Origin of the sequence: Citrobacter sp. R56 (assembly GCF_016811995.1) — a bacterium.
Classification (GTDB): Bacteria; Pseudomonadota; Gammaproteobacteria; order Enterobacterales; family Enterobacteriaceae; genus Citrobacter_D; species Citrobacter_D enshiensis.
Map to the genome: position 1 here is coordinate 1,895,045 of NZ_CP069159.1, position 57,671 is coordinate 1,952,715.

Here is a 57,671-nt window from a genome sequence, read left to right on the forward strand (position 1 = left end):
AAGCCGACGACGGCAACGCTGGCATGAACGGCCACAATGGCTTTCGGGGGTAACTTTTTGCGCAAATGGAACGAAGCCAGAAAGAACCCGCCCAACGCAGCCGCCAGCAGCAAGATGAAGGCGATCAATACCTGCTGTGGCGCATTGCCCTGAGCAAGCATCAGGATCAGCAAAATCAGCCCTGTCGCGCCTAACCCGGCATGTAAAAGCGACAGAAACCAGGGGGCGAATTTGTTGCGCAGTACATGTGCGGCCAGCACCAGCCCGCCGAGAGCGCCGATGGCAAAAACGAGGATGGCGTAATTGAGCATGTGTTTTCTCCAGAGAAGCTGAGGATAGTGCTGCTCGTCATTGCCCGGGGCGTAAGGCAATCTCTCCGGTATTGACGGATCGTTTTTTCATCTGTCAGGCAGACAGATTTGCTTCACTTCTTACCATTAGATGGTGTGAGATGCGGTGACGTTCCCGAAAACAGTATGTGGTGAGCACGTGTATGGCGGGCTGAACTGTGCTGTCAGAACGCCATAACGTCATAGTCAGGATTACTCTTCAATAATCAATGCGTTAATTGCTGATGAGAAATGTTTTTGCATTGCCTGGGCCGCGCCTTCAGCATCTCTTTGGCACACTTTTTCCAGAATGGCCTGATGTGCATCGATAATTTGCTGACGACGGTCATGGGTATCGTGAGCATGCAGACCTGCGGAGATCGATTTTTCGAGAGGGACCCGAAGTGCCTGCAAGAGCAGGGCGTAGAGAGGGTTGCCGGATGCCTCGGCTAAAATCATGTGAAAGCGTGCATCATGATAAATAAATGACTGATGATCGCCGAAGACTTCACTTATCTTATCCATCTCCACGCGTAAGCGAGAAAAATCGTCTTCAGTACCATTTTGCGCCGCCAGCACGACACAGTGAACTTCAAGGGTACTGCGCAGTGAAAGTATCTGGCGTGCTGAAATCTGTTGCGTCACGACCGAATAGTTGAAAATCGTTTCCAGCGCCGCAGAGTTCAGTGATTGCACGCGCGGATATTTGCCGCTGCTGATGTCCAGAATGCCAAGAATCGACAACGCCTGGAATGCCTCCCGCACCACACCCCGACTGACCCCAAGCGTTTCGGTCAACTGTTTTTCACTGGGCACTCGGGCACCGGGTTCAAGTTTTTGCGTCGTAATGACATTGAGGATGTAGTTACGGACCTGTTCGGAGAGCGTGCTTTTCTCAATGATGGGTTTACTCATGTTCATGCGACAACTCTCCCTCTTTTCGTAAGCGGTCGTTCCGTATCCATCTGGGACAGGATGTTCGGGCTGAAATTCTGCATATGTTATCGACTCATCTTCACTATTACCAACAACATGCCAGCGTAAATTTTTGCTGAGTCTGTCACATCATGGCTATTTGGGTGTTTTCTGATCATTTAATCCTGGCTAACCTGTCCTACAGGTAGACAGTAAGGTTGTTTTAATTTAACCACACAGGAATGAATTATGCACTCAGAAGAAAGGCAATTTTTTGAAAAGATAAAGAACAATCTCAGTACCGCTCTGCTGGGTGATGTTATGGACGCCATTGGCTTACAGAATCAATTCCTCAATCCACGACTGCAACCACTGGAAAAACAGATGCGCATCGCCGGGCGAGCGATGCCGGTGCTGGAAGCGGATTACCCGACGTTTACCGGTTCGCATTCCAACGGACCTCTCGGCGATAAAGCGTTTGGTGTGATGTTTGAGGCGCTGGACAGCCTGCAAGAAAACGAGGTGTATATTGCCAGCGGTTCGTCCCCGACGTATGCATTATGGGGGGGATTGATGTCGACTCGTGCTGCTCACCTTAACGCGGCAGGGGCGGTTCTTAACGGCTATTCACGGGATAAGCACGAGATCCTTGAGCTCAATTTCCCTGTGTTTTCCATGGGTTCTTATTCTCAGGATCAGAAGGTTCGCGGAAAAGTTCTCGATTATGGGGTTCCGGTAACGATTGATGGCGTGATGATAACGCCGGGTGACCTTATTGTGGCAGATGAAGAGGGCGTTCTGGTGATCCCGAAACGGGTCGAACAAGAGGTTATTGGTCTGGCGTTAGAAAAAGGCGTGACGGAAAACAAAGTTCGCGATGCCATTCGTGGTGGCATGGGTGCTGTTGAAGCATGGAATCGCTTTGGTGTGATGTAAATCCCCTTCAGTCTTGATGATATGAGGACATCAGTATGCTCAAAAGTAAACGCTGGAGTATTGTTTTCCTACTCTCGCTAGGTGGGGCGATCAATTACATGGATCGCTCTGCCTTTGCTATCGCAGCCCCCATGTTTGCTAACGACTTGCAATTAACGCCAGGTGAATTAGGCATTATTTTTAGTAGTTTCTCTATCGGCTATGCGCTTTTTAACTTTGTTGGCGGTTATGCTTCTGACCGTTTCGGACCCAAAATGGTCTTTGCAGTCAGTATGGCCTTTTGGTCATTCTTCTGCGGGTTGATTGGCGTCGCTGTCGGATTTACCTCAATGCTCATCATCAGGGTATTGTTTGGTGCCGGGGAAGGGCCGTTTGCATCGACCTTAAATAAAATCGTCAGTAACTGGTTCCCTCGCCGTGAAGTCGCCAGCGCCATCGGCGTCGCCACTGCCGGAAACCCGCTTGGCGGCGCGCTGGCAGGACCTATCATGGGTTCGCTGGTGCTGATTATCGGCTGGCGAATGGCGTTTGTTGCGATTGCCTGTTTAGGTATCGTTTGGCTGCTGTTTTGGATAAAAATCGCAAAGGACAAGCCGGAAGAACACAAAACCATCAGCCGTGAGGAATTAGCCTTAATTCAGGAAGGACAGCAGGAGCAAAGCGACAATAATCAAGAGATTGAAAAAGTATCCATGCCGCTCTCTTTTTATATCAAGCAGCCTACGATACTGGCAACGGCATTTGCATTTTTTGGCCTGAACTACATTCTCTTTTTCTTTCTCTCATGGTTCCCAAGTTATTTGTCGAACTCACAACATCTCAGCCTGAAGGATATGAGTATTGTGAGTGTTATTCCGTGGCTGCTGGGTTCTGTCGGGATGGCGGCTGGCGGGTTCCTGTGTGATTACGTACTGCGTAAAACCGGGCGTCCTCTGTTTTCCCGTAAAATAGTGCTCGTTACATGCCTGGGGGCTTCGGCGATTTTTGTTATGTGCGTTGGAAATGTATCCAGTGCCGCAGGGGCAGTATCCCTGATGGCATGCGGCATTTTCTTCCTCTATTTATCCGCAACAACGTATTGGGCTATTTTGCAAGATACCGTCGCACGCCAGAATATGGGGGCAGTGGGAGGTATGGTTCATGCAACGGCGAATATTGCCGGAATATTAGGACCTATTGTGACGGGTTACATTATTCAATGGACAGGGGCTTATAACGCGGCGTTCTTTATCGCGGGCGGTATTGCCGTACTTGGCGCACTTGCCGTGGCTGTCTTTGTTAAACCCATTCCGATGCAGCGCGAAAATGTTGCCGATGTAATCAGACAAGAATGATAATTTCTTTCCACCGGAGATTCAGAACATGAAATTAGGCTTTGGACTGTACCGCCACATGCTGGATGACGAGCATTTTGCCTTTGCCAGACAATGTGGTGCGACGCATATTGTCGTTCATATGGTTGATTATTTTCATCAGAATGCGCGTTTTTCCCGTAGCGATCAGCCGGTTGGTGATACCGGCGGTTGGGGTACGGCGCAGGCAGATGTCTGGACAACAGAAGAATTGTTAGATATTCGCGCCAGAATGGCGAAATACGATTTAACCTTTTTTGCAATTGAAAACTTCGACCCTTGCCACTGGGATGACATCTTATTTGACGGTCCCCGGAAAGCAGAACAAATCGAGACGGTGAAACAGATCATCCGTAATGTCGGTGCGGCGGGTATCCCTGTTTTTGGTTATAACTTTAGTCTGGCGGGCGTCGCCGGAAGAATTCAGGAAAATAAGGCGCGCGGCGGCGCAAAAACAGTTGGCTTAAACGGCGTAAACGAGCAAACCGAAAGTCCGTTACCGGCCAGCATGGCCTGGAATATGGTGGTGGATGAAGATGCTGAGGGTATAAGACCGCCAGTGACCAAAGAACAACTCTGGCAACGGCTGGAAGCGTTCCTGAAAGAGATTGTGCCGGTGGCAGAAGAAGCCGGTGTGAGACTGGCCGCGCATCCTGATGATCCGCCGCTTGAATTCGTGCGTGGACAACCGAGACTGGTTAACCAACCGCATCTCTATCAAGACTTGCTGGATCTGGTTCCCAGCTCCTCTAATGCGCTTGAGTTTTGTCTGGGCACCATTGCTGAAATGTCAGAGGGAGATGTCTACGAGGCGGTAGAACAGTATTCTCGCCAGGACGCGATTGCGTATATGCATTTCCGTAACGTAAAAGGGAAAGTTCCTCACTATCACGAAACCTTTATCGACGAAGGTGACATTGATATGGCGAAGGTATTACGGATACTGAAAGAAAATAACTTTGATGGTGTCTTAATTCCGGATCATTCGCCACAAATGACCTGTCCTGCGCCATGGCATTCAGGAATGGCCTACGCCATGGGATACATGAAAGCCTTAATGCAAGTTTTATGATGACCTTTGCGTAAAGAATAAAATGTCGATAAGAGGGGATGACTGACATTCAACATAAAACCGTGGAAATATGAGTTTTTAGGCGTCGTACAGTCAGACCCTTTTTAATAAAAAAATAGCCGCTTTTTACAGCGGCTATTTTTTACAGCGACTATGGTTATTCCGCGTCGAAATCTCTATGCACCGCCCAGATAGGCTTTTCGCACTTCGGGGTCGACCAACAGTTCCTGACCACTACCGCTAAGGCGAATTTCGCCATTGACCATCACATACGCGCGATCCGAAAGTTTAAGCGCGTGGTTTGCGTTTTGTTCGACTAAAAAAAGCGTCATCCCGGCCCGTGTTAACTCGCGCAACGTCTGGAAAATTTGTTTCACCACCAGCGGCGCTAACCCCAGACTCGGTTCATCCAACAGCAGTAATTTGGGGCGACTCATCAGTGCGCGGGCAATAGCCAGCATCTGCTGCTCTCCTCCCGAGAGGGTCATAGCGCGCTGATTGCGCCGCTCCTCAAGGATGGGAAACAGGTGATACATCTTTTCTTTATCCTCTTTATGGTATCGGTTGCCGATAGGGATGCTCCCCATCAGGATATTCTCTTCGACCGTCATGTCCGGGAAGATTCGCCGTCCTTCCGGAACCTGAGCAATCCCGTTAGTGGCGATAAAGTGGGTGGATTTGTGGCTGATATCGTCGTTACGGTAAAAAATCTGCCCGCGCGCGATGCGTGGTTGCCCAAAAATGGACATCAGCAGGGTCGATTTTCCGGCGCCGTTGGCACCAATCAACGAGACGGTTTCTCCTTCATTTACCGTTAGCGAAATCGCTTTCAGCGCCTGAATCGGGCCATAAAAAACGTCCACATGGCGAAACTCCAGCAATGGCTGACTCATCCGGCAAGCTCCTCTTCATCTGTCCCCAGATAGGCGGCAATCACGCTGACGTTGTGCTGGATCTCCGCGGGTGCCCCCCGGGCAATCACATCGCCATGATCAAGCACGATAACGTGGTCGGAAATCTCCATGACCATGCTCATATCATGCTCGATCAACAACACGGTAACGCCATGCCGTTCACGCAGGACGCGCACAATACTGCTGAGCGCCTCGGTTTCCACCGGGTTGAGTCCGGCTGCTGGTTCGTCGAGGCAAATCATCTCCGGGCCCGTACACATGGCGCGAGCGATCTCCAGTCTGCGCTGTTGCCCATAGGAGAGAGTTCCGGCCAGGCGGTTTGCACAATCCACAAGGTTCACCACCTCCAGCCAGTAAAAGGCGCGGTCGAGCGCCTGATTTTCGGCTTTTTGATACGCCGGGGTGTTAAAAATTCCGGCAATCAGGTTACGGTTCGCCTGCCTATGCTGGGCCACCATCAGATTTTCGATCACCGACATTTCGCGAAACAGGCGGATGTTCTGGAAGGTTCGCGCCAGTCCGGCACGGTTGACCAGATGCGTACCGCCGAACATTTTGTAGTAGATGCGTGAAGCCAGACGGCCAGGATTGAAAAAATCAGTGGCGTGGATTTTTTGCCCTAATACCTGAATCACATCGGTGGTTTTGGCGCGGGTATTAAACACAATCGCGCCGCCAGAGGCCTGATAAAATCCGGTCAGGCAGTTGAACACCGTGGTTTTTCCGGCACCGTTTGGACCAATCAACGCCGTGATTGAACCCCGGGCAACCTCCAGATTGACATCGTTGAGCGCTTTTATCCCGCCAAAGTGCATCATCAAATTTTCAACGCGTAAAATGCTGTCAGTCATGGCGCGACCCCTTTGCGAATAGCGAAACCGGCGCGGCTGGTGCGGACCAGTCCACGGGGACGCCAGATCATCATTAACACCATTAAGACGCCGAACAGCAGTACCCGGTATTCGGCAAAATCCCGGAGTAACTCAGGGGCAACGGTCAGAACAAAGGCTGCCAGCACGACACCAAGCGTGGAGCCCATCCCGCCGAGTACGACGATGGCAAGAATGAGCGCAGACTCAAAGAAGGTGAACGAGGTCGGATTAACAAACCCTTGATAGGTTGCGAAAAAGACACCGGCAATCCCGGCCGTCGAGGCTCCCATCATAAAGGCGGACAGTTTGACTAAGACATGGTTTAAACCCAGTGAGCGACAGGCAACCTCATCTTCGCGAAGGGCTTCCCAGGCGCGGCCAATCGGCATTTTGGTTAAGCGATGTTTGATGAACAGCACCAGCAACACCACCAGAACCAGAACCGTGTAGATAAAAATAAACTTCAGGTTAGGGTTGTACGTCAGACCGAAAAACTCATGAAACGGCACGCCGCCGTCTTTTGCCCGTCGGCCAAACTCCAGACCAAAAAGCGTGGGGGCAGGCACTGACACCCCATTTGGCCCACCGGTAAAACTCAGCCAGTTGTTCAGGATCAGACGGATAATTTCACCAAATCCCAGCGTGACAATCGCCAGATAATCCCCGTGCATTCGCAAGACCGGAAACCCCAGTAGCGCGCCAGCCAGTGCCGCCATAATAGCGCCAATGGGCAACATGACCCAAAACCCGAGTCCCAGATACTGATATCCCAGCGCCAGCCCATACGCGCCGATGGCGTAAAAGGCCACGTAACCCAAATCCAGCAATCCAGCGAGCCCGACCACAATGTTCAGACCCAGTCCCAACAGCACGTAGATCAGCCCCAGAATCGCCACCGTCAGCAGATACTTGGTCGCCACAAAGGGGAAGGCGATAGCCAGCAGCATCAACCCTGGAATTATCCAACGCATACGGGAGACGTAACCCACCGGGCGGACGTACACTCCGTCGTCAGCGCCTTCAAACCGGCCGGCGAATTTCTGCCCGATCTGGGTTTGCAGCGCCAGGCTGACGAGAAAGCGTCCAGCCATGACAACGGCAACCAACCACGCCACGCGGGTGGGGGCAAGCGTGAAACTGTAGCCTTTTAAAACAATCCCCACGATGGGGCCAAATACAATCAGCGCGCACAGTCCGGCTAATACGGTGTCGAGCAGGCATTTTTTAAGATCAAGTTCTGATTTCACGACGGCCTCTGTCATCTCTGTCATCGTTTTGCCCTCACACCTTCACGACCATTGGACGTCCCAACAGCCCCTGCGGGCGGAAAATAAGGATCACCACCAATAAGGCAAAGGAGAACACGTCCTTATAATCGGAATTCACAAGCCCGGCGAATTGCGCCTCGGCTATACCGAGTAGCAGGCCGCCAAGCATGGCGCCGGGAAGCGAACCGATCCCGCCCAGTACCGCAGCCGTAAACGCCTTGATGCCGATGATAAAGCCAGCATAAAAGTCAAAGGTACCGTAGTTCATGGTCACCAGAACGCCCGCCAGCCCCGCCATTGATGCGCCCATCACAAACACCAGCGAGATAACCCGGTCAGTGTTAATGCCCAGAATGGAGGCCATACGCCTGTCCTGCTGCGTCGCGCGACAAATCCGCCCCAGTCGTGTGTACTGGATAACCCAGGTCAGAACCGCCATACCGACAAACGCGGCCAGCAGAATAAAGATTTTGGTCCAGGTGATTTGCACCATTCCGTCGCCGACATTGAAACGCAGCACGCCGCTCATCAGCGTCGGGATGCCTTGCTGGTTGGGTCCCTGACTGATTTGCACATAGTTTTGCAGAATGAGCGACATACCGATGGCCGAGATGAGTGGTGCCAGACGGGTTGAATTTCGCAGGGGTCGATAGGCAATACGTTCGATGACCCAGCCGTAGACACCCGTTATCACGATAGTGAAGATCAGGGTGCCAAAAATCAGCAGAGGGAAAGAGTGAATGCCAAAGTAGGAGAGCAGGCCCAGGCCAATAGCACAGAGGTACGCGGAGATCATGTAAACTTCGCCATGCGCGAAATTGATCATGCCGATGATGCCGTAGACCATGGTGTAACCGATGGCAATCAGGCCATACACCGCTCCCAACGTCAGACCGTTGATCATCTGTTGTAAGAAGAAAGCATCCATTTGAAATTCCCGCCAGTGGTAAGGCAACCGGCTAGCACAATCCGGTTGCCTTCAGGGTTGCAATGCCTCACCCGAGAGGGGAGCGAGAAGTCAGAACCGACCTGACGGTATTAGAGTTGGTGATACTTACCTTTGTCATCCCACTGGTAAACCACGTAATCAGACACTTTTAGATCGCCTTTCTCATCCCAGGATTTTGGACCCATCACCGTGTCAACGGAGTGTGATTTCAGCCATTCGCCCGCTTTGGCGTTGTCTTTGCCTGCGGCGCCGTAGGCAGCGGCAATGGCCTGAATTGAGGCATAGGCGTACAGGGTGTAGCCTTCAGGTTCAAAACCGCTGGCGCGGAATTTCTCAATGACCGCTTTGCCTTCCGCAATGGTGCGAGGATCTTTACCAAAGGTCATCAACACGCCGTTGGTATACTGCGCGCCACCGGCAGCCGTCACCATCTCCTCGGTGACCACACAGTCGCCGGAGAAGAATTTAGCCTGTACTCCTTGCTCCCGCATTTGACGCACCAACGGACCCGCTTCCGGATGGCAACCGCCAAAATAGACAACGTCCGGTTTCAGCGCGCCGATTTTGGTCACCAGGGCATTGAAATCTTTTTCACCGCGCGACAGTCCCTCATACAGAACTTCTTTGGTGCCTCGTTTTTGCAGCGCGGCTTTCGTCGCGTCGGCTAAGCCCTGACCGTAGGTATCTTTGTCGTGAATGACGGCGATCTTTTTCGCTTTCAGGACGTCCAGCATGTAGTTTGCCGCCGTGACGCCTTGCTGATCGTCACGGCCACACATGCGGAGCATGCCTTTCATTCCGCGTTCGGTAATCAGTGGGTTGGTTGACCCCGGGGTTATCGTCAATACACCCGCTTCATCATAAACTTCGGAAGATGGCATGGTGGAAGACGAACAGAAATGACCGACCACGGCAGAGACTTTGGATTCATCGACCAGGCGGTTTGCCACCGCGACAGCCTGCTTTGGTTCACAGGCATCGTCGCCCTGCACCAGTACGATTTTCTCACCTTTAATACCGCCTGCCGCATTGATATCCGCCGCCGCCTGCGATGCCCCTTTCCAGTATTGCGCCCCATACGTGGCATTGGGACCGGTAAACGGCCCGGCCACGCCAATCGTGATATCTGCCTGTGCATAAAATGCGGTACTTAAACAACCCATAACGGCAATCTGCAGAGGTAACTTAATCATTTTAATAGACATTTGGATATTCCTCAGTACTGTTCAATACCAGGCGCCGGGAGGCGCGGGGAAAATCATAAACTTCGTCATTTATTGCGTTATCAAGCGGGCCGCGTACGGCTGTCTTTTTTTAAGCAAAAACTCCGCCAGGTTGATAAATATCGACATTGTTTTCTGACAGACGTAGCAATGCGATGTGAAATACGGCGTCGCAATTTCATCAGGTCAGTGTCAATCGTTATCTAAGGAGGAGGTTGCCTTCACGTGGCTGACTGGGATGCGTGGTATCCAAACCGTCCAGAATCTTAAACATAGCTGCAGAAAAGTCAGGCTGCGCACCTTGTCGGTGCAAAAATGCGGAGAGGATCACTTGAACGATGCGCGAAGCTCAGGAAGGCAGGGCTTCTGATCTCCCCGTTTTGTTTAGAAAAATCCCCGTCCACCCTGTAAGATGAGCCCAGGCAAGCGTATTTCACTGAGGATGAGCGTTATGAAAACGGGACCATTGAACGAAAGCGAACTGGAGTGGCTGGATGATGTACTGACTAAGTACAACACCGAACACGCGATTCTGGATGTGTCAGAGCTGGATGGTCTGCTGACGGCGGTACTCAGTTCTCCACGTGAGATTGAGCCGGATCAGTGGCTGGTGGCAGTATGGGGTGGGCCGCAGTATGTGCCGCGCTGGTCATCGGAAAAAGAGATGACGCGCTTTATGAATCTTGCGTTCCAGCATATGGCTGATACTGCCGACAGACTGAACGAGTTTCCGGAGCAGTTTGAACCTTTATTTGGCCTGCGCGAAATTGAAGGTCATGAACTGACGATTGTCGAAGAGTGGTGCTTTGGCTATATGCGCGGTGTAGCGCTTTCTGACTGGTCAGCGTTGCCAGACTCGCTGAAACCAGCGCTGGAGGCAATTGCGTTGCACGGTACGGAAGAGAACTTTGCCGTAGTAGAGAAGATGACGCCAGAGGCATTTGAAGAAAGCGTAGAGGCTATCCGGTTGGCGGCGCTGGATCTTCATGCCTGGTGGATGGCGCATCCGCAAGAAACTCCGTTGCAGGTACCAGTGAAAGTGGACGCCAAACCCGGCCGTAACGATCCCTGTCCTTGTGGTAGCGGCAAAAAGTATAAGCAGTGCTGTCTGCATTAATAGTACGTTAAGCTCAGATGGCGCTTAAACCGCAGTTTAAGCGCCATCTTCTGCACTCAACCTGGTTCGGGCAGCAGTCCCGCTGCGATAGAGAACTGAACTCCGATCACCACAATCCCGCAAAGAAACACCAGACCTAACGCCAGTGAACCGCCTTTAACGCGATATCCCGCCTGAGGATTATGCTTTCGGCTTTGCCATGTCAGCAAAGAAGGGATCAGCAACGCCAGTACCGCCAGCGCGACACCGGCATACCCCAGCGCCATAACAAATCCGCGCGGATAGAAGAGGGCAAACGCCAGCGGCGGCAAAAAGGTAATTGCGCCAGTTTGCAGGCGTCCGGCAGCGGTATTGCGACGCTGGAACAGATCCGCCAGGTAATCAAATAATCCCAGCGCCACGCCGAGGAACGAGGTCGCTAACGCCAGATCGGCGAACAGGTGTACCGCCAGCTCAACGTGAGGTGAGGCGACCACTTCCCGTAACGCCTGAAGCAGACCGTTTAATCCGGCGTGATTGGCCAGCAGCCCCATAAACGTTGAGGAGTCGATGCTGCCGAGGGTCGCTAGCTGCCAGAAAATATAGGCGATCAGCGGGATTGCGCTGCCGGTGATAAACACCCAGCGTAATTTACGAATATTGCCGTCCATATAGCTGACAATGCTGGGCACGCTACCGTGAAAACCAAACGAGGTAAAAATCACTGGAATGGCGGACCACGCGAGTCCTTGTTGCAGCGGCAGGGTAAGAAGATTGATTTTGTGAATGTGCGGCATCAGCAGCGCCAGCATCACCACCAGGAAGATTATTTTGGCGCTGAACAGAAAACGGTTGAACAGATCGACAAGCGACGTTCCAACGCAGACCACACCACCGGCAACAAAGGTGAACAGCAGTACGCCAGCGGCTGGCGACATTTCGCTGCCAGTCCAGTCGTTGATACTGGAGGCGAGCAACTCACCGGCGCCGCTAATGTAGGCTGCGGTCAGGGCATACATTAAAAACATCATGCTAAACCCGGTCACCCACTGACCGTAGCGCCCCAGATACCGTTTTGCCAGCGTACCCAGCCCCGTATCTGCCGGAACATGTTGATACACTTCGAGAAGTAACAGCGCGGTGTAACACATCAGCGCCCACAACCCAATCAATAACGCCAGCGTGACGCTGAAACCCACACCCGCCGCAGCCAGCGGCATGGCCAGCATACCTGCACCGATTGTGGTTCCCGCCACGATAAAAACACTTCCCAGAGTTCTATTCTTCACGCTTTCCTCTGTCCCAGAGATAATCAATAGTGGTATCTGCGGCGCAGGGTAAGGCATTACGCGATTTTCGTCAAATCGTCGTTACAATGAGTGTGAAGTTTTATTTACATTTTTTATAGGTGTGGGTGGACCCGCATCATGCCGGTGGCCGAAGGATGTAAACCTGCGTTAGCGCAAAGCAGAAAATGCGGCTTCATCTTAGGCTAGGCGCTTTATTGAGGAGGATGTATGGATTCTATTCACGGCCACGACGTGCTTAACATGATGATTGCATCAGGCGAGCAATACACCCATGCCAGTCTTGAGGCAGCGATCATTTCACGGTTTGGTGCGCAGGCACGTTTTCATACCTGTTCAGCAGCAGAGATGACGGCGGCAGAGCTGGTGGCTTTTCTGGCGGCGAAGGGGAAATTTATTGCGAAGGATGACGGTTTTACGACGCACGAAAGCAAGATCTGCCGTCATTAAAAGAGTCCGGTGAAGTGGGCAGAAAACCCGCTTCACCGAAGCGAAATTAATTCTGTGTATCCAGCGTCGACAGTTCTTTGTCGATGAAGTAAAGGCCTTCACCGCTTTTACCTGCCAGCGTTAATTTATCAATGACCGATTTAAATAACTTCTCTTCTTCATGCTGTTCAGCTACGTACCACTGCAGGAAGTTAAAGGTAGGATAATCCTGGTTGGTCATCGCCGCGTGAGCCAGTTCGTTAATTTTCTGGGTGATCAATTGCTCGTGTTCGTACGTAACACGGAACAGTTCATCCAGTGACGCATATTCAGCGAAAGGAGACGCGACGGTATTAATACGCGGTAGGCTACCGGTATCGGTCAGATAATCGAACAGACGCTGCATATGCGTCATCTCTTCCTGGGCGTGACGGCGCAGGAACGCGGCAGCACCTTCAAAGCTGTTATAGCTGCACCACGCACTCATTTGCTGATAGAGCAGAGACGAATATAACTCGAGGTTCATCTGTTCATTCAGTTTTTCGATCATTTCTGTTTTCAGCATTGTTCTGCTCCACACATGTTAATGATATGTCGATGTGGCGCCACTATAATTTGTTATTTAATTATTTGCAAAAGGTAAAATAATAAAATCAATTATTAAAAATGCGAATGGGAATAAAACGCATTAACGCTCTTAAATTAAAAATAAAGACACGCTGAAATAATAAAAGGCCAGTCATTAATAAATAAACTGACCTCAACGTTTAATAATAGCCAGGTGTCGTAGAGGGGATCGCCACGCCCTGACACTGATACGATAAGGTTATTTTCGTATTGAGACACAGAGAACCCGCATAAACACTGCAGGTGGAGACAGGCTGGCCAAATCCGACGGCGTTCGCGTAGCCCATTTGCTGACATTCACGCGTGGCGGTACCTTTGGCGACATAGTCGTCAGTACGTGCCGTTTGCAGCATCGCCTGATTCCAGGTGAGGCGAACAATCCCACTGGTTGCGTTGGCTTCGCTGACGTTTGCTTGTCGGGTGATGGTGCATCCCGCCAACATTAACAGCGAGAGGGCAAGAAAAAGGCTCTTCATGATATCGCTCTGAAAATTCGGTGATACGCTATCCTACCTGATACACCCTCGGTCCAATGGCTTGAATAGCCTGAGGATCACCCATGTTTAATGGCAACGACCGGGCGCAATGTACAAAAAATGCTCCACAGGCAGATAAAACGTGAGCCTGTTTTTGTTTTTTAAAACCATCTTTCATTAAATTTGAAAATACATTCATCACATAGTAATGTGGCGTCAATTTCACAGACTCACGTCGGGATTTATCGCGACGCATTCAGGAGATACAGTATGAAAATTGCACTGATGATGGAAAACAGCCAGGCAAGCAAAAATGCCATCATTCATAACGAACTCAAGGCCGTTGCGGATGAGAAGGGATTTCCCGTCTTTAACGTGGGCATGAGCGATGAGAATGACCATCATCTGACCTATATTCATCTTGGCATTATGGCCAGTATTCTGCTCAATGCTAAAGCGGTTGATTTTGTCGTGACCGGCTGCGGCACGGGTCAAGGGGCGCTGATGTCCCTGAATATCCATCCGGGCGTGATTTGCGGATACTGTATCGATCCGGCTGATGCGTTTCTGTTTGCCCAGATCAACAACGGTAATGCGCTTTCTCTGCCATTCGCGAAAGGTTTTGGCTGGGGTGCCGAGCTGAACGTTCGCTTCATCTTTGAAAAAGCGTTCACGGGTCGTAACGGCGAAGGCTACCCGCCGGAGCGTAAAGAGCCGCAGGTTCGCAACGCGGGCATTCTGAACCAGGTGAAAGCGGCCGTGGTAAAAGAGAACTATCTGGATACGTTGCGTGCTATCGATCCTGAGTTGGTGAAAACCGCTGTGTCGGGTCCGCGTTTCCAGCAGTGTCTTTTCGAAAATGGACAGGACAAAGCGATCGAAGCGTTTGTACGCGAAATCCTGGCGTAAGGTTCTTTATGGCATCGGGTCGGATAGCGCAACGCTTACCGGCCTGCAAGATGCCGCATGTCAGCCCGGCCAGCGTTGAGTGACCGGGCGACAGTAATGTGTTTTTGTTCGATTCCGTACTTCCTCTATTGCGGGCTAACGTCTGCGTAACAAGCATCCTGCCAGACCCCATCTTTTGCTGTCGATGATGGTTCTTATCAAAAAAATCTATAAAGATTTACCAAAACATGCAATGAGATAACATTATGATTTTTATACTAAAAACATAATAATTGAAAGAATTTGCACATTTTTATGTGTGATCTGCGTCACATAAATATTGATTTTTGTGACGGATGTCATATTATATTGCTCGTAGACAATAAACCTGAACAACAATCAAACGGAGCAATGCTATGAAACTGCACAAAATTCTGAAAAGCATGTTCGAAAATTATTGCAAAACATTCAAAGATGTACCGCCAGGCGGTATGTTCTGATAAAAAAACCTGCTTCGGCAGGTTTTTTTATACCTGTATTTTTGCTGCGTTTACGCTGCTATCGTTTCTGCTCCTGAATAGGTACTATGACGACCTTTCTATAAGGAGCTCACTATGTCCCAAACACTGAACGCCGATCAGGAACTGGTCTCTGACGTTGTTGCCTGCCAATTGGTTCTCAAACAAATTCTGGACGTTCTTGACGTGATCGCCCCCGTCGAAGTTCGCGAGAAAATGGCTACCCAACTGAAAAACATCGATTTTTCAAGCCATCCTGCCGCAGCCGATCCCGTGACGATGCGCGCTATTCAGAAAGCTATCGCCTTGATCGAGCTGAAATTCACGCCGCAGGGCGAAGCTCACTAAATAAATCAATGTATTAGATTTTTGAAGCATGCTTATTACGCCTCCTGCATCAGGGGGCGTAATCGTTTCTGAATCATTGGGGGAGTCGGCAATGCGACGGTTGCCCGGCCTGCGGTAGATGTTCTTGCAGGCCAGACTGGGGGTTATGGCGTTAATCCGACGCTATACCGCCATTAGTGGTGCTGGTGGTTAACGACGTTGAGTAAGTGCTTGTCTGTTTGCGCCATGCACAGACCTGCGCGTTTGGCGCTGCAAACTTCATCGAAGATCGCTTGTAATAGCACGCCATCCTGCTGCTGTTCTTTTTTCAGATCGTGGAGAAAATCAAGCGTGAGGTCGTCATTCAACGCTTTTGCTTCGCGGGTTAAACTCGACAGGGTGCTGGAGCGCTGTTGATAATCGTCGAGGGTTTTCTGAAATAACTCTTCAAGTGACGTTAACTCATCGCCTGGAATATCAATCGCTTTAACAATGGGGTTAGCGCCTGCGCTCTTCATAAAATTAAACATGCGCATCATTTGGGTGATGTTACTTTGCGCCTGAGTGCGAAGAAACATCGCTGTACCCGTCAAACTGTTATCCGCACACCACTCGCTCAGGCGAAGGTAAAGATTGGATGCGTAAAACTCAAGATTCATCTGGGCGTTGAGCTTGTGAGCCATTTCTACTGCAGCCATGTCAATATCCTTATTTCCAGAAAAGGGGCTGTGCGTAACCAGCATCAGCGCAGCAGGCTGCTGCCACACTTAACATCTACGCACAAGTGATACTGTTAGCAGAATAAATCCGTTCTGCCGGTCCTTTATGTGATCACATAGTCATTTCCGTTGATGATCGAAATAAGCATACCGCCTGTATGGATATAAGAAAATCCTTATAATGAAATGTTTAAAGTTTTTTACATATTTTTCTTAAATATCGGTTGTGAACCAGGAATTTTAGAAATTATGTCTCGCCAGTGCAACGTCATGATTTAACGTTGATTAAAGTATCGATAGATGTTTGAAGCATTGTTTTAAATGACGGAGTGAGATAGTTCAAACTGGTATCATTTGTTCAATGATAATTATCCATTATGGTTGTTTCGTAAGTTATTAGATAAAGCTGTATTGGCAGGTCTCCCACCAGGTCTGAAGTGTGTGCCAGATCAATTTTAGAAACGTGAAAACGTCAAGCCAATCTCTCTTTCATCACTGGCTGTTTGATTTGCCCGATCTGCTCTGCGCCAGTTGTTAAAGATGGCAATCTGATTAGCGGCAAAGGGTTAGGCCATATATTTGATTTTGCACTGACGCTCAGCGCCCGTTAACCTGGTGACGACGCTCCGGTTCGTGATCATGCGGACCATATTTACTATCGCGGGTAAATAAAACGTTCCCGAATACACCCGTATTCGGGAACAAGGATTGGCTGGCTGGCGTTATGGACTAATCTGCTATACCTCTTTTTATTTGTCTGACAAATTCCCATTTTCTTATGTCATTTCCCGCTAAATTTATGCACGCAATTACTGTAATTCTGTGATGTGATGCCGCTCTCCTATGGAGAATCAATTTCCCGCTAAAACTTATTCCAGCACTGGCATTAATCGTCGATATAAATGGTAATGCCTTGTTTTTCGTCTGAATTACAAAAAACCGTTCGTTTTTACCCTACATAAAAGAACGCTAAAGCTGGAGTTAACCATGCACAAATTCACTAAAGCGCTGGCGGCCATTGGCCTGGCTGCCGTTATGTCACAATCCGCTATTGCAGAAACCATGAAGCTCGGTTTTCTGGTGAAACAGCCAGAAGAACCCTGGTTCCAGACGGAGTGGAAATTTGCTGATAAAGCCGGAAAAGATTTGGGTTTTGAAGTGATTAAAATTGCCGTCCCGGATGGCGAGAAGACCCTGAATGCCATCGACAGCCTGGCCGCCAGCGGCGCGAAAGGGTTTGTTATTTGTACACCGGATCCGAAACTCGGCTCGGCAATCGCTGCCAAGGCGCGCGGTTACGACATGAAAGTCATCGCGGTGGACGACCAGTTTGTTAACGCCAAAGGCAAGCCGATGGACACCGTTCCTCTGGTCATGATGGCGGCGACTAAAATTGGCGAGCGTCAGGGCGAAGAGCTGTACAAAGAGATGCAGAAACGCGGTTGGGATGTGAAAGAGACTGCGGTAATGGCAATCACGGCAAACGAGCTGGATACCGCACGTCGCCGTACCGGTGGCTCAATGGAAGCACTGAAAGCCGCCGGCTTCCCGGAAAAACAGATCTACCAGGTGCCGACGAAATCCAATGACATCCCTGGTGCATTTGATGCCGCAAACTCCATGCTGGTTCAGCATCCAGAAGTGAAACACTGGCTGATTGTCGGTATGAACGACAATACCGTACTGGGCGGCGTGCGCGCGACGGAAGGCCAGGGGTTTAAAGCAGCCGATGTCATCGGTATCGGTATCAACGGCGTGGATGCGGTCAGTGAACTGTCCAAGGCACAAGCGACCGGCTTCTACGGTTCGCTGCTGCCAAGCCCGGACGTACATGGCTATAAATCCAGCGAAATGCTCTACAACTGGGTGACCAAAGGCGCTGAACCGCCAAAATTCACTGAAGTCACTGACGTGGTGTTGATCACCCGTGACAACTTCAAAGAAGAATTGGCCAAAAAAGGGTTAGGCGGTAAGTAATCGGCAGTAGAAAACACTCTCTGTCGCTGCGGCGGCAGAGGGTTTGATTAACGACTAACGACCCAGATTCACGGAGACGTTATGCAACAGTCTACCCCGTATCTCTCATTTCGCGGCATTGGAAAAACCTTTCCTGGCGTCAAAGCGCTAACGGATATCAGTTTTGACTGTTATGCCGGTCAGGTGCATGCGCTGATGGGTGAAAATGGCGCCGGGAAATCAACACTCTTAAAAATTCTCAGCGGTAATTACGCGCCTACCACGGGTTCTTTGGCGATTCTTGGGCAGGAGGTCACCTTTGCTGACACCACTGCCGCATTGAACGCCGGTGTCGCTATAATTTACCAGGAATTACATCTCGTGCCGGAAATGACCGTCGCGGAGAATATCTATCTAGGTCAATTGCCGCATAAAGGCGGAATTGTAAACCGTTCGCTGCTTAATTATGAGGCCGGGCTGCAGCTAAAACATCTGGGGATGGATATTGATCCTGATACCCCGCTGAAATATCTCTCAATCGGGCAGTGGCAGATGGTGGAGATCGCCAAAGCGCTGGCGCGTAATGCCAAAATTATCGCCTTTGATGAACCGACCAGCTCACTTTCAGCCAGAGAGATTGAGAACTTATTCCGCGTCATTCGTGAACTGCGTAAAGAAGGCCGCATCATTCTCTACGTTTCGCACCGTATGGAAGAAATTTTCGCGCTGAGCGACGCCATTACCGTGTTCAAAGATGGCCGCTATGTCAAAACATTTGCCGACATGCAGCAGGTGAACCACGACGCGTTAGTACAGGCGATGGTGGGGCGCGATCTCGGTGATATTTACGGTTGGGAATCAAGGCCCTATGGCGCAGAGCGTTTGCGTCTGCATGAGGTGAAAGCGCCTGGCGTAAGGACTCCGATCAGTTTATCGGTGCGCAGCGGCGAGATTGTCGGGCTGTTTGGCCTGGTCGGCGCCGGACGCAGTGAGTTGATGAAAGGGTTGTTCGGCGGCACGCGTATCACTGAAGGTCAGGTGTATATCGATGAAAAACCGATTGATATCCGCAAGCCAGCTAATGCCATTGCGGCAGGCATGATGCTATGCCCGGAAGACCGTAAAGCCGAGGGGATCATCCCGGTGCATTCTGTACGCGACAATATCAACATCAGCGCGCGTCGTAAGCATGTCCGGGGCGGGTGCCTTATCAACAACAGTTGGGAAGAGACCAACGCTGACCACCATATTCATTCACTGAACATTAAAACACCGGGAGCGGAGCAACTGATCATGAACCTCTCCGGCGGGAATCAGCAAAAGGCGATTCTGGGGCGCTGGCTGTCGGAAGAGATGAAAGTCATTTTGCTTGATGAACCAACACGCGGCATAGATGTGGGCGCAAAACACGAAATCTATAACGTTATCTACGCCCTGGCGGCGCGGGGCGTTGCTGTGTTGTTTGCCTCCAGTGATTTGCCGGAGGTTCTGGGCGTCGCCGACCGTATTGTGGTGATGAGGGAAGGTGAGATCGCCGGTGAATTGCTTCACAAACAGGCGGATGAACGGCAGGCTTTGAGCCTTGCTATGCCAAAAGTCAGCCAGGCAGTCGCCTGAGTAAGGAGAGTATGATGTCTTCTGTATCTACATCGGGATCTGGCGCGCCTAAGTCGCCGTTTAACCCTGGTCGCATTTGGGATCAGTACGGAATGTTGGTTGTGTTCGCGGTACTGTTCCTGGCCTGCGCTATTTTTGTGCCAAACTTTGCCTCCTTTATTAATATGAAGGGGCTGGGGCTGGCTATCTCAATGTCAGGCATGGTGGCCTGCGGGATGTTGTTCTGTCTGGCATCCGGCGATTTCGACCTCTCTGTCGCCTCCGTAATTGCCTGCGCCGGGGTAACGACTGCAGTGGTCATCAACATGACCGAAAGCCTGTGGATCGGCGTGGCGGCAGGGCTGCTGCTCGGCGTGCTGTGTGGTCTGGTGAACGGTTTCGTGATTGCCCGCTTAAAGATCAACGCCCTGATTACCACGCTTGCGACGATGCAGATTGTGCGCGGCCTGGCGTATATCATTTCTGACGGGAAAGCGGTCGGTATTGAAGACGAGCGTTTCTTTACCCTCGGCTATGCTAACTGGTTCGGGCTGCCTGCACCGATCTGGTTAACGGTCGCTTGTCTGATAATCTTTGGTCTGCTGCTGAACAAAACCACCTTTGGCCGTAATACGCTGGCGATTGGCGGTAATGAAGAAGCGGCGCGCCTGGCCGGGGTTCCGGTTGTTCGCACCAAAATCATCATCTTTGTGCTCTCGGGGTTGGTTTCTGCTGCGGCAGGCATCATTCTGGCATCGCGTATGACCAGCGGCCAGCCGATGACTTCGATTGGTTACGAGCTGATTGTGATTTCTGCCTGTGTACTTGGGGGCGTTTCCCTCAAAGGCGGCATCGGGAAAATCTCATATGTGGTGGCCGGGGTGTTGATTCTGGGGACCGTGGAAAATGCCATGAACCTTCTGAATATTTCTCCTTTCGCGCAGTACGTAGTTCGTGGCTTGATCCTGCTGGCCGCGGTGATCTTCGACCGTTACAAACAAAAAGCGAAACGTACTGTGTAACGTTTTTATCAGTCAACTTTTTAGTATAGTACCCTCTGATCGCCAGCCCCTAATAAGGCTGGCGATTGTCTTTCAAAATGGCGAGCATTGTCACACTGTCTATACTTACATGCTAATGGGGGCGCTTTTCGCCTTCCAAAAACCATGATAAGGAGGAGAACAGGGTGACAGACTTGTTAACCGTATCCCCTGAATTATCTGCAAACCATGCCTGGTTTTTTGACCTTGATGGAACCCTGGCTGAGATCAGACCGCACCCCGATCAGGTGACGATACCGGACGACATTCTCCAGATGCTACACCGCCTGGCCATGCAGAATGCGGGAGCACTGGCATTGATTTCAGGGCGTTCGATAGTTGAACTTGACGCGCTGACAACCCCTTTTCGTTTTCCGCTTGCCGGAGTACACGGAGCCGAGCGCCGTGATATCCATGGTCAAACCCACATCGTGACGCTGCCACAGGCGTTAAAACGTGACGTCTACAACCAGTTATCTGCGGCGCTGGAAAACCTGCCTGGCGCTGAACTGGAAAGCAAAAGCATGGCGTTCGCGCTGCATTACCGACAGGCGCCGCAGCATGAAGCGGCGTTACTGATGCTGGCGAAACGCATTACCGCCCGCTGGCCGCAGTTAGCGCTACAACCGGGTAAATGTGTGCTGGAGATTAAACCCCGGGGGAGTGACAAAGGTGGAGCCATTGCCGCATTTATGCAGGAGGCTCCCTTTGCAGGCCGTATTCCCCTGTTTGTAGGTGACGATCTTACCGATGAAGCGGGGTTTGCGGTGGTGAATCGGGCGGGCGGCATGTCGATCAAAGTCGGCTGCGGAGAGACACAGGCCAACTGGAGTTTAACCAGCGTGACTGACGTCTGGCGTTGGCTGGAACAGATCCATAATCCACAACAAAAACAAAAATCAGCGAGTGACAGGAGAGATGGCTATGAGTCGTTTAGTCGTAGTATCTAATCGAATTGCTCCCCCCGATAATAAAGGCAGTGCTGGCGGGCTGGCGGTTGGTGTACTGGGCGCTCTGAAAGCAACGGGGGGGCTGTGGTTCGGCTGGAGTGGGGAGACGGGGGACGAAGATAAACCGTTAAAAAAAGTGACGCGCGGGAATATGACCTGGGCGTCTTTTAATCTGAGCGAGCAGGACTACGAAGAGTATTACTGCCAGTTTTCTAACGCTGTTCTGTGGCCTGCATTTCATTACCGGCTGGACTTAGTGCAATTTCAGCGCAATGCCTGGGAGGGATATCTGCGGGTCAATGCGTTGCTGGCGGACAAACTGCTGCCGCTGTTGCACGAAGACGACATGATCTGGGTTCACGACTATCACTTGCTGCCGTTTGCCAGCGAATTGCGCCAGCGTGGCGTGAATAACCGTATTGGCTTTTTTCTGCATATTCCGTTCCCGACACCCGAAATTTTTAACGCCTTGCCGCCCCACGATTCGCTGCTGGAGCAGATGTGTGATTTCGATTTACTCGGATTCCAGACCGAAAACGACCGACTGGCTTTTCTGGACTGTCTGGCGAGTCAGACCCGAGTCACCACACGCAGTCGACGTCATACGGCGTGGGGCAAAGCATTTTGTACCGACGTGTACCCGATTGGCATTGCGCCGGAAGAGATTGCTCAGCAGGCGAAAGGCGCGCTGCCGCCAAAACTGGCGCAGTTGAAGGCGGAACTGAAGAATGTGCAGAACATTTTTTCTGTCGAGCGACTGGACTATTCCAAAGGGTTGCCCGAGCGTTTTCAGGCTTATGAGGCGCTGCTGGAGCATTACCCCCAGCATCACGGCAACATTCGCTATACGCAAATTGCGCCGACGTCGCGTGGTGATGTACAGGCATATCAGGATATTCGTCACCAACTGGAGACGGAAGCAGGGCGGATCAATAGCAAATACGGTCAACTGGGCTGGACGCCGCTCTACTATCTGAACCAACATTTTGATCGTAAGCTGCTGATGAAAGTATTTCGTTACTCTGATGTGGGGCTGGTGACGCCACTACGGGATGGCATGAACCTGGTGGCGAAGGAATATGTTGCCGCTCAGGACCCCGCCAACCCTGGCGTACTGGTGCTTTCGCAGTTTGCCGGCGCCGCAAACGAACTGACATCCGCGTTAATCGTTAATCCGTATGACAGGGACGAAGTCGCCGCCGCGTTGGATCGCGCATTAACCATGCCCCTTGCTGAGCGTATTTTGCGGCATGCGGAAATGCTAGCGGTGATAATCAAAAATGATATCCATAACTGGCAGGAACGCTTTATTCACGACCTGAAGGAAGTTGCGCCGCGCAACGCCGAGAGTCAGCAGCGGAACAAAGTCGCGACCTTTCCTAAACTGGCCTGATATTCCCTCAGCGGCGTTTATTCTCCCGCCAGCGGAACCAGCAAAACATCTACCTGACTGGTGCTGATGACACTTTTCGCAGAGCAGGAGGCTCGCGAAAAGAAACTGCGGTTATGATTTCCGTAAATGACCAAATCCACCGCATGTTTTCGGCACACATCCAGAATATGTTCGTTAAGCTCCCCATAAGTGATAAAGGTTTGCTCAATGGGATAACCCGCGTCGCGACTGAGTGTATTAAGAAAATCCTGTGTCTCCTCCTGCATCACCTCGCGTAAATCCTCCAGCATCGGCGCAGCGAACTGGTTATAGATCTCAGGATCGGAGGCAAGAGTAATCAAACTAATGCGGGCGTTTACAGGGCGCGCGATGGAAACGGCTTTGGCTAAAAGTTGGCGGCTTTCTGGCGTAACGGCAACGGCGACAAGAATATGGGTGTAGCTCATAACTCGCTCCTTAATTGCAAGAATATGAGGTGGTAGTTCAGCTTTACTCTGTTTAAACCAATACTGCAACGCTTTGAGAGGGCAATTGTGTGAGGGTTATCATAATTATTCATTAGATAATCTTATGATTGAAATCGTCACAAAAATCACCAGCAAGACATTATTGTGTAATTTAAATTAAATTTTGTGGGTATGAAAATGAAATGTTAATTGCAATGTAACAAAAATTAACATATAACCTATGGTAACTATGGGGTATTAATTAACTCATCTTAATAGTTAAGTTATTGTTTTATTAGAATTAAATATTGCCCCTCATAAAACAACATACCCAATTATTTTATATTTTCATAAAGTGACATTCACTTTATGAAACAAGTGGCGTTTGTCTATTTATTGAACGTCTGGTCGGAGCTCTGGAATACAAAGTGTGTTCAATTGGTGAATAAACACACAAAATAAAAGCTTAACTGATGGGTTTATGTTAAGTATTTGGGTAATTTTGTGACGTAGATCACATATTTTTCAAATTCGCAGCCCCGCTCCGTTGTATGTGTCGGTGGTGGCGAGTAGAGTTGCGTCGAATTAGGAAAAATCTTAGGTATTTGTAAGAATTGATTAAAACGTGTAAATGGCGAGTGTTCCCAGGAGGGAGTGCTTTCCAGTGCGCGTTTGTACCTGAACACTGCTATGTATTTGACCTTTTTGATTTTTTTACCGGGAATTCCCGGCAACATCACGGGGTGCGGTTTTACCGCATAAAAATAAAATGGGTTATTCTGGATGGGAACAATGCACACATCCGAGTTGCTGAAACATATCTATGACATCAATTTGTCATACTTTCTTCTCGCACAGCGTCTGATCGTACAGGACAAAGCATCCGCGATGTTCCGCCTGGGTATCAGTGAAGAGATGGCGAACACGCTGGGGACTTTAACGCTTCCGCAAATGGTCAAGCTGGCCGAAACAAATCAATTAGTATGTCATTTCCGCTTTGACAGCTGCCAGACGATCACCCGTCTGACGCAGGATTCGCGTGTCGACGATCTTCAGCAAATTCATACCGGCATCATGCTGTCGACGCGTCTGCTTAACGACGTGAATCAGGCTGAAGATGCGATGCGTAAGAAAAGGGCCTGATGATGAGCGAAAAAAGCATTGTTCAGGAAGCGCGCGATATCCAGTTAGCCATGGAATTGATCACGCTTGGCGCCCGTTTGCAAATGCTGGAAAGCGAAACACAGTTAAGTCGTGGTCGTCTCATCAAGCTGTACAAAGAATTACGCGGCAGTCCTCCGCCAAAAGGGATGCTTCCGTTTTCCACCGACTGGTTTATGACATGGGAGCAGAATATTCATGCTTCCATGTTTTGTAACGCCTGGCAGTTCTTGCTCAAAACAGGGTTATGCAGCGGCGTGGATGCCGTGATCAAAGCGTATCGACTTTACCTGGAGCAGTGCCCGCAACCGGAAGAGGGGCCGCTGCTCGCGCTAACCCGTGCCTGGACACTTGTGCGTTTTGTTGAAAGTGGTTTGCTTGAATTGTCGCGCTGCAATTGCTGTGACGGTAATTTTATCACCCACGCACACCAGCCTCCGGGCAGCTTTGCCTGCAGTTTATGCCAGCCTCCTTCCCGCGCCGTAAAAAGACGTAAACTTTCCCGTAATGCTGCCGATATTATTCCACAACTGCTGGATGAACAGATCGAACAGGCTGTTTAACCGATACGGTGTGGACAAACACTCCAGCAGCGGTAAGCGATTACCGCTGCTTTTTTTTGTCTCGCGTACGCGTTAATGCCCCGACTGCGCATCCTGCCATAGTCAACAGCGGAAGGATGATGTCGTGCTTATCTTATTAGGATACCTGGTGGTTATCGGTACAGTTTTCGGCGGTTATGTGATGACCGGCGGACACCTTGGGGCACTCTATCAACCAGCTGAACTGGTCATCATCGGTGGCGCGGGTATAGGGGCGTTTATTGTCGGTAATAACGGCAAAGCCATCAAAGGGACGATGAAAGCGATCCCGTTACTGTTTCGACGTTCGAAATACACGAAAGCAATGTATATGGATTTGCTGGCGCTGCTCTATCGCCTGATGGCCAAGTCGCGCCAGCAGGGGATGTTCTCGCTGGAACGTGATATTGAAAATCCAGGAGAAAGTGAAATTTTTGCCAGCTATCCGCGCATTCTCGCCGACGCGGTAATGCTTGATTTTATTGTCGATTATTTGCGTCTGATTATCAGCGGCAACATGAATACCTTCGAAATTGAAGCGTTGATGGATGAAGAAATTGAGACTCACGAAAGCGAGTCAGAAGTCCCGGCCAACAGTCTGGCGTTAGTCGGCGATTCATTACCGGCGTTTGGCATCGTGGCGGCGGTGATGGGGGTGGTGCATGCACTGGCTTCCGCTGACCGTCCGGCTGCTGAACTCGGCGCACTGATTGCGCATGCGATGGTGGGAACATTCCTCGGGATCTTATTGGCTTATGGGTTTATTTCACCGCTGGCCAGCGTCCTGCGCCAGAAGAGTGCGGAAACCAGCAAAATGATGCAGTGCGTGAAGGTCACTCTGCTCTCGAACCTGAACGGCTATGCGCCGCCGATCGCCGTCGAATTTGGCCGAAAAACGCTCTATTCCAGTGAACGTCCGTCATTTATTGAGCTGGAAGAGCATGTGCGCGCGGTAAGAAACCCGAACCCGCAGCAGACGACGACCGAGGAAGCATGAAAAATCAGGCCCATCCCATCATCGTCGTAAAACGACGAAAACATAAAGGACACGGCGGTGGGGCGCATGGCTCGTGGAAAATCGCCTATGCCGACTTTATGACCGCAATGATGGCGTTTTTTCTGGTCATGTGGCTGATTTCCATCTCCAGTCCGAAAGAGTTGATCCAGATTGCGGAGTATTTTCGCACCCCGCTGGCAACGGCAGTAACCGGCGGTAACCGAATCTCGAACAGTCAAAGTGCCATTCCTGGCGGCGGCGATGACTACACCCAGCACCAGGGGGAAGTTAACAAGCAGCCGAACATTGATGAGCTGAAAAAACGCATGGAGCAAAGCCGTCTGAGTAAGTTGCGCGGCGATCTCGATCAGTTGATTGAATCGGACCCTAAACTGCGCGCGTTACGCCCGCATTTGAAGATTGATCTGGTTCAGGAAGGGCTGCGCATTCAGATTATCGACAGCCAGAATCGCCCAATGTTTAAAACCGGTAGTGCCGACGTTGAGCCGTATATGCGCGATATTCTGCGCGCCATCGCGCCAGTGCTTAACGGCATTCCAAATCGCGTCAGCCTCTCCGGTCACACCGATGACTTCCCTTATGCCAACGGTGAAAAAGGCTACAGCAACTGGGAACTGTCTGCTGACCGCGCCAATGCGTCGCGCCGGGAGTTGGTTAGCGGCGGCCTGGATGACGGGAAAGTGTTACGGGTGGTCGGCATGGCGGCCACAATGCGCCTGAGCGATCGCGGTCCCGGTGACGCCATCAACCGCCGTATCAGCCTGTTGGTGCTCAATAGACAGGCAGAGCAGGCCATTTTGCATGAAAACGCTGAAAGCCAGAATGAGCCGGTAAGTGTCTTACAACAGCCAGCGGCCGTGCCGTCGGCAAGCGTTCCCACATCGCCACCAGCCAATCCGAGGTGATAGCGTGAGCATGGATATTAGCGATTTTTATCAGACATTTTTTGATGAAGCTGACGAGTTGTTGGCTGACATGGAACAGCACCTGCTCGATTTGGTGCCTGAGGCGCCGGATTCAGAGCAACTGAATGCGATCTTTCGTGCCGCGCATTCGATAAAAGGGGGCGCAGGCACGTTTGGTTTTACCGTTTTGCAGGAAACCACCCACTTAATGGAAAACCTGCTGGATGAAGCCCGGCGCGGTGAGATGCAGCTCAATACCGACATTATCAACCTGTTTTTGGAAACGAAAGATATTATGCAGGAACAGCTCGACGCCTATAAAAGCTCTGAACAGCCGGATACCGCAAGCTTCGAATACATCTGCAATGCGTTACGTCAGTTAGCGCTGGAAGCCAAAGGCGAAACAGCGCCTGCCGTGGTGAGCGCCGCCAAACTGAGTGTTGTCGACAGTATGGCGATTCAGGAAGAGACGGCGACGCTGCAGAATAGCGAAGAGACGCAATTGCGCATTGTGCTGTCTCGTCTGAAAGCCAATGAAGTCGATTTACTGGAAGCAGAGCTGAGCAATCTGGCCACCTTAACGGATGTCGTCAAAGAGGCCGATAGCCTCAGTGCGACGCTGGATGGCGGCATTGCGGAAGATGACATTATCGCGGTGCTCTGCTTTGTGATTGAAGCTGACCAGATTGCGTTTGAGCAGGTGCCTGTCACGCCTGCCAGCCATGAGGCGTCACCGGTGGCCGAGGTGTCGCCAGCACAGACTCCGGCGGTCGTTTCTGCGGTGAAGAGCGCGACCCGCGAGCCACAGCCCGCACGTGCGGAACGTGAAAAACCGGCCCGTGCCAGTGAATCGACCAGCATTCGCGTGGCGGTTGAGAAGGTGGATCAACTGATCAACCTGGTGGGCGAACTGGTGATTACCCAGTCGATGTTGGCGCAACGCTCCAACGAGCTTGACCCGGTCAATCACGGCGATCTCATCACTAGCATGGGTCAGTTACAACGTAACGCCCGCGACCTGCAAGAGTCGGTCATGTCGATTCGTATGATGCCGATGGAGTATGTTTTCAGCCGTTTCCCGCGCCTGGTGCGCGATCTGGCAGGCAAGCTGGGCAAGCAGGTTGAGCTGACGCTGATCGGTAGCTCGACGGAACTGGACAAGAGCCTGATTGAACGGATTATCGATCCCCTGACGCACCTGGTGCGCAACAGTCTCGACCACGGTATTGAGTTACCGGAAAAACGCGCCGAATCCGGCAAAAGTGCGGTTGGGAATCTGATCCTTTCTGCGGAACATCAGGGCGGGAATATCTGCATTGAAGTGACCGACGATGGGGCGGGGCTTAACCGTGAACGCATCCTCGCAAAAGCGATGTCGCAAGGGATGGCGATCCACGAAAACATGACCGATGACGAAGTCGGCATGTTGATTTTTGCCCCGGGTTTCTCGACGGCGGAACAGGTGACGGACGTGTCTGGCCGGGGTGTCGGCATGGACGTAGTGAAACGTAACATCCAGGAGATGGGCGGCCACGTTGAGATCCAGTCAAAACAGGGTTCCGGCACCACGATTCGCATTTTGCTCCCGCTGACGCTGGCCATCCTCGACGGCATGTCGGTTCGTGTGGCAAATGAAGTCTTCATTTTACCCCTGAATGCGGTGATGGAGTCGCTCCAGCCGCGTGAAGAAGACTTGCATCCACTGGCGGGCGGCGAACGCGTGCTGGAAGTGCGCGGGGAATATTTGCCGCTGGTGGAACTGTGGAAACTGTTCGATGTGGTTGGCGCGAAAACAGAAGCGACCCAGGGCATTGTGGTTATCCTGCAAAGCGCCGGACGACGTTATGCGCTGCTGGTCGATCAGCTTATTGGTCAGCACCAGGTGGTGGTTAAAAACCTGGAGAGCAACTACCGCAAAGTGCCGGGCATTTCGGCCGCAACCATTCTGGGCGACGGCAGCGTTGCACTGATTGTGGATGTGTCTGCGCTACAGGGTTTAAACCGCGAACAACGTATGGCGATCACCGCCGCCTGATTGAGTGAGAAAGGAAAGAGATATGACCGGTATGAGTAACGTAACCAAACTGGCCGGCGAGCCGTCAGGCCAGGAGTTCCTGGTCTTTACGCTGGGAGACGAAGAGTACGGCATCGACATTCTGAAAGTGCAGGAAATTCGCGGCTACGATCAGGTGACACGCATCGCTAACACGCCATCGTTCATCAAAGGGGTGACCAATCTGCGCGGTGTTATTGTGCCGATTGTTGATCTGCGTGTGAAATTTAGTCAGGGCGACGTCGAATATAACGACAATACGGTGGTGATTGTCCTGAATCTGGGGCAACGCGTCGTCGGTATCGTGGTTGATGGCGTGTCTGATGTGTTGTCGCTGACGGCGGATCAAATTCGCCCGGCTCCGGAGTTTGCCGTGACCTTGTCGACGGAATATCTGACGGGGCTGGGGGCGCTGGACGACCGTATGCTGATTCTGGTGAATATCGAGAAATTGCTGAATAGCGAGGAGATGGCGCTGTTGGATATCGCGGCGTCTCACGTGGCGTAATGCTGCTCAGTTCAGGAATTATCGAGAACCTGTCACTTTGGTGAAGGGTGACGTTCACCTTATGTCCACTGCCTCTCTGAAACCACCCTACCTGTGAACGTGCAAGGGAGGCTCACCGCCGCCTCCCTTGCACCCTGGTGCCCCGGCGGGAAAATCGTCGCTTTCAGATATATTCGCCTTATTCCGTCTGCTCTTCGGGTGTCGGGGTCGAGCCTGCATCCCCGCAGGCCGTCCCTCCGCCCGCGTCCCTGCGGGCGGACCCGGTCAGCCGTCAACGTCTCATCGATTTTCAGCCGGACCGTGGTGTCGCTTCCGCATTCTGACTTTCAGTGATTTCCGTTTGGCTGTTTAACCAAAAACTTAGGTGTCAGGGTGTAGGGAGAGTCCGGCCGAAAATTGCCGACGTGTTTCGTAAGGTCGGGGGAACCCGCAGGGGATGCGGGTTCAGGGCGCGTTTTACAGGGATGTTACCTTCGCGCCCGACCCGGTAGCCTGGAGGAATAAACGGAGGGTACCGCGAAGCGGCAATTTTCCTGCCGGGCCGGGATTGTTAAGGGTGCGGCGATAGCACCCTTAACCCGTTCACGGGGCATGAAATACCAGAGAAGCGAAGAACATAAGGTGAACGGAACCTTGTTCCGGAGTCAAAAATTTCCCAAAAAAAAGCATGACTCCTCAGAGCGTATGACTATCAGGCTTCTACCTGCTCTGTCCCGCTTTCGCGGACATCTTCTTCTTCCAGTAACCCTTCGTCCTGCGCCAGCATGGCCGTGGCGATCCCGTTTCCTAATACGTTAATGGCGGAACGCCCCATATCGAGGAAGTGGTCGATACCCATCAGCAGCAGGATCCCGGCGACAGGAATATTAAAGCTCGGGATCGTGGCCGCCAGGACCACCAGCGCGGAACGCGGTACGCCCGCGATCCCTTTCGACGCCAGCATCAGCGTCAGCATCAACACGGTAATTTCGGCAAAAGAGAGATGAATATTGTAGGCCTGCGCGATAAACATCGAGGCAAATGAGCAGTACACCATCGAGCCGACCAGGTTGAAGGAGTAACCGATCGGCAGAACAAACGACACAATGTTGCGCGAACAGCCGAATTTGGTCAGTTGTTCGAGGGTCTTGGGGTAGGCCGCTTCCGAACTACTGGTCGTGAACGCCACCAGCACAGGATCCTTCAGCATGCTGAGCAGGCGAAACACCTCTTTTTTCAGCACAAGGTATCCCACCGCTAACAACACCATGCAGGTCATCAGGATAGCGGCGTAATAGCCGCCAATAAAGGAGGCGTAGTGAAGTAAAATGCCCAGCCCCTCATTGGCGATAACTGATGAAATGGCGGCAAAAATCGCCAGCGGTGCGACGTACATGACGTAGCCCGTGACCTTCAGCATAATGTGTGAAATCACGTCCAGCGCGGCAACCAGCGGGGCATTGAATTTTTCACCCAGCGACGCGCCACCAATACCGAAAAACAGCGAGAACACGACGATTTGCAAAATTTCATTATCCGCCATCGCCCCTGCAATACTGGTTGGAATGGTATGAGACAAAAAGCCTTTTAAGCTCATGCCACCTACCGCGAGACCGGTATCCACCGATTCCGCAGGGATCGCCAGATTTAACCCGCCGCCCGGTTGCTCAATCATCACGATAAAAAGCCCCACCAGAATGGACAGGACGGAAGAGCTGATAAACCAGATCATCGCTTTCCCTCCCACTCGGCCAATGGTGGCGGTTTCACCCAAACGCATAATTCCTACGGTCAACGTGCTGAACACCAGCGGCGCAATCACCATCTTGATAAGTCTAAGGAAGATATCGGTGAGGAGAGTAATGTTGTCAGACCATGCGGCAATGGTGTCCTGACTGGTGTATGAATGAATTGCCGCCCCCGACAGAATGCCAGCCAGCATGAAGATCACGATAAATAACGTGAGTTTGTTTGCGTTTGCCACTAAAAAGCTCCCAGCTTGATTTAACATTTTATTTTCAGTGACGCATGTCTTTTATTTATTTAGAGGCACTGAAATATTCATTACCTAAATTGGAGTAAAGCGAGGTGGGATACAACTATTTTTTAGTCTTTATCCATTTTGTTGCGTTCTGTTGGGCGTGATTATGTGATCTTGATCGCATAAGAATGAATATATCCTTCTGATACATCATTTTTCATGATGCGACTAAATGTTAATTTTTTGATAATTATGATGTTTTTATGTCAATAGGTCATAAGCATGACCATGCGCTGCGCTGGTGGTTGATTTCTCATACATAAACTAAATTTCAGTTTATCAGTTCGTTAGATCTTTTCCGCGTCTTCTGTTCCTGCCATCCCGGTCTGCTGGGAAAAACGTCGAGGATAGCGATTTCTGGAGGTGAAGTGATGAACAATATGTATCTGATCCTGGGCACCGTTAGCGTGTTTTTGTTGCCTGTACCTTCCGTCCTCGCGCTCTCGAGCAACGGGACGATAGGCGCGACGCTAACGCTGACTAACGGCTGCTTGATCAACGGATCACCCAGCCAGAACGGGATCAATTTCGGTACGCTCGATTTTGGCGCGCATCCGGCGACGTTTTCAGAATTGACGACCCAGTTGACGGGGGCGGGAGGGGGCAACAGCTTTGGCATTCAGTGCACCACGACGGATTACACGGTACAAATCACCGGCAACACGAACTCCTCCGCACCGGGAAATGTGGTGGGGACGCCGGGTACGCCCGCTCGTTATCTCATCAACGCGGCAAACACAACGCAGGGCGTCGCTTACAGCCTGTACAGCGACAGTGGATTCAGTAATGTCATCGACAACAACACCCCTATCCCGAAAACATCGACCACTGCAGGTGTCGATAACTACACCCTGTACGGGCGTATTCAGGGCGGTGGCAACAGCGTCACCGTCGTACCTGGAACCTATACCGACACCATCAATGTCAGCGTAATTTACTGATAAATCAAAAAATGGGCTTTTCATACGCACACTCCTGTATCGGGAGCGGGGGGCTGTTACGCCTGATTCTGGGTCTGTTGGCCAGCATGTGGGGGGCGGCGCAGGCCGTTACCACTCAGTCTTTTCAGCTTAGCGCTACCGTAACGCCGGGCTGTTCCGTCATCACCGGCAGCGGAGGCGTGCTGGGCGCACTCGATTTTGGTACCTACAGCGGGGTAGAAACGCGGCAGGTGAATACTCGCTTTGTGCCGAATGCAGCGCTGTCGCTGGCATGCACGCCGGGAGTGTCGCTCAGTATGAGCATTGATGGAGGACGCAATTTTGCTTCAGTGCGAAATATGCAGCGCTCGGGAGGCACCCAGCGCGTGGCCTATCGTCTCTACAGCTCTCCTTCTCTGGGGGCGAACAGTGAAATCGGCGTTAATCAGCCGGTGTCGGTGGCTTACAGCGATAGCAATAACATTGCACTGCCGTTATTTGGCGTTGCATTTCTGACCGGATTCAGCCCGGCGGGAAACTATTCAGATCAACTTACCGTGACGCTGTCGTGGTAGTAAGGGAGTGATGTGATGAAGATGCGTTTGAATCCGGGGCGACTGTTTGCCCTGACGGCGATGCTGCTGGCACCGGGGGCACACAGCGCAGGGACTATTTTGCTTTGGCCCATCGATCCCTGGCTTGCCGCCGACAGTCAGGCCACCGAACTGTGGATCCAGAATCAGGGCGATTCACCGATGATGATGCAGGTACGTATTGTGCGTTGGCACCAGGACGGGGGATTCGAACGTTATCAGCAACAGCAGGATGTGGTCGCCAGCCCTCCCATTGTGCGTATTGAGAAAGGGAGTAAACAGCTCATCCGTCTGATTAAGCAGGCCACCGTGCCCGCCGGGGTTGAGCAGGCTTACCGCATCATTGTCGATGAAATCCCGCAGCCAGAGAGCGTCAGTGCGCCGCAGATAGGGCTCAACGTACAGATGCGTTATTCATTGCCGCTCTTTGTTTACGGGCAGGGCGTCGCTACCTCGCCTGAAGGGGAATATCACGCGCGTGTAAACGTGCAGCAGCTCAACTGGCGGGTGGTGCAGGAGCAGGGCAAACCACAACTGGAAGTGCATAATCAGAGCGATGTGCATGTCCGTCTCAGCAAAGTGTCGCTGCAGCAAGGGGGGGCGAAGTATACCGTGGCTGAAGGTCTGTTGGGTTATGTTCTGCCCGGCAGTTATCGGCGCTGGCCGCTACCCGCAGGTGTTTCTCACCCTGCAGAGTTAACCTCGGCAGCCAACACGCAGGGTGGTCAATGGCAGTCTGGTCCCGCCAACTGAGTGGTGTGGTGATGACGGCGCTATTGGCCAGTCCCTCCCTTTGCCGGGCGGAGTCGGGGGATGACTCACTGCCACCGCCGCCTGATGCCCGCGCGATGAATACCGACGCGGTCTTCCATCTGGCGCTGATCGTTAATCACTACGATACACAACAGGTGGTGCCAGTGACCCGGCGACAGGGGGACTTTTATGTTGCGAGCGCCGATTTACAGCGTGCCGGACTCCCGCCTGACAAACTTCCGCACGGGGATGTCAACACGTCAAGGTTAGCGCAGGTGCAAACCGAATACGATAGCAGCGGGCAGCGCCTGTTATTGACGGTTCCTCGCGACTGGGTGCCTGAACGGATCATGCATTTTGGCGGTGAGTCGTCGCAGAGTACGCCGCATCACGGGCGTGGTGCGTTACTTAACTATGATTTTTACGCAAGCGATTCTCAACATGGCGGTGGGCAGGCCTCGGTCTGGCATGAACTTCGCTTTTTTAATGATGCGGGATCGTTCTCTTCGACAGGCTATGTGCGCCAGAATCTGGCGGGAAGCCACGATCAGCAAGAGGGCTATGTTCGTTATGACACAGTGTTCACGGCCACTCACGAAGACGATGCCACCCAGTGGCGCATCGGGGATGTGATCAGCGATGCCCTGAGCTGGAGCAACAGTGTGCGAGTGGGCGGTCTTTACTGGGGGCGCGATTTTTCTCTGCGTCCCGATCTTGTGACCTGGCCTCTGCCGGAATTTTCCGGCGAAGCGGCTGTTCCGACATCCGTTGACCTGTTCATTGATGGTTATCGGGCAGGGTCGACGCAACTCCAGCCGGGGCCGTTTACGCTCACCAATCTGCCCTACATTAACGGCGCGGGCGATGCGGTACTGGTCACGCGTGATGCGTTGGGTCGGCAGGTGAGCACGACATTACCGTTTTATGTTGCCAGTGAACTGTTGGCACCTGGTATGAGTGATGGGGCGGCGACCTTGGGGAGCCTGCGGCGTAACTACGGTATCGACAATGCTGACTACGGTCCGGCAGTGGGGAGTGCGACATACCGATATGGCGCCACCGATTTTCTGACGCTGGAAGGACACGGGGAAGCGGCCGAAGAACTGGCACTGGCGGGAGCGGGAGCACTGGTCAAACTGGGGCGTTTTGGGGTGGTGAATGGCGCATGGACGGAAAGCCGCATGCGGGATAAAAGCGGTCATCAGATCAACTGGGGGTATCAGTACAGTACCGCGGCGTTCAGTCTCGCTACACAGCACTCCCGGCGTGAACGGGGGTTTGGCAATCTGGCGCTGTACGATCAGTCTGACGATGCGGATGATGATAATCAACCGCTGGCGTCGTTGAGTCAGCGCAGCGATCAATACTCGCTTACCTTCAATATGGGAACGTTCGGGAATGTCGGTGCGGCATGGATCGATATCCGTAGCTTTGATGCGCAAAAAACGGAATTGCTCAATCTCTCCTGGAGCCGCAATTTGTGGGGGAGCAGCAGCCTGTATCTTGCCGCCAGTCGGGACCGACAACAGGGTGACTGGACACTGGCGATGTCGGTACAAATCCCGCTAGGTGAACGAGACAGCGCCGCTTTCAGCATGGAGAAGACGCCGGATGCGGGGCAAACGCAACGCATTAATTACACCCATTCGATGCCGACCGACGGAGGATTTAGCTGGAATCTGGCATGGGCGCGACAATCGCAAGACAGTGACTACCAGCAGGCGACGCTGGGCTGGCGGAATAACAACGTAGAGTTGCAGGGCGGAACCTACGGCGAGAGTGATGAAATGACCTGGTGGGGCGAAGCAATGGGCTCCCTGGTGCTGATGGACAATCAACTGTTTGCCGCCAACAAGATCAACGATGCTTTTGTGGTGGTCAGCACTGACGGGCATGCCGATGTTCCGGTCAATTATGAAAATCAGCCCATCGGGAAAACCAATGAGAAGGGGTATTTGCTGATCAGCAGCGTTTCGGCCTATTACCCGGCGAATTACAGCATCAATACGCTGAATTTACCGGCGGATATCCAGCTGAAGGAAACTGAACGCAAGGTGGCGTTACGGCGCCAAAGCGGTTATCTGGTGGATTTCCCCATGGAGCAGGAGCGTGTGGCCAGCGTGATTCTGCACGATGAGAACGCTCAACCGTTGCCTGTGGCAAGCCAGGTCATGCGATCGCAACAGAAATCTGCCGTGGTGGGGTACGACGGCATCGTCTGGCTGGAAAATTTAGAGAACGTCACGATCTTGCAGGCGACGACGCCGGACGGCAGACATTGTCAGGCAACGCTTACGCTGGCCGCGAATCCTCAGCATAAACTGCAAACCTATGGCCCGCTTATTTGCCGGAGCGGCCCAGGGTGATCGTTCGGGGGCTGTGGCTGTTAGCGTTATTGGTGATAGCACCGGGCGTTCGGGCGGCGTGCTCGGTTGCGACGACCAGCGGCGCGTTAGGCAGCGTCTCTTCTTTTACCGTGAACAATACTGAACAAACGAGCAGCGCCGATCTGTTGGTGCAATGCGATGTGGTACTGGGATTGCTCAATAACGACACGGTCACGCTGACCTACACGGGAGCATCCGCCACGGTCAGCAATCGGGGGGCATTAAAGCGCGTGGATAACGCTACCCTGGCGGATGCCATTCCGGTTCGGCTGTGCGGCCAATCCAATTGCGCCAATAACAGTGAAATCGCCATTAACGGTAGCTACACCTGGAGCGGGAGCACGCTGCTGGCGTTATTGGGTTCAAAGCGCTTTACTCTGCCGCTCTATTTTCGCACGGTAACGGGGCAAAACGTCAGCGCGGGACCGTATCAGCTCATCTTCAATTTCAACGTTTACTACAATATTTGCCAGGTTGGCGCGCTGGGATTGTGTATTACCAATCAAACCAATACGGTGGCGACGACCTTACCATTGACCCTGACGGTCACCAACGACTGCATCACTATTACCGCGCCGAACGTCAATTTTGGCAGCGCGCCGCTGGTGAAAAACTTTCCCGCGATCGCCCAGTCCGTTTCAGTCACGTGCACTAAAGGCAGTACATACACCGTCGGTATCAATAATGGCAGCAACGCGAGCGGGAATGTCAGAAATATGGCAAGCGGCACTAATCGCCTGAGTTATGAGATTTACAAAGGCAGCACCACTGAGCGATGGGGAAGCAGCGGGACGGAACGCTGGGCCAGTAGCGCCTCGTCCTCACTGAGTTCCGACGGACTACTGCGAACTTACAACTACACGGCCAAAATTTTGAATACGCAAACGACGCCGCCCGCAGGGACGTATACCGACACCGTTGTTGTCGATATTGCGTTCTAGCCCATTTTTTCCTTTTCGCAAATGTAAAGTTCTGCCCCGGGGTGCCGATAACGGAGATAACTCGTTTTCAGGAAGGTGCCTTATGTTTAACCGTATCCGCGTTGTCACAATGCTGATGATGGTGCTGGGGGTTTTCGCACTGCTACAGCTTGTTTCCGGTGGTCTGTTGTTTTCTTCATTGCAGCAGAATCAGCAAAGTTTTGTTATTTCTAACGATTTACGCCAGCAGCAGAGTGAACTTACCTCGACATGGGACCTGATGCTGCAGACACGTATTAACCTGAGTCGCTCTGCCGCGCGCATGATGATGGATGCCAGCAACCAGCAAAGCAGCGCAAAAAGCGATCTGCTGAAGAATGCCAAAAACGTTCTGGCGCAGGCGGCGGCGCATTACAACACGTTCAAGAACATTACGCCTTTGCCTGAAATGGCGGAGGCCAGTGGCAACGTGGATGAGAAATTCCTGCAATACCATGCGGCGCTGGCTGAACTGATCCAGTTCCTGGAGCAGGGCAACATGGACGCGTACTTTGCCCAACCCACCCAGGGGATGCAAAACGCATTGGGCGAGGCGCTGGGTAAATATGCCAGCGTCAGCGAGAAACTGTACCGCCAGGCGTTCGACGAAAGCGCCCGGGATTATCACTTTGCGCAATGGCAGCTTGCCATTCTGGCGGTGGTCCTGGTGCTGATTCTTGTCGTCGTCTGGTACGGCATACGCCATACCTTACTGAATCCGCTCGCAAAAGTGATTGCCCACATTCGCGAAATTGCCAGCGGCGATTTGACGAAGACATTAACCGTCGCCGGGCGTAACGAAATTGGCGAGCTGGCAGGCAGCGTTGATCACATGCAGCGTTCGTTGATTGACACGGTGACCCAGGTTCGCGAAGGTTCTGACGCCATTTATTCCGGCACCAGCGAAATCGCCACCGGTAACACCGATCTCTCTTCGCGCACCGAGCAACAGGCGTCGGCGCTGGAAGAGACCGCCGCCAGCATGGAGCAGCTCACCGCAACGGTGAAACAGAACGCCGACAACGCGCGTCAGGCGTCGCAGCTCGCGCAAAGCGCCTCTGACACGGCGCAGCACGGCGGCAAAGTGGTCGACGGCGTGGTGAACACGATGCACGAGATTGCCGACAGCTCCAAGAAAATCGCCGACATCATCAGCGTTATTGACGGTATTGCTTTTCAGACCAACATCCTGGCGCTGAACGCCGCCGTGGAAGCGGCTCGTGCCGGAGAGCAGGGGCGTGGGTTCGCGGTGGTCGCCGGTGAAGTGCGCAATTTAGCCAGCCGCAGCGCGCAAGCGGCGAAAGAGATTAAAGCACTGATTGAAGACTCCGTGTCGCGGGTCGATACCGGCTCGGTGCTGGTGGAAAGTGCGGGCGAGACGATGAACGACATCGTCAATGCCGTCACGCGCGTCACCGACATCATGGGGGAAATCGCCTCCGCGTCCGACGAGCAGAGCCGCGGTATTGATCAGGTGGCGCTGGCGGTGTCTGAAATGGATCGCGTCACGCAGCAAAACGCTTCGCTGGTGCAGGAGTCTGCGGCTGCTGCGGCAGCGCTCGAAGAGCAGGCCAGTCGTTTAAATATGGCCGTCTCGGCATTCCGGCTGGCGTCACGCCCCCTTGCAACAAAATCGCGTGATGCGCATCGCTCAGGCAATACGCCTCACGCCGCACAATCCCGTCCGCTGACAACGGAACCGGACACCCATTGGGAAACATTCTGATGGTCGTTTAAACCTGAATTGCACATCGTACCACCCTAAGCACCGGCACCGCGAAAAGCGGTGTCGGTTGCATCCTGAATGTGATTGAGAAGGCGCTATGACATCATCTCTGCCCACTGGGCAAACGTCATTATTGTTACAGATGACACAGCGCCTCGCGCTGTCTGACGCGCATTTTCGTCGGATATGTCAATTAATCTACCAGCGCGCGGGTATCGTGCTGGCGGACCACAAGCGGGATATGGTCTATAACCGCCTGGTCCGCCGCTTACGTACGCTGGGACTGGACGACTTTGGTCGTTATCTCAGCACGCTGGAGGCCAACCAAAACAGCGCCGAGTGGCAGGCGTTTATTAACGCACTGACCACCAATCTGACCGCTTTCTTTCGTGAAGCTCATCATTTTCCCGTGTTGGCGGAGCATGCGCGTCGTCGTAACGGCGAATACCGGGTATGGAGCGCGGCGGCCTCCACCGGCGAGGAGCCTTACAGTATCGCCATCACGCTGGCGGACACGCTGGGCACCGCGCCGGGACGCTGGAAAGTGTTTGCCAGCGATATCGACACCGAAGTGCTGGAAAAGGCGAGAAGCGGGATTTATCGCCTTGATGAACTCAAAACGCTCTCGCCACAGCAGTTGCAGCGTTACTTCATGCGGGGAACTGGACCCCATGAAGGGCTGGTGCGCGTGCGTCAGGAACTGGCCAATTACGTCGAGTTTTCCAGCGTTAATTTGCTGGATAAGCAGTACAACGTACCGGAACCGTTTGACGCCATATTTTGCCGTAACGTGATGATCTATTTTGATAAAACCACGCAGCAGGACATTTTGCGCCGTTTTGTTCCACTCCTTAAGCCTGATGGACTGCTGTTTGCCGGTCACTCAGAAAACTTTAGCCACCTCGTGCGCGATTTTTGCCTACGCGGACAAACGGTGTATGCGCTAAGTAAGGATAAAGTATGAGTAAAATCAGGGTATTGTCAGTTGATGATTCCGCGCTTATGCGCCAAATCATGACCGAGATTATAAACAGCCATAGCGACATGGAGATGGTGGCGACGGCGCCCGATCCGTTGGTGGCCCGGGATTTAATCAAGAAATATAACCCCGATGTCCTGACGCTGGATGTCGAAATGCCGCGGATGGACGGTCTCGATTTCCTTGAGAAGTTGATGCGGCTGCGGCCAATGCCCGTGGTGATGGTCTCTTCTCTGACCGGAAAAGGCTCCGAAGTGACCCTGCGCGCGCTGGAGCTGGGGGCGATTGATTTTGTGACCAAACCGCAGCTCGGCATTCGTGAAGGCATGCTGGCCTACAGCGCGATGATTGCGGAAAAAGTGCGGACGGCGTCGCGCGCGCGTCTGGCTGCCCATAAACCGATGGCGGCGCCTGTCACCCTGAAAGCCGGGCCGCTACTCAGTTCGGAAAAATTGATCGCCATTGGCGCCTCAACCGGGGGAACTGAGGCGATACGTCATGTGCTTCAACCGCTGCCGCTCTCCAGCCCGGCGGTGATTATCACGCAGCATATGCCGCCCGGATTTACCCGTTCCTTTGCTGAGCGCCTGAACAAACTGTGTCAGATAGCCGTGAAAGAGGCGGAACACGGCGAGCGAGTGTTACCCGGACACGCCTATATCGCGCCGGGAGACAAGCACATGGAGCTGGCGCGTAGCGGGGCAAACTATCAAATCAAAATTCATGACGGTCCGCCGGTTAACCGGCATCGACCTTCAGTGGATGTGTTGTTTCATTCGGTGGCGATTCATGCGGGGCGCAACGCCGTGGGGGTGATCCTAACGGGGATGGGCAACGATGGCGCGGCGGGGATGTTAGCGATGCACCAGGCTGGCGCCTGGACCATTGCGCAAAATGAAGCAAGTTGTGTGGTGTTCGGCATGCCGCGCGAGGCCATCAATATGGGTGGCGTGAGCGAAGTGGTCGATCTCAGCCAGGTAAGCCAGCAGATGCTGGCGAAAATCAGTGCCGGACAGGCAATACGTATTTGAATCAGGAGCAAATTTTTATGGCGGATAAAGAGCTTAAGTTTTTGGTTGTGGATGACTTTTCCACCATGCGTCGCATTGTGCGCAACCTGCTAAAAGAGCTGGGTTTTAACAACGTCGAAGAGGCCGAGGATGGCGTGGATGCGTTGAACAAACTGCAGGCTGGTGGGTATGGGTTTGTCATTTCCGACTGGAATATGCCCAATATGGACGGTCTTGAGCTGCTGAAAACAATCCGTGCAGACGGCGGAATGTCCTCGCTGCCGGTATTGATGGTGACGGCGGAAGCCAAGAAAGAGAACATCATTGCTGCGGCTCAGGCAGGGGCGAGTGGTTACGTGGTGAAACCGTTCACCGCCGCGACGCTGGAAGAGAAACTCAACAAAATCTTTGAGAAACTGGGTATGTGAGGGTGTGACGATGATGCAACCATCAATCAAACCTGCGGATGATCACTCGGCAGGGGATATCATCGCGCGCATCGGCAGCCTGACCCGAATGTTGCGCGACAGCCTGCGGGAACTGGGGCTGGATCAGGCGATTGCAGAAGCGGCGGAAGCGATTCCGGACGCGCGCGATCGTCTGGATTATGTCGTGCAGATGACGGCGCAGGCGGCAGAACGCGCGCTGAACAGCGTTGAAGCGTCTCAGCCGCACCAGGATGAAATGGAGAAAGGGGCGAAAGCGCTATCCCAGCGTTGGGATGCGTGGTTTGAAAACCCGATCGAACTTTCTGACGCCCGTGAACTGGTCACCGACACGCGGAAATACCTTGGCGATGTGCCGGGGCATACCAGTTTTACCAATGCGCAGTTGCTCGACATCATGATGGCGCAGGATTTCCAGGATCTTACCGGTCAGGTGATCAAGCGCATGATGGATGTGATTCAGGAGATCGAGCGTCAATTGCTGATGGTCTTGCTGGAAAACATTCCGGAGCAGGGCGCGCGTCCGAAACGCGAAAATGAAAGCCTGCTGAATGGCCCACAGGTCGACACCTCGAAGGCTGGCGTTGTTGCCAGTCAGGACCAGGTGGATGATTTGCTGGACAGTCTTGGCTTCTGATAACTCGCGCCGCCCAGTGCAAACCGGGCGGCTTTTCTGCTAGCGAAGCTCCATTTTCACCGTTACGTTACCCTCAAATTTACCCGGTTCTGGTTTTTTCTCGGTGGTGCCAACCGGGGCGGCTTTCATGATGATGCTGCCGTTGCCCTGTCCATCCATCGTCACCGGTAGGTCCAGCGACCCGTCCAGCACAACGTCATCGTTGTTTTGATCAAACATCCGCACCCCAATGTCATCCCGGCCCTCCATTTTGGCAATCAGACTGTTGCTGCCTGAAACGACCCCCTGATCGGCACTGAGTGTCAGCTGAATTTTCCCGGTGTTAGCGGCCGCCGGATCGTCACAATGGTAAGAGATATTGACGTCTCTGAGCGTATAGCTTGCCGGAGGCTTACCCTGCACAACGAACTGTGAGGTGACAATATTGCCGAGTTCAACCTCGATGGTGCTGCCGGCGTTAATCGTACAGCTGAGCGGGGCGCTGAGTTTTCCCATCAGGTGAAAATCGGAAACATGTTGGGTGTCGGTGACGGCACAATAGTTTCCGGTAGAGAGGCAGGAATAGTTTTGCGCGATCACGGTCAGTGGGATGATCTCTTCGCCTAAAATGGCTTGCTTAACGTAGAGCGTGATCACGACAACATTCCACTTAAATTCCCGCTTAATGCTGCTTGCACCAGTCTGAGGGCGCGTTGCGTCACTGCAAACATCGCTGATTGACTCTGACGGTTTTATCGGTTCAGTCTTCTTCTGCATGCTGGCGAAGGGGGTGGGGTAACTATCAATGTTGATTTGCGTTATGTTAGTGCCATCGGGTGAGTTTATGGCATCGGCGTAGGCGGTGACATCGATATCTAAATGATCGGTCAGCGAGCCATATCCATTTGTTCCTGCAGGTAACGGGCTGCCGGCGGCGGTGAGTTCATAGACGTAAGCGGTTTGGGATGTGCTCATATTCTTCGGGCAATCGCAATTGGCGACGACCGAGGGCCCTACGGCGACAAAATGGTATTCCGGATTGCTGATAATTTGCCCATCCTTATTATTCTCAGCGGTGAGTTCCGTATTGATGGTGGTGGTGTAATCCACCGGCGGCGGGAAGCAGTTGGTTAGTATGACGGTAGCGGCGCGAGTCGCGAGAGGTAAGGCCAATAGGACCATAACGAGTCCGACGCTGTAGAGTCGGCGGGTGAAATGTTTATTCTGCATGAGTTGTCTCCGGCTTGCAGAGCGCACTGACCTGGCGGATACCGCCGGGGGCCGTGTCGGAAGAAGATGAAAGCGTGATGTCAGCATGGCAGCGCTGTTGTGCGGAGTTTCCCCACTTCACTGTCAGAGGGAGAGTTTCGCCGACCCCGGCGAGATACAGCACGCCGCGATCGTCGACAATGCCACTGAGAGGGAGGTCATCGACGCTGGCGACGGCGCCAAAGGGGATCGCCCGGCCATCAGGGCGGGTGAGAGACACCAGAACCCGGTAGCCGACATGTGCCGTAAAGTGCGTACTGACGGCGGCGTTACGGGATGGCACCACGGTCATCGCGGTGGCATCCGTATCCACATCAGACGGCAAACTGGTGGTATCAATACGGATCACGTTTTCCTGGTAAGGCGTCAGTGAAGGGATGACCGCGTTGCCAAAAAGATCGGTTTGCACGCCCCGCTGGTTGGCAAAATGCACGCCAGAAGCGCCTTTGGCACTGACAATGGCGAATTGATCGCCCAAGGGCTGAGCAAGCGTGATGCCTGTAGGGTGAGCCACTATCCCACCGCTGATCCCATAGCTCAGCTGCTGTGAGCTATTGGAGGCGGAGGCGTATCCGGCGTTAAGATTGGCATATTGCGAACGATAGCTGCTATAGACGCTACTGCTGTCGCCGCCGCCATGGTTAGTCCGGCTCTGCTGGAGTGAATAACTGAGCCGATCATCATCCAGCAATGTGCCACTAAGCCCCACATTCTGCGAAGTATCCCCTTGCTTACTGGTGCTGAGATTGTAGCTGGCCCAACTTTTAGGTAGCCATCGGGAGAGCGGCAGGCTAAAACCCAGTGATAGCATCTGATCGCTGGGTTCGTCGCTGGTTTTGCTATAGGTATAAGCCAGGTTGACGCTGACGTCGCCAATCATCCGATTGATGCCCGACGTGATGCTTCGCTCTTTGTGGCTGGTTTGCCAGTAATCCTGTTGATAGCCGGAAATGTACACACTGCTGTCGAGTACGGTCTGGCTAACGTTGAGCTGGAGTCGGCTGCGTTTGTTGTAGTTGTAAGACCAGTCGCTATCGTTCGCATCGTGCTTTTCGTTAGCATCGGCAAACGTGTAATAACCGTCGGTCGAGTATCGGTAACTCGCCAGGCTGAAGTTAGTGCCTGTTGCCTCAATCTGTTTGGAATACATCAGACGCCAGGACTGCCCGTCGTGCTGTTCGTGATTATCCAGTTGCGTGCGGGCCAGCGTTACATCGGTTGAGATGGCGCCCAGCTCCCCCAACATGACCCCTGTACCGCCATTCACCGCCTGGTAGTCCGAAGACGTGGTTACGCCGCCGAAAAACGTCAGGAAGTTATTCAGACCATAAATAAGACTGGCCTGAGCGAAAAGGGGCTCTCTGGCGGCTTGACTCTCGTCTGCACGATAGCGGGCGAGAGTCACTTCGTAGCGGATATTGCCGGGTCGCTGCATGATGGCGACGCTTGAATAGGGCTGGGTGAAATGATGCTCGGTCCCATCGGCTTCTTTAATTGTTACGTCAAGATCGCCGCTATTGCTGGTGGAGTAGAGATCGGTAATTTCAAAAGGACCGGGTGCGACGTTGGCCTGATAGATGACATACCCATTTTGTCGCACCGAGACTTCGGCATTAGAACTGGCGATACCGCGAATAACCGGGGCAAACCCCCGCTGGTTATAGGGCAGCATTTGATCGTCAGATGCCACGTTGATGCCGCGGTATTGCAGGCTGTCAAAGATCTCGCCACGGGTGCTGTTTTCGCCAGCGATAAACTGGGCTTTTAAACAACGGATATCATGCTGGAGCCAGGTGTTAATGGTTTGCCAGGATTGCGTCTGATCGGACTGGTTCCAGGTTGAATAGTTGCGTAACCGCCAGCCGCCGAGATTGGCGCCGCTGCGCAGGTTAAGATACTGGCTGGAACCGTGGGTTTGATCCCCACCGCTACGCTCTGAGCCAGAAAACGCATAGTTGGTAAAGAGTACCGGCACGCCGTCGTTCCAGGATGACGCTGCAATCTCATCTCCATGATGCTCGTCAATAGCCGCTTGCGGCATACTGATGCGTAACGTCATGGCATTAAAATCAAACGTCACAGTAGCAAAAGGAATGTAATCGCCAGGCGGCTTTCCCAGCGGCTCATTGGCAGGCAACTGCGCCAGTTCAGGGTAAGCCTCGACACGAATCCCCCATTGCCGTAACTGCTTAGGGGTTAACTGCGGCTGCAACGCCCCGGTTTTATCATTAATATAGGTAATCGATTTATCGTCGATGTACTGTTTATTCATGATCACTTTGGTGTGATATGTGCCGGGTAATTGCCCGTTTTCTTTTGAAAACAAGGAGAGATCGATATCCTGCTGCGATAGCCCGTCTCCCTCAAGTGATGAAGGGGCGAAGTAATATTCCCGCGCATTGACGTTGCTCACCGCGACGAGGAGCAAGCTGCTCAAACCTCTCAGAAGAGGATTGAGTCGTTTCAAAGGGCGGAAGAGGGACAGGCGCAATCCATTAGCAGCCATTGAGCACCACTATTTCTGGTTTAAACTGGCGGTAAACTCCGCGCTTGCATTGCCGTAGTCGGTAATGCAGCGCCAGCTCACCTTCGCGCCATTCACGGCGTTAGCGAGGGGGAATGTTGCGTTGGCTTTCGGGGCAACCATGTCAACGTGGGTTATCGACTTACCATTTATTCGCAGGGTATCGAAAACGCTGTAATAGTCGCCGTCATGGGTAATGAAAACCTGCCCCCCACGCTGACTAAAACGCAGATTTTTACAGGTATCCATGGGGGCGTTTTTCAGTCCTACCGGGCGCCAGAACAGTTTTAATCTGGTTTTGTAAATAAGGCGTAAGACATTATTTTGGTTGTTGTCTTTCGCGATAGCCGGGATGGTGCGAACGTTCATATAAAACAGGGATTCACGATCGGTGGGGAGCGCCTGCCCGGACCAGGTAATACGCAGGCTTTGTTCTTTTTGCGGATCGAGTCGAAAGAGCGGGGGGGTCACAATAAACGGCCCCCGGGTTTTTCCATCGCCGGTATCCGTCCATGACTGAATAAGCCAGGGGAGCTCTTTTTCTGTATTGGTGAGCGCCAGCGCCACTTCTTTTTTGCTTGCATCATAAATAACACGCGTACGCCCCACCTGGATCCCTGCCGCGTGGCTGAGAGTGGTAAATGCATAGGGGGTGAGACAAATGATGAGCGGAAGAAGGCGCATATAAAAACCTTTAATAAACAAATGTGTTATAAAATAGTTCCTGACGTGTTATTAACGGCATCGCTAATAACACGCCGGAAAAGACTCCGGATTTACTCATATAGAATATTAATTGTTAAATCGGCATTGGCTTCACCCGCGGTTACCGTTGATGAGATGGACTTATAGCGGGCATTCAGCATGGTGGAAATGGTATCTGTTGCGCTGGTTGACAATGGGATATAAACTTGCCCGCTTGACTTATCAAACTTGATCAGAGTGGTATCATGGTCTAACTCGCTGAGGACGATAGCCACGCCTTCGGCTTCTGAAACGGCCAGTCTGTCTGGTGACCCCGCGACTGTTGTGCCAGAAAAGGTGAGCTGAATCGCTGCAAGCCCATCGCTTTTCACCGGACAGTCCTTAAGCTCAATGGGAACCGGTGTGAGAGGTGTTTCCGTTCCCACCGTTTTGAATAACGACGTAGGGTAAGTCCCCAATGGCACTTTATACTCTGTTGTACCACCATCGCCTACAACCACGCAGCTTGGCGCAATAATTTCCCCGGTAAAGTGGATTTTCCCGGCATTATCTTCCGCAGCAACGTTTCCCCGAGCGGCAATGGCGGTTGACGTTGACAGGGCCAAAAGCAAACAAACAAAAATATTCCTTTTCACGCTATTATTCTCCAGAACAATTAAAGCCGGTAAGTATATTAAATAAAAATATAGTTCAGGGATGTTCCATTTAAATGAGTGTCGCTAGTATACACTGAAGTTTCTTATTCGGAAGTGACTGTTATTTTTTCATGGAGCGGGGTCGTGGTTTTTTGATGTTTGTCATTTTTATTTATTCTTGATTTATATGTATCCCTGTGAATTTATTTTCCAGATAATAAAGTAAAGGTGTTTTAGGCCGTGTATGAGTGCTGTTGTAGGTGTTCTGTTATTTGTATTTGCGTTGTTATTATAGGATTCATGTTTAATTAATTTTGTGGGGAACTGTTTTTGATTTTTATAAATTCCAGTGAAGATATATTTATTTTCAATAAATAAGCGTTAGCAATTAATAGCGCAATGTTCCGTAATAATGTCAGTTCTCCACGCTGAAAACCTCGCCCTAAACGTAAATCAATGGTCTAAAAAGAGCGCTTTACGGGGTCTTTTCGCGCCATTGGCAGTGGCGCGTTCTGTCATCATAACGCAGAGACAACCTGGCGTGAGCGCGTGCTGTGGCAGACGAAAGCGATACCGAAGACAAAACAGAAGCCCCCACACCCCACCGACTCGAAAAAGCACGGGAAGAAGGGCAAATTCCCCGATCCAAAGAGCTGACCTCACTGCTGATTTTGCTGGTGGGTGTTTGCATTATCTGGATTGGCGGCGAGTCGCTGGCGGGGCGGTTATCAAACATGCTTTCGGCGGGATTACGTTTCGATCACAGCATGGTGAACGACCCCAATTTGATACTTGGGCAAATTATTCTGCTGATCAAAGAGGCAATGTGGGCGCTGTTGCCGCTGATCACCGGCGTGGTGCTGGTGGCGCTTATCTCCCCGGTAATGCTGGGGGGACTGGTTTTTAGCGGCAAGTCACTGCAGCCCAAATTCTCAAAACTGAATCCCTTGCCAGGCATCAAACGCATGTTCTCCGCGCAAACCGGGGCAGAACTGCTGAAAGCGATACTCAAATCCACCCTGGTGGGCAGCGTGACGGGGTTTTACCTGTGGCACAACTGGCCGGAGATGATGCGTTTGATGGCTGAGTCGCCGGTGACGGCGATGGGCAACGCGCTGGATCTCGTCGGGCTCTGCGCGCTGCTGGTGGTGCTGGGGGTGATTCCGATGGTGGGTTTTGACGTTTTCTTCCAGATTTTCAGCCATCTGAAAAAGTTACGTATGTCGCGCCAGGATATTCGCGATGAGTTCAAACAAAGCGAAGGCGATCCGCATGTTAAAGGGCGCATTCGCCAGATGCAGCGTGCGGCTGCGCGTCGCCGCATGATGGACGATGTGCCGAAAGCCGATGTCATTGTCACCAACCCAACGCACTACTCGGTGGCGCTGCAGTACGACGAGAACAAAATGAGTGCGCCCAAAGTGGTTGCCAAAGGGGCGGGGCTTGTGGCCCTGCGCATTCGCGAAATAGGCGCTGAACATCGCGTGCCAACGCTGGAAGCGCCGCCGCTGGCGCGTGCGTTGTATCGTCATGCTGAAATTGGTCAGCAAATTCCTGGACAACTGTATGCCGCTGTGGCGGAAGTCCTGGCATGGGTCTGGCAGCTTAAACGCTGGCGCCTTGCCGGTGGGCAGCGTCCGCCACAACCTGAAAATCTACCGGTGCCTGACGCACTGGATTTTATGAACGAGAAGAATACCGATGGCTAATCTGGTTGCGATGCTGCGCCTGCCCAACTCTATGAAGTCCACCCAATGGCAAATCCTTGCCGGGCCGATCCTCATCCTGCTGATTTTGTCGATGATGGTGCTGCCGCTGCCCGCGTTCATCCTCGACCTGCTGTTCACCTTTAATATCGCGCTGTCGATCATGGTGCTGCTGGTAGCGATGTTCACCCAGCGTACGCTGGAATTTGCCGCTTTCCCGACCATATTGCTGTTTACCACGCTGCTGCGCCTGGCGCTGAACGTGGCGTCAACACGTATCATTCTGATGGAAGGGCATACTGGCGCGGCGGCGGCGGGCAAGGTGGTTGAAGCCTTCGGTCACTTCCTGGTGGGCGGGAACTTTGCCATTGGTATCGTGGTGTTCGTGATTCTGGTCATCATCAACTTTATGGTTATCACCAAAGGGGCAGGGCGTATCGCGGAAGTTGGCGCGCGCTTTGTGCTGGATGGGATGCCCGGCAAGCAGATGGCGATTGATGCCGACTTAAATGCGGGGTTGATCGGGGAAGACGAAGCGAAAAAACGGCGCACGGAAGTGACGCAGGAAGCCGATTTTTACGGTTCGATGGATGGTGCGAGTAAGTTCGTTCGCGGGGATGCCATCGCCGGTATTTTGATCATGGTTATCAACGTGGTGGGGGGACTGCTGGTGGGGGTTCTGCAACACGGCATGAGCATGGGGCACGCGGCGGAAAGTTATACCCTGCTGACCATCGGCGACGGTCTGGTCGCGCAGATCCCGGCGCTGGTGATTTCAACGGCGGCGGGCGTCATTGTGACCCGCGTCAGTACTGACCAGGATGTCGGTGAACAGATGGTCGGTCAGTTGTTCAGCAACCCGCGCGTCATGCTGCTCAGTGCGGCGGTGCTGGGACTGCTGGGCCTGGTGCCCGGGATGCCGAACCTGGTCTTCCTGATGTTTACTGCGGCGTTACTGGGTCTTGCCTGGTGGATGCGGGGCAGAGAGCAAGCCGCGCCTGCCGAACCGCAGCCGGTGAAGATGCCGGAAAACAATTCGGTGGTGGAAGCGACCTGGAATGATGTGCAGCTCGAAGATTCTCTGGGCATGGAGGTCGGTTACCGGCTGATCCCGATGGTGGATTTTCAACAGGACGGGGAGCTGCTCGGCCGTATTCGCAGTATTCGTAAAAAGTTTGCCCAGGAGATGGGGTTCCTGCCGCCGGTGGTGCATATCCGCGACAATATGGATCTGCAGCCTGCCCGCTACCGAATTCTGATGAAAGGGGTGGAGATCGGCAGCGGCGATGCCTATCCTGGCCGCTGGTTGGCGATTAACCCGGGGACGGCGGCGGGGACGCTGCCAGGCGAACCGACGGTGGATCCCGCTTTTGGCCTGGAGGCTATCTGGATTGAAAGCGCGTTGAAAGAGCAGGCGCAGATTCAGGGCTTTACGGTTGTGGAGGCGAGCACTGTTGTAGCTACGCACCTTAACCATCTGATCGGTCGGTTTGCGGCGGAGTTGTTTGGCCGCCAGGAAGCGCAACAGCTGTTGGATCGCGTCTCGCAGGAGATGCCTAAACTGACAGAAGATCTGGTGCCCGGCGTGGTCACACTCACCACGCTGCATAAAGTGCTGCAAAACCTGCTGGATGAGAAAGTGCCGATTCGCGACATGCGCACCATCCTCGAGACGCTGGCCGAACATGCCCCGATACAGAGCGATGCGCAGGAACTCACCGCCGTGGTGCGTGTGGCGTTGGGGCGCGCCATTACTCAGCAGTGGTTCCCGGGCAATGACGAAGTGCATGTCATTGGTCTTGATACCCCGCTTGAACGTTTGTTATTGCAGGCGTTACAGGGCGGCGGCGGACTTGAGCCTGGTCTGGCGGATCGTTTGCTGGCGCAGACGCAAGAGGCGTTGTCACGCCAGGAGATGCTGGGCGCGCCGCCCGTGCTGCTGGTGAATCATGCATTGCGCCCGCTGCTGTCACGTTTTTTACGTCGCAGTTTGCCGCAACTGGTGGTGCTTTCGAACCTGGAACTCTCGGATAACCGTAACATTCGCATGACCGCGACCATCGGAGGCAAATAATGCGTAAATTACTCAGCGTGCTGTGTCTGCTACCGTGGATGGCGCTGGCTGCCGGAGAAGGGGCGTGGCAGGACAGCAGTACCGGTATTACCCTGAATTATCGCGGTGAGTCCGCATCTTCATCGCTGTTGTCCTCGCGACAACCGGTTTCCGGCTTAATGACGCTGGTGGCCTGGCGTTATACCCTGGACGGCCCTACGCCAGCGGGGCTGCTGGTGCGCCTGTGCTCGCAATCTCGTTGTGTGGAGTTAGAAGGGCAGAGCGGAACCACGCGCGGATTCACCAATGTGCCCGCTATCGAACCGCTGCGTTTCGTCTGGGAAGTGCCGGGTGGAGGACGCCTGATCCCGGCGCTTAAGGTCCAGAGTAACCAGGTGATTGTTAACTACCGCTAATTGTCAATTGTCTCTATTTCAGGCGGTTGGCAGGTGAAAATGCAAACCGCTTCGCAATTATTCAACCTCTTTTTTGATTTGTAGGAAACGCTGTTTTATAAATCGGTGACACGTGTTGCCGGACTCTTTGTGTTTCTGCCACTACACGAAATGCGGTGGCAGAAACAAAAAGGTATCACTTCCTGTAAGCTTCTATTGTAGCCGTGTATGAACTCCCCCTGGTTTTTCACTTACTCCTCCGTTCGTCTGGTGGGGCTGGTGAGGTCCAGCGTTGGCGATCTCTTCATCTTTGCAGGGTTAACGGCAATGAATACACGTAAAATTGGATTGGTGAATTATTTTGCTTATGGGGCTGGTGACTTTTTAGGTGCCGGAACGACCGCGCTAACAGCTGCCTGGCTTCTTTACTTCTATACGACGTTTTGCGGGTTAACGCCGATCGAGGCGACGTTCATTTTTGCCGCTGCAAGGGTACTTGATGCCGTTGTGAGCCCGCTGATGGGCTTTTTAACCGATAACTTCGGCTCTACGTGGCTCGGTAAACGTTTTGGCCGTCGTAAGTTCTTTATTCTGCTCGGGATCCCTTGCGTATTCAGCTACTCACTGATGTGGGTTGGCGACATGAGTTTCTGGTACTACCTGCTCACCTATCTGATCTTCGATGTCGTTTACACCATGATCCTGGTGCCTTACGAGACGCTGGTGCCGGAAATGACCGATGACTTCAAGCAGAAGACCAAATTCTCCGGGGCGCGTATTGCAATGGCGCAAATGTCCGCCATTCTGGCCTCCTTCCTGCCGGGCATTCTGCTGACGACCTTTGGTAAAGACAACCCGGTCTCCTTTTTCTATGCCAGCATGGTGTTCTCGGTACTGTGCGCGCTGATGCTGACGTTCGTGTGGTTCTTTACCTGGGAGCGTCCACGTGAAGAGTGGACGGAAGCGGCTCTGCGTGCCGAGGAAGAGAAGAAAAATCTGAACTTCCGCCAGAGCATGAGTCGTCTGTTCGTCGAACTGAGTTCGACGCTGCGTATCAAAATTTTCCGTCAGCATTTGGGGATGTACCTTGGCGGATACATCGCCCAGGACGTCTTCAACGCGGTCTTTACCTACTACGTGGTCTTCGTTCTCATGCAGGAAGCCTCAATGGCGTCGAATCTGCTGGGTACGATGGCGATATTCCAGTTCATTGCGGTTATCGGGATGATCCCGCTGTGCATCCGTTTCGGACCTGCACCGTCATACCGTATGGTGGTTGTCCTGTTTGGCCTGAGTTCGCTGTCGTATGCCGTTCTCTATTATGCCGGTATGAGCGATGTGTACACCCTGTTACTGCTGGTTTCTGCGATTGCGGGTCTGGGTCGTGGCGGGATCAACTATGTGCCCTGGAACACCTATACCTACATTGCCGATGTCGACGAAGTCATTACCGGACAGCGTCGTGAAGGGATCTTCGCAGGCATTATGACGCTGACCCGTAAAGCGTCTCAGGCGGGAGCGGTGATGCTGGTGGGGATTGTGATGCAAATGTCGGGCTTTGTGTCAGGGCAGAGTACGCAGCCTGAAGCCGTCAGCCACACCATTTTGTTGATTCTGAGCTGCGGCACGCTAATCGTACTGGCGCTGGGCTTCCTGGTTTCCCTGCGCTTCAAGCTGAATTTACAAACGCACAGTGTTCTGCGTGAAGAGACCTCCAAAATGCGTAACTCGGGCCGGGCACTGCCAGAAGAGATTACGCCGCAGGCACGCGCCACCGTCGAGATGCTTGCAGGCATACCGTACGAATCACTGTGGGGTAACAACAATATTGGTTACCTGAACCGTAATAAACCGGCTGCGCCGTCTCTTAAGCAAGGCGCGGCAATGAATTCGACATACAATAGAGGTTAAGATATGAAAGTTTGGCCCGTCAAACACAGCCCATTATTACGTCAACCGGAGCGTTTTATCTCACGGGAAGCGCTGAAAGACTTGATTCAGACGGTGACTAAAAACCTGGTGGAGATCAAGGATGAGACAGGTCAATTTTTGCTACGACTGGATGATGGCCGGGTAATTGACACCAAAGGTTGGGCCGGATGGGAGTGGACCCACGGCGTCGGCTTGTACGGGATGTACCAGTACTACCAGCAGACCGGCGATGAGGCGACGCGCGACACCATCGACAGCTGGTTTGCCGACCGTTTCGCCGAGGGCGCAACCACCAAAAACGTCAATACGATGGCACCGTTTTTAACGCTGGCCTACCGCTACGAAGAAACCCGCAACCCGGCGTATCTGCCGTGGCTTGATAGCTGGGCAGAGTGGGCGATGAATGAGATGCCACGCACCGACCACGGCGGTATGCAACACATCACACTGGCGGAAGAAAACCATCAGCAGATGTGGGACGACACGCTGATGATGACGGTGTTGCCGCTGGCGAAAATTGGCAAACTCCTCAATCGTCCGGAGTATGTAGAAGAAGCGACCTATCAGTTCCTGCTGCATGTGCAGAATCTGATGGATAAAGAGACGGGGCTGTGGTTCCACGGCTGGAACTATGATGGGCACCATAACTTTGCCAATGCCCGCTGGGCGCGTGGCAACAGCTGGCTGACCATCGTGATCCCGGATTTTCTGGAACTACTGGATCTGCCTGAAAACAACGCCGTCCGCCGTTATCTTGTGCAGGTGCTGAATGCGCAAATAGCTGCACTGGCGAATTGTCAGGATGAGAGCGGGTTGTGGCATACCTTGCTGGACGATCCGCAATCATACCTGGAAGCGTCGGCCACGGCGGGATTTGCCTACGGTATTCTGAAAGCGGTACGTAAACGCTATGTTGGTCAGGAGTATGCGGTGGTTGCTGAGAAGGCCATTAAAGGCATCGTAGCGCACATTTCACCGCAGGGTGAGCTGCTGCAAACGTCCTTTGGTACCGGCATGGGCCATGACCTTGATTTCTATCGCGAGATCCCGCTGACGTCGATGCCGTACGGCCAGGCGATGGCGATGCTGTGCCTCACCGAATATCTGCGTAAGTACTTCTAATCCACTCAAACGCTCCCCGGTGTCGGTTTCGCTACCGGGGATGCACCTTCCGCCTGGCCGTGAACGGGCTGGGCAACAGCGTTTTGCGTCACAAACAGATGGTCGAGTATTTGACGCATCACCGGCGCGGCGGTCACACCGTCGCTGCCACCATTTTCCAGAATCAATGCGATGGCGACTTTTGGGTTGCTATAGGGCGCAAACGCGGTGTAGAACACGTGGTCACGCAGGTGAATCGGGATCATTTTCGCATTGTAGGTCTGGTTCTCTTTCAGGCTGAACACCTGAGACGTACCGCTCTTGGCGGCAATCCCGTAAGGTGCCGTGTGGAAGAACTTATAGCCGGTGCCGTTAGGGGAATTGGCCATACCGAACATCGCCTGGCGCACCAGTCCCCAATACGGTGATGCGGCGTTGGCGATTTGTGTCGGTGGCGTGGCAGCATGGTAAGGAATCCGTGTTTTGCCGTTATCTTCTTCCTGCAACAGGTGAGGGGCGATCACTTTCCCATTGTTGAGCAGGGCCACCATTGCTTTCACCATCTGAATCGGCGTGGCGATCCAGTACCCCTGACCGATGCCGACCGAGATGGTATCTCCCTGATACCAGGTCTTTTTATGTACCCGCTGTTTCCAGTCGCGGCTCGGCAGCAGGCCGTTGTACTCTTCGTTAAGGTCGATACCGGTCGGTTTACCGTAGCCAAACTGCGACAACATGCGGTCGATCCTGTCGATGCCCATCATGTAAGCGACCTGATAGAAAAAGGTGTCAGCCGACTCTTCAATCGCTTTGGTGACATTCAGCATGCCGTGGCCGGTTTTCTTCCAGTCGCGGTAGCGGCGTTCGGTGCCGGGGAGCGTCCATGTTGGCGCGCCAAAGAAGCTGGTTTGCGGTGTAATCACGCCGTTTAACAGCGCCGACATCGCCATATACGGTTTTACCGTGGATGCCGGAGGATACAGCCCTTGGGTGACGCGATTAATCAACGGCAGATCTTTATCCTTCAGCAGCTTGTCGTACGCCTGATAGCTGATGCCTTTCACAAAGGGATTCGGGTCATAGCTGGGATTCGAGACCATCGCCAGTACCGCGCCGTCATGCGGATCTTCAACCAGTACCGCCGCGCGTTGTCCGGCAATCAGACTCTCAATATATTCCTGCAGGTGGAGGTCCAGCGTCAGGTGAATGTTTTTCCCGGCGACGGGAGGAACATCTTTCAGCAGACGGACAATCCGTCCATGATTATCCACCTCCACTTCCTGATAGCCGGTTTTGCCATGCAGTTCGTTTTCGTAGTAGCGTTCAATACCCTGTTTGCCGATGTTATGGTCGGCGGCGTAGTTTTCCGCAATCCCTTCTTTGCTGAGTGTTTTTAGATCGCTATCGTTAATTTTTGAGACATAGCCAAGCACGTGCGCCAGTTCCGCACCGTAGGGATATTCCCGATCCTCATAGCTATTAATGGTGACGCCGCTGAAACGAAATTGGTTCACTGAGAAGCGCGCAATCTCGACATCGGTCAGGGCATTTTTAAGCACCACCGGGCGATAGCGACTGCCTGATTTCAGCGCATGGCGAAAGGCATCAATATCATCCTGTGTCAGGTCAACGATGGGGGCTAATTGCTGGATTAGTGTATCCATATTGCTGATTTTGTAGGGCGTAACCGCGATATCGTACCAGGTCACGTTGCGTACCAGCGGGATGCCGTTGCGGTCATAGATCATGCCCCGGGTAGGTGCGACCGGCAGCATTTTAATGTCGTTCTCATTCGAGCGGGTCGCGTAGTACTGATGCTGGCGAATTTGTAAATTGTAGAGATTGAAGAGAAGGATCCCAAAGCAGATAACCACCAGGCCGAACGCCACCACTACCCGTCTCAGAAAGAGTTTCTCTTCTGCTGCGAAATCTTTAAACGTCATTGACCCATACCTGATTAATTAGCCGCCTAATGATACGCAGAGGTCAATGCGATGACAGACAAAAAATGTACCATCCCTCCTGAGAAATGTGTCATTCCTTGTGGCATGTTACAGAGTGCGAACGCCGGACATAAAAAAGGCCCGAGTCCGCAAGCGAACTCAGGCCTGAATGTTAAGCGTACTGGCTTACATACGTTCTACGGTTTCGATACCCAGCGTATCCAGACCCAGCTTCAGCGTTTTCGCCGTCAGCTGCGCCAGTTTCAGACGGCTGTTACGCACGGTTTCGCTTTCTGCGCTCAGGATCGGGCAGTGCTCATAGAAACCGGAGAACAGACCGGCGAGATCGTACAGATAGGCGCACATGACGTGCGGCGTACCTTCACGCGCGACCACTGTCAGCGTCTCTTCAAACTGCAGCAGGCGAGCGGCTAACTGCGCTTCGCGATCTTCGCTGATGATAACCGGTGCCGCCGCCAGCGCGTCTTCATCGATTTCTGCTTTACGGAATACGGACAGCACACGGGTGTATGCGTACTGCATGTAAGGAGCTGTGTTGCCTTCAAACGCCAGCATGTTGTCCCAGTCGAAGATGTAGTCGGTGGTGCGGTTTTTGGAGAGATCCGCATATTTCACCGCGCCGATGCCGACGGCATTTGCCAGTTTTTCCAGCTCATCGGCAGGCATGTCAGGATTCTTCTCTGCCACCAGACGGCGTGCACGTTCAAGCGCTTCGTCCAGCAGGTCAGCCAGTTTCACCGTGCCGCCCGCGCGGGTTTTGAACGGTTTACCGTCTTTACCCAGCATCATGCCGAACATGTGGTGTTCCAGCGGTACGGAGTCCGGCACATAGCCCGCTTTACGCACGATAGTCCATGCCTGCATCAGGTGCTGGTGCTGGCGGGAATCGATGTAGTACAGCACGCGATCGGCATGCAGCGTTTCATAGCGGTACTTAGCGCAGGCAATGTCAGTGGTGGTATAGAGGTAGCCGCCATCTTTCTTCTGAATGATGACGCCCATCGGGTCGCCTTCCTTGTTTTTGTACTCATCAAGGAACACCACCGTCGCGCCTTCGCTTTCAACGGCCAGGCCTTTGGATTTCAGATCGGCGACGATACCCGGCAGCATCGGGTTGTACAGGCTCTCGCCCATCACGTCGTCACGCGTCAGCG

General features: G+C 52.8%; 53 protein-coding genes and 1 pseudogene (2 of these 54 running past the window's edge). 35 read left to right on the forward strand and 19 right to left on the reverse strand.

Features of this window, described 5'->3' with window-relative positions; translation table 11 throughout:
- Together JM656_RS09060 and JM656_RS09065 are read right to left on the reverse strand one after the other, a co-directional pair.
- Positions 1–311, reverse strand: partial view of a hypothetical protein gene (locus JM656_RS09060; protein WP_203360869.1) — the 5' portion only. The gene continues 28 nt to the left of window position 1, outside the view; only the first 311 of its 339 coding nucleotides appear in the window; its start codon is at positions 309–311; its stop codon lies beyond the left edge, outside the window.
- A 231-nt stretch (positions 312–542) separates the two neighbouring features.
- Complete coding sequence (locus tag JM656_RS09065; RefSeq protein WP_238929214.1) at positions 543–1,250, reverse strand: FadR/GntR family transcriptional regulator; 708 nt, start codon at positions 1,248–1,250, stop codon at positions 543–545.
- A gap of 243 nt (positions 1,251–1,493) precedes the next feature.
- Here JM656_RS09065 and JM656_RS09070 point away from each other — a divergent pair, with 243 nt between their 5' ends.
- From JM656_RS09070 to JM656_RS09080, 3 genes are read left to right on the forward strand one after another with little or no spacing between them, the layout of a single operon-like run.
- Positions 1,494–2,180, forward strand: coding sequence for an RraA family protein (locus tag JM656_RS09070; protein WP_203360870.1), 687 nt, complete (start codon positions 1,494–1,496; stop codon positions 2,178–2,180).
- Positions 2,181–2,215: 35 nt separating this feature from the next.
- The gene (locus tag JM656_RS09075) at positions 2,216–3,514 is read left to right on the forward strand and encodes an MFS transporter (protein WP_203360871.1); all 1,299 of its coding nucleotides are present in this window, start codon (positions 2,216–2,218) and stop codon (positions 3,512–3,514) included.
- A gap of 28 nt (positions 3,515–3,542) precedes the next feature.
- Positions 3,543–4,604 carry a mannonate dehydratase gene (locus JM656_RS09080; protein ID WP_203360872.1) on the forward strand — a complete coding sequence of 354 codons (1,062 nt, stop codon included), beginning with the start codon at positions 3,543–3,545 and terminating at the stop codon, positions 4,602–4,604.
- Positions 4,605–4,780: 176 nt separating this feature from the next.
- On the opposite strand, the gene JM656_RS09085 is transcribed toward JM656_RS09080, so the two are convergent.
- From JM656_RS09085 to JM656_RS09105, 5 genes are all read right to left on the reverse strand, one after another.
- The gene (locus JM656_RS09085; protein ID WP_203360873.1) at positions 4,781–5,497 is read right to left on the reverse strand and encodes an ABC transporter ATP-binding protein; all 717 of its coding nucleotides are present in this window, start codon (positions 5,495–5,497) and stop codon (positions 4,781–4,783) included.
- Positions 5,494–6,369: an ABC transporter ATP-binding protein gene (locus JM656_RS09090; protein ID WP_203360874.1), complete on the reverse strand. Its 876-nt coding sequence runs from the start codon at positions 6,367–6,369 to the stop codon at positions 5,494–5,496. Before JM656_RS09090 ends, JM656_RS09085 begins: the two co-directional genes overlap by 4 nt.
- Positions 6,366–7,652 (reverse strand): high-affinity branched-chain amino acid ABC transporter permease LivM, encoded by a 1,287-nt coding sequence (livM, locus tag JM656_RS09095; RefSeq protein WP_203361256.1) that lies wholly within the window; start codon positions 7,650–7,652, stop codon positions 6,366–6,368. The genes JM656_RS09090 and livM overlap by 4 nt, the downstream gene beginning before the upstream one ends.
- A gap of 19 nt (positions 7,653–7,671) precedes the next feature.
- Complete coding sequence (locus JM656_RS09100; RefSeq protein WP_192612538.1) at positions 7,672–8,586, reverse strand: branched-chain amino acid ABC transporter permease LivH; 915 nt, start codon at positions 8,584–8,586, stop codon at positions 7,672–7,674.
- A 110-nt stretch (positions 8,587–8,696) separates the two neighbouring features.
- Positions 8,697–9,770, reverse strand: coding sequence for a branched-chain amino acid ABC transporter substrate-binding protein (locus tag JM656_RS09105; protein ID WP_370552331.1), 1,074 nt, complete (start codon positions 9,768–9,770; stop codon positions 8,697–8,699).
- A gap of 511 nt (positions 9,771–10,281) precedes the next feature.
- Here JM656_RS09105 and JM656_RS09110 point away from each other — a divergent pair.
- Positions 10,282–10,947, forward strand: a complete 666-nt coding sequence (locus JM656_RS09110; protein ID WP_203360876.1) for a YecA family protein — start codon at positions 10,282–10,284, stop codon at positions 10,945–10,947.
- A gap of 56 nt (positions 10,948–11,003) precedes the next feature.
- Here the strand turns inward: JM656_RS09110 and tyrP are convergent, their stop codons facing one another.
- A complete protein-coding gene (gene tyrP, locus JM656_RS09115; protein ID WP_203360877.1) occupies positions 11,004–12,215 on the reverse strand; it encodes a tyrosine transporter TyrP in 1,212 nt (403 codons plus the stop codon).
- A gap of 228 nt (positions 12,216–12,443) precedes the next feature.
- On the opposite strand from tyrP, the gene JM656_RS09120 reads away from it, so the two are divergent.
- Complete coding sequence (locus JM656_RS09120) at positions 12,444–12,683, forward strand: YecH family metal-binding protein (protein WP_203360878.1); 240 nt, start codon at positions 12,444–12,446, stop codon at positions 12,681–12,683.
- A gap of 46 nt (positions 12,684–12,729) precedes the next feature.
- Here the strand turns inward: JM656_RS09120 and ftnA are convergent, their stop codons facing one another.
- Both ftnA and JM656_RS09130 read right to left on the reverse strand, forming a co-directional pair.
- On the reverse strand, positions 12,730–13,227 hold the full coding sequence (gene ftnA, locus JM656_RS09125; RefSeq protein ID WP_192612533.1) for a non-heme ferritin: 498 nt from the start codon (positions 13,225–13,227) through the stop codon (positions 12,730–12,732).
- Between the two features lie 202 nt (positions 13,228–13,429).
- Positions 13,430–13,765, reverse strand: a complete 336-nt coding sequence (locus JM656_RS09130) for a YecR-like lipofamily protein (RefSeq protein ID WP_203360879.1) — start codon at positions 13,763–13,765, stop codon at positions 13,430–13,432.
- 270 nt (positions 13,766–14,035) lie between these two features.
- Here JM656_RS09130 and JM656_RS09135 point away from each other — a divergent pair, with 270 nt between their 5' ends.
- From JM656_RS09135 to JM656_RS09145, 3 genes are all read left to right on the forward strand, one after another.
- On the forward strand, positions 14,036–14,674 hold the full coding sequence (locus JM656_RS09135; RefSeq protein ID WP_203360880.1) for an RpiB/LacA/LacB family sugar-phosphate isomerase: 639 nt from the start codon (positions 14,036–14,038) through the stop codon (positions 14,672–14,674).
- Between the two features lie 395 nt (positions 14,675–15,069).
- Positions 15,070–15,153 carry a stress response protein AzuC gene (azuC, locus tag JM656_RS09140; protein WP_203361257.1) on the forward strand — a complete coding sequence of 28 codons (84 nt, stop codon included), beginning with the start codon at positions 15,070–15,072 and terminating at the stop codon, positions 15,151–15,153.
- Between the two features lie 114 nt (positions 15,154–15,267).
- Entirely contained in the window at positions 15,268–15,519 is a 252-nt protein-coding gene (locus JM656_RS09145; RefSeq protein WP_203360881.1) for a DUF2766 family protein, read from the forward strand.
- 173 nt (positions 15,520–15,692) lie between these two features.
- On the opposite strand, the gene JM656_RS09150 is transcribed toward JM656_RS09145, so the two are convergent.
- The gene (locus JM656_RS09150) at positions 15,693–16,196 is read right to left on the reverse strand and encodes a non-heme ferritin-like protein (protein ID WP_203360882.1); all 504 of its coding nucleotides are present in this window, start codon (positions 16,194–16,196) and stop codon (positions 15,693–15,695) included.
- A gap of 545 nt (positions 16,197–16,741) precedes the next feature.
- Here JM656_RS09150 and JM656_RS09155 point away from each other — a divergent pair.
- From JM656_RS09155 to otsA, 6 genes and pseudogenes are all read left to right on the forward strand, one after another.
- Positions 16,742–16,828, forward strand: a pseudogene (locus JM656_RS09155) (DJ-1 family protein); the annotation flags it as partial.
- A gap of 376 nt (positions 16,829–17,204) precedes the next feature.
- A complete protein-coding gene (araF, locus tag JM656_RS09160) occupies positions 17,205–18,194 on the forward strand; it encodes an arabinose ABC transporter substrate-binding protein AraF (protein ID WP_203360883.1) in 990 nt (329 codons plus the stop codon).
- An 81-nt stretch (positions 18,195–18,275) separates the two neighbouring features.
- Entirely contained in the window at positions 18,276–19,790 is a 1,515-nt protein-coding gene (araG, locus tag JM656_RS09165; RefSeq protein ID WP_203360884.1) for an L-arabinose ABC transporter ATP-binding protein AraG, read from the forward strand.
- Between the two features lie 14 nt (positions 19,791–19,804).
- Positions 19,805–20,791, forward strand: a complete 987-nt coding sequence (gene araH, locus JM656_RS09170; RefSeq protein ID WP_203361258.1) for an arabinose ABC transporter permease AraH — start codon at positions 19,805–19,807, stop codon at positions 20,789–20,791.
- Positions 20,792–20,955: 164 nt separating this feature from the next.
- Complete coding sequence (gene otsB / locus JM656_RS09175; protein ID WP_203360885.1) at positions 20,956–21,759, forward strand: trehalose-phosphatase; 804 nt, start codon at positions 20,956–20,958, stop codon at positions 21,757–21,759.
- Complete coding sequence (gene otsA / locus JM656_RS09180) at positions 21,734–23,152, forward strand: alpha,alpha-trehalose-phosphate synthase (protein WP_203360886.1); 1,419 nt, start codon at positions 21,734–21,736, stop codon at positions 23,150–23,152. The genes otsB and otsA overlap by 26 nt, the downstream gene beginning before the upstream one ends.
- Before the next feature lie 17 nt (positions 23,153–23,169).
- On the opposite strand, the gene uspC is transcribed toward otsA, so the two are convergent.
- Positions 23,170–23,598 carry a universal stress protein UspC gene (gene uspC, locus JM656_RS09185; protein ID WP_203360887.1) on the reverse strand — a complete coding sequence of 143 codons (429 nt, stop codon included), beginning with the start codon at positions 23,596–23,598 and terminating at the stop codon, positions 23,170–23,172.
- Positions 23,599–24,390: 792 nt separating this feature from the next.
- Here uspC and flhD point away from each other — a divergent pair.
- The 6 genes from flhD (at position 24,391) to cheW (ending at position 29,824) form a co-directional block, all read left to right on the forward strand.
- On the forward strand, positions 24,391–24,741 hold the full coding sequence (gene flhD / locus JM656_RS09190) for a flagellar transcriptional regulator FlhD (protein WP_203360888.1): 351 nt from the start codon (positions 24,391–24,393) through the stop codon (positions 24,739–24,741).
- Entirely contained in the window at positions 24,738–25,322 is a 585-nt protein-coding gene (gene flhC, locus JM656_RS09195) for a flagellar transcriptional regulator FlhC (RefSeq protein WP_203361259.1), read from the forward strand. The genes flhD and flhC overlap by 4 nt, the downstream gene beginning before the upstream one ends.
- A gap of 124 nt (positions 25,323–25,446) precedes the next feature.
- A complete protein-coding gene (gene motA, locus JM656_RS09200; RefSeq protein ID WP_203360889.1) occupies positions 25,447–26,337 on the forward strand; it encodes a flagellar motor stator protein MotA in 891 nt (296 codons plus the stop codon).
- On the forward strand, positions 26,334–27,263 hold the full coding sequence (gene motB, locus JM656_RS09205; protein ID WP_203360890.1) for a flagellar motor protein MotB: 930 nt from the start codon (positions 26,334–26,336) through the stop codon (positions 27,261–27,263). The genes motA and motB overlap by 4 nt, the downstream gene beginning before the upstream one ends.
- 4 nt (positions 27,264–27,267) lie before the next feature.
- A complete protein-coding gene (gene cheA / locus JM656_RS09210) occupies positions 27,268–29,298 on the forward strand; it encodes a chemotaxis protein CheA (RefSeq protein ID WP_203360891.1) in 2,031 nt (676 codons plus the stop codon).
- A gap of 22 nt (positions 29,299–29,320) precedes the next feature.
- The gene (gene cheW / locus JM656_RS09215) at positions 29,321–29,824 is read left to right on the forward strand and encodes a chemotaxis protein CheW (protein WP_203360892.1); all 504 of its coding nucleotides are present in this window, start codon (positions 29,321–29,323) and stop codon (positions 29,822–29,824) included.
- Between the two features lie 691 nt (positions 29,825–30,515).
- Here cheW and JM656_RS09220 read toward each other — a convergent pair.
- Positions 30,516–31,787: a dicarboxylate/amino acid:cation symporter gene (locus JM656_RS09220; protein ID WP_203361260.1), complete on the reverse strand. Its 1,272-nt coding sequence runs from the start codon at positions 31,785–31,787 to the stop codon at positions 30,516–30,518.
- Between the two features lie 437 nt (positions 31,788–32,224).
- On the opposite strand from JM656_RS09220, the gene JM656_RS09225 reads away from it, so the two are divergent.
- The 10 genes from JM656_RS09225 to cheZ all read left to right on the forward strand — a co-directional run bounded on the left by JM656_RS09225 (position 32,225) and on the right by cheZ (position 42,254).
- Positions 32,225–32,785, forward strand: a complete 561-nt coding sequence (locus JM656_RS09225; protein ID WP_238929238.1) for a spore coat protein U domain-containing protein — start codon at positions 32,225–32,227, stop codon at positions 32,783–32,785.
- A gap of 86 nt (positions 32,786–32,871) precedes the next feature.
- Positions 32,872–33,339, forward strand: coding sequence for a spore coat U domain-containing protein (locus JM656_RS09230; protein WP_238929240.1), 468 nt, complete (start codon positions 32,872–32,874; stop codon positions 33,337–33,339).
- A gap of 15 nt (positions 33,340–33,354) precedes the next feature.
- Positions 33,355–34,110: a molecular chaperone gene (locus JM656_RS09235; protein ID WP_203360895.1), complete on the forward strand. Its 756-nt coding sequence runs from the start codon at positions 33,355–33,357 to the stop codon at positions 34,108–34,110.
- Positions 34,086–36,476: a fimbria/pilus outer membrane usher protein gene (locus tag JM656_RS09240; protein ID WP_203360896.1), complete on the forward strand. Its 2,391-nt coding sequence runs from the start codon at positions 34,086–34,088 to the stop codon at positions 36,474–36,476. The genes JM656_RS09235 and JM656_RS09240 overlap by 25 nt, the downstream gene beginning before the upstream one ends.
- Positions 36,473–37,438 (forward strand): spore coat U domain-containing protein, encoded by a 966-nt coding sequence (locus JM656_RS09245; protein WP_203360897.1) that lies wholly within the window; start codon positions 36,473–36,475, stop codon positions 37,436–37,438. The genes JM656_RS09240 and JM656_RS09245 overlap by 4 nt, the downstream gene beginning before the upstream one ends.
- A gap of 82 nt (positions 37,439–37,520) precedes the next feature.
- Positions 37,521–39,182, forward strand: coding sequence for a methyl-accepting chemotaxis protein II (tar, locus tag JM656_RS09250; protein WP_203360898.1), 1,662 nt, complete (start codon positions 37,521–37,523; stop codon positions 39,180–39,182).
- Between the two features lie 97 nt (positions 39,183–39,279).
- Positions 39,280–40,146, forward strand: a complete 867-nt coding sequence (gene cheR / locus JM656_RS09255) for a protein-glutamate O-methyltransferase CheR (RefSeq protein WP_203360899.1) — start codon at positions 39,280–39,282, stop codon at positions 40,144–40,146.
- Positions 40,143–41,192 carry a chemotaxis response regulator protein-glutamate methylesterase gene (locus JM656_RS09260; protein ID WP_203360900.1) on the forward strand — a complete coding sequence of 350 codons (1,050 nt, stop codon included), beginning with the start codon at positions 40,143–40,145 and terminating at the stop codon, positions 41,190–41,192. The genes cheR and JM656_RS09260 overlap by 4 nt, the downstream gene beginning before the upstream one ends.
- Before the next feature lie 17 nt (positions 41,193–41,209).
- Entirely contained in the window at positions 41,210–41,599 is a 390-nt protein-coding gene (gene cheY / locus JM656_RS09265; RefSeq protein WP_203360901.1) for a chemotaxis response regulator CheY, read from the forward strand.
- Between the two features lie 10 nt (positions 41,600–41,609).
- On the forward strand, positions 41,610–42,254 hold the full coding sequence (cheZ, locus tag JM656_RS09270; protein WP_203360902.1) for a protein phosphatase CheZ: 645 nt from the start codon (positions 41,610–41,612) through the stop codon (positions 42,252–42,254).
- A gap of 39 nt (positions 42,255–42,293) precedes the next feature.
- Here cheZ and JM656_RS09275 read toward each other — a convergent pair whose 3' ends face one another.
- The 4 genes from JM656_RS09275 to JM656_RS09290 all read right to left on the reverse strand — a co-directional run bounded on the left by JM656_RS09275 (position 42,294) and on the right by JM656_RS09290 (position 47,366).
- Positions 42,294–43,463 carry a fimbrial protein gene (locus JM656_RS09275; protein ID WP_203360903.1) on the reverse strand — a complete coding sequence of 390 codons (1,170 nt, stop codon included), beginning with the start codon at positions 43,461–43,463 and terminating at the stop codon, positions 42,294–42,296.
- Complete coding sequence (locus JM656_RS09280; RefSeq protein WP_203360904.1) at positions 43,453–46,008, reverse strand: fimbria/pilus outer membrane usher protein; 2,556 nt, start codon at positions 46,006–46,008, stop codon at positions 43,453–43,455. The genes JM656_RS09275 and JM656_RS09280 overlap by 11 nt, the downstream gene beginning before the upstream one ends.
- Before the next feature lie 9 nt (positions 46,009–46,017).
- Complete coding sequence (locus JM656_RS09285) at positions 46,018–46,710, reverse strand: molecular chaperone (protein WP_203360905.1); 693 nt, start codon at positions 46,708–46,710, stop codon at positions 46,018–46,020.
- 92 nt (positions 46,711–46,802) lie between these two features.
- A complete protein-coding gene (locus tag JM656_RS09290) occupies positions 46,803–47,366 on the reverse strand; it encodes a fimbrial protein (protein WP_203360906.1) in 564 nt (187 codons plus the stop codon).
- Positions 47,367–47,920: 554 nt separating this feature from the next.
- Between JM656_RS09290 and flhB the strand changes: the two genes are divergently transcribed.
- From flhB to JM656_RS09315, 5 genes are all read left to right on the forward strand, one after another.
- Entirely contained in the window at positions 47,921–49,075 is a 1,155-nt protein-coding gene (gene flhB, locus JM656_RS09295) for a flagellar biosynthesis protein FlhB (RefSeq protein WP_203360907.1), read from the forward strand.
- The gene (gene flhA / locus JM656_RS09300; protein WP_203360908.1) at positions 49,068–51,146 is read left to right on the forward strand and encodes a flagellar biosynthesis protein FlhA; all 2,079 of its coding nucleotides are present in this window, start codon (positions 49,068–49,070) and stop codon (positions 51,144–51,146) included. The genes flhB and flhA overlap by 8 nt, the downstream gene beginning before the upstream one ends.
- Entirely contained in the window at positions 51,146–51,541 is a 396-nt protein-coding gene (gene flhe / locus JM656_RS09305; RefSeq protein ID WP_203360909.1) for a flagellar protein FlhE, read from the forward strand. Before flhA ends, flhe begins: the two co-directional genes overlap by 1 nt.
- Before the next feature lie 306 nt (positions 51,542–51,847).
- Positions 51,848–53,431 carry an MFS transporter gene (locus JM656_RS09310; protein WP_203361261.1) on the forward strand — a complete coding sequence of 528 codons (1,584 nt, stop codon included), beginning with the start codon at positions 51,848–51,850 and terminating at the stop codon, positions 53,429–53,431.
- Between the two features lie 3 nt (positions 53,432–53,434).
- The gene (locus JM656_RS09315) at positions 53,435–54,574 is read left to right on the forward strand and encodes a glycoside hydrolase family 105 protein (RefSeq protein ID WP_203360910.1); all 1,140 of its coding nucleotides are present in this window, start codon (positions 53,435–53,437) and stop codon (positions 54,572–54,574) included.
- A gap of 5 nt (positions 54,575–54,579) precedes the next feature.
- Here JM656_RS09315 and mrdA read toward each other — a convergent pair whose 3' ends face one another.
- Both mrdA and argS read right to left on the reverse strand, forming a co-directional pair.
- Positions 54,580–56,496 carry a penicillin-binding protein 2 gene (mrdA, locus tag JM656_RS09320; RefSeq protein ID WP_203360911.1) on the reverse strand — a complete coding sequence of 639 codons (1,917 nt, stop codon included), beginning with the start codon at positions 56,494–56,496 and terminating at the stop codon, positions 54,580–54,582.
- Positions 56,497–56,682: 186 nt separating this feature from the next.
- A protein-coding gene (gene argS / locus JM656_RS09325; RefSeq protein ID WP_203360912.1) for an arginine--tRNA ligase crosses the window boundary here: on the reverse strand, positions 56,683–57,671 show its 3' portion. Its footprint extends 745 nt past the window's final position; the window shows 989 of its 1,734 coding nt (coding positions 746–1,734); the start codon falls outside the window, past its right edge — the gene reads right to left on this strand; its stop codon occupies positions 56,683–56,685.

Coding starts and splice junctions, on each gene's coding strand:
- JM656_RS09240 (WP_203360896.1), top strand. CDS start 34,086: ATGGCAGTCTGGTCCCGCCAACTGAGTGGTGTGGTGATGACGGCGCTA.
- flhe (WP_203360909.1), top strand. CDS start 51,146: ATGCGTAAATTACTCAGCGTGCTGTGTCTGCTACCGTGGATGGCGCTG.
- JM656_RS09225 (WP_238929238.1), top strand. CDS start 32,225: ATGTATCTGATCCTGGGCACCGTTAGCGTGTTTTTGTTGCCTGTACCT.
- JM656_RS09315 (WP_203360910.1), top strand. CDS start 53,435: ATGAAAGTTTGGCCCGTCAAACACAGCCCATTATTACGTCAACCGGAG.
- cheW (WP_203360892.1), top strand. CDS start 29,321: ATGACCGGTATGAGTAACGTAACCAAACTGGCCGGCGAGCCGTCAGGC.
- cheZ (WP_203360902.1), top strand. CDS start 41,610: ATGATGCAACCATCAATCAAACCTGCGGATGATCACTCGGCAGGGGAT.
- JM656_RS09110 (WP_203360876.1), top strand. CDS start 10,282: ATGAAAACGGGACCATTGAACGAAAGCGAACTGGAGTGGCTGGATGAT.
- JM656_RS09075 (WP_203360871.1), top strand. CDS start 2,216: ATGCTCAAAAGTAAACGCTGGAGTATTGTTTTCCTACTCTCGCTAGGT.
- JM656_RS09310 (WP_203361261.1), top strand. CDS start 51,848: ATGAATACACGTAAAATTGGATTGGTGAATTATTTTGCTTATGGGGCT.
- mrdA (WP_203360911.1), bottom strand. CDS start 56,496: ATGACGTTTAAAGATTTCGCAGCAGAAGAGAAACTCTTTCTGAGACGG.
- JM656_RS09120 (WP_203360878.1), top strand. CDS start 12,444: ATGGATTCTATTCACGGCCACGACGTGCTTAACATGATGATTGCATCA.
- araG (WP_203360884.1), top strand. CDS start 18,276: ATGCAACAGTCTACCCCGTATCTCTCATTTCGCGGCATTGGAAAAACC.
- ftnA (WP_192612533.1), bottom strand. CDS start 13,227: ATGCTGAAAACAGAAATGATCGAAAAACTGAATGAACAGATGAACCTC.
- JM656_RS09080 (WP_203360872.1), top strand. CDS start 3,543: ATGAAATTAGGCTTTGGACTGTACCGCCACATGCTGGATGACGAGCAT.
- JM656_RS09085 (WP_203360873.1), bottom strand. CDS start 5,497: ATGAGTCAGCCATTGCTGGAGTTTCGCCATGTGGACGTTTTTTATGGC.
- JM656_RS09070 (WP_203360870.1), top strand. CDS start 1,494: ATGCACTCAGAAGAAAGGCAATTTTTTGAAAAGATAAAGAACAATCTC.
- JM656_RS09260 (WP_203360900.1), top strand. CDS start 40,143: ATGAGTAAAATCAGGGTATTGTCAGTTGATGATTCCGCGCTTATGCGC.
- JM656_RS09090 (WP_203360874.1), bottom strand. CDS start 6,369: ATGACTGACAGCATTTTACGCGTTGAAAATTTGATGATGCACTTTGGC.
- flhA (WP_203360908.1), top strand. CDS start 49,068: ATGGCTAATCTGGTTGCGATGCTGCGCCTGCCCAACTCTATGAAGTCC.
- livM (WP_203361256.1), bottom strand. CDS start 7,652: ATGACAGAGGCCGTCGTGAAATCAGAACTTGATCTTAAAAAATGCCTG.
- JM656_RS09130 (WP_203360879.1), bottom strand. CDS start 13,765: ATGAAGAGCCTTTTTCTTGCCCTCTCGCTGTTAATGTTGGCGGGATGC.
- otsA (WP_203360886.1), top strand. CDS start 21,734: ATGAGTCGTTTAGTCGTAGTATCTAATCGAATTGCTCCCCCCGATAAT.
- cheR (WP_203360899.1), top strand. CDS start 39,280: ATGACATCATCTCTGCCCACTGGGCAAACGTCATTATTGTTACAGATG.
- JM656_RS09135 (WP_203360880.1), top strand. CDS start 14,036: ATGAAAATTGCACTGATGATGGAAAACAGCCAGGCAAGCAAAAATGCC.
- JM656_RS09105 (WP_370552331.1), bottom strand. CDS start 9,770: ATGGGTTGTTTAAGTACCGCATTTTATGCACAGGCAGATATCACGATT.
- uspC (WP_203360887.1), bottom strand. CDS start 23,598: ATGAGCTACACCCATATTCTTGTCGCCGTTGCCGTTACGCCAGAAAGC.
- araF (WP_203360883.1), top strand. CDS start 17,205: ATGCACAAATTCACTAAAGCGCTGGCGGCCATTGGCCTGGCTGCCGTT.
- JM656_RS09145 (WP_203360881.1), top strand. CDS start 15,268: ATGTCCCAAACACTGAACGCCGATCAGGAACTGGTCTCTGACGTTGTT.
- JM656_RS09275 (WP_203360903.1), bottom strand. CDS start 43,463: ATGCAGAATAAACATTTCACCCGCCGACTCTACAGCGTCGGACTCGTT.
- JM656_RS09065 (WP_238929214.1), bottom strand. CDS start 1,250: ATGAACATGAGTAAACCCATCATTGAGAAAAGCACGCTCTCCGAACAG.
- motB (WP_203360890.1), top strand. CDS start 26,334: ATGAAAAATCAGGCCCATCCCATCATCGTCGTAAAACGACGAAAACAT.
- tar (WP_203360898.1), top strand. CDS start 37,521: ATGTTTAACCGTATCCGCGTTGTCACAATGCTGATGATGGTGCTGGGG.
- JM656_RS09230 (WP_238929240.1), top strand. CDS start 32,872: ATGTGGGGGGCGGCGCAGGCCGTTACCACTCAGTCTTTTCAGCTTAGC.
- araH (WP_203361258.1), top strand. CDS start 19,805: ATGTCTTCTGTATCTACATCGGGATCTGGCGCGCCTAAGTCGCCGTTT.
- JM656_RS09150 (WP_203360882.1), bottom strand. CDS start 16,196: ATGGCTGCAGTAGAAATGGCTCACAAGCTCAACGCCCAGATGAATCTT.
- cheY (WP_203360901.1), top strand. CDS start 41,210: ATGGCGGATAAAGAGCTTAAGTTTTTGGTTGTGGATGACTTTTCCACC.
- JM656_RS09280 (WP_203360904.1), bottom strand. CDS start 46,008: ATGGCTGCTAATGGATTGCGCCTGTCCCTCTTCCGCCCTTTGAAACGA.
- JM656_RS09235 (WP_203360895.1), top strand. CDS start 33,355: ATGAAGATGCGTTTGAATCCGGGGCGACTGTTTGCCCTGACGGCGATG.
- flhD (WP_203360888.1), top strand. CDS start 24,391: ATGCACACATCCGAGTTGCTGAAACATATCTATGACATCAATTTGTCA.
- JM656_RS09100 (WP_192612538.1), bottom strand. CDS start 8,586: ATGGATGCTTTCTTCTTACAACAGATGATCAACGGTCTGACGTTGGGA.
- azuC (WP_203361257.1), top strand. CDS start 15,070: ATGAAACTGCACAAAATTCTGAAAAGCATGTTCGAAAATTATTGCAAA.
- JM656_RS09285 (WP_203360905.1), bottom strand. CDS start 46,710: ATGCGCCTTCTTCCGCTCATCATTTGTCTCACCCCCTATGCATTTACC.